63 protein-coding genes (1 of these 63 running past the window's edge) are annotated in these 57,241 nt (G+C 44.1%); 8 read left to right on the forward strand and 55 right to left on the reverse strand.

Annotation, left to right across the window (positions count from 1 at the left end):
- From V8G47_RS12765 to rpsU, 12 genes are all read right to left on the reverse strand, one after another.
- On the reverse strand, window positions 1-301 hold the 5' portion of the coding sequence (locus tag V8G47_RS12765) for a cytidine deaminase (RefSeq protein WP_034757514.1). The gene continues 98 nt to the left of window position 1, outside the view; the window shows 301 of its 399 coding nt (coding positions 1-301); the start codon lies at window positions 299-301; its stop codon lies off the left edge, out of view.
- A 249-nt stretch (window positions 302-550) separates the two neighbouring features.
- A complete protein-coding gene (locus V8G47_RS12770; RefSeq protein WP_336200459.1) occupies window positions 551-937 on the reverse strand; it encodes a diacylglycerol kinase family protein in 387 nt (128 codons plus the stop codon).
- Complete coding sequence (ybeY, locus tag V8G47_RS12775; protein WP_336200460.1) at window positions 918-1,391, reverse strand: rRNA maturation RNase YbeY; 474 nt, start codon at window positions 1,389-1,391, stop codon at window positions 918-920. The genes V8G47_RS12770 and ybeY overlap by 20 nt, the downstream gene beginning before the upstream one ends.
- Before the next feature lie 2 nt (window positions 1,392-1,393).
- A complete protein-coding gene (locus tag V8G47_RS12780; protein WP_336200461.1) occupies window positions 1,394-3,553 on the reverse strand; it encodes an HD family phosphohydrolase in 2,160 nt (719 codons plus the stop codon).
- 184 nt (window positions 3,554-3,737) lie between these two features.
- Window positions 3,738-4,697, reverse strand: coding sequence for a PhoH family protein (locus V8G47_RS12785; RefSeq protein WP_034757504.1), 960 nt, complete (start codon window positions 4,695-4,697; stop codon window positions 3,738-3,740).
- Window positions 4,698-4,700: 3 nt separating this feature from the next.
- Complete coding sequence (yqfD, locus tag V8G47_RS12790) at window positions 4,701-5,888, reverse strand: sporulation protein YqfD (protein ID WP_336200462.1); 1,188 nt, start codon at window positions 5,886-5,888, stop codon at window positions 4,701-4,703.
- A gap of 11 nt (window positions 5,889-5,899) precedes the next feature.
- Entirely contained in the window at window positions 5,900-6,184 is a 285-nt protein-coding gene (gene yqfC, locus V8G47_RS12795) for a sporulation protein YqfC (protein WP_336200463.1), read from the reverse strand.
- A 57-nt stretch (window positions 6,185-6,241) separates the two neighbouring features.
- Window positions 6,242-6,700 (reverse strand): hypothetical protein, encoded by a 459-nt coding sequence (locus V8G47_RS12800; RefSeq protein ID WP_336200464.1) that lies wholly within the window; start codon window positions 6,698-6,700, stop codon window positions 6,242-6,244.
- A 30-nt stretch (window positions 6,701-6,730) separates the two neighbouring features.
- Window positions 6,731-7,726 (reverse strand): flotillin-like protein FloA, encoded by a 996-nt coding sequence (gene floA, locus V8G47_RS12805; protein WP_336200501.1) that lies wholly within the window; start codon window positions 7,724-7,726, stop codon window positions 6,731-6,733.
- A gap of 27 nt (window positions 7,727-7,753) precedes the next feature.
- Window positions 7,754-9,064 (reverse strand): NfeD family protein, encoded by a 1,311-nt coding sequence (locus tag V8G47_RS12810; protein WP_336200465.1) that lies wholly within the window; start codon window positions 9,062-9,064, stop codon window positions 7,754-7,756.
- Between the two features lie 173 nt (window positions 9,065-9,237).
- Entirely contained in the window at window positions 9,238-9,684 is a 447-nt protein-coding gene (locus tag V8G47_RS12815; protein ID WP_336200466.1) for a GatB/YqeY domain-containing protein, read from the reverse strand.
- Between the two features lie 14 nt (window positions 9,685-9,698).
- A complete protein-coding gene (gene rpsU, locus V8G47_RS12820; protein WP_032087602.1) occupies window positions 9,699-9,872 on the reverse strand; it encodes a 30S ribosomal protein S21 in 174 nt (57 codons plus the stop codon).
- A 334-nt stretch (window positions 9,873-10,206) separates the two neighbouring features.
- Between rpsU and V8G47_RS12825 the strand changes: the two genes are divergently transcribed.
- Window positions 10,207-11,139, forward strand: a complete 933-nt coding sequence (locus V8G47_RS12825) for a Na/Pi symporter (RefSeq protein WP_336200467.1) — start codon at window positions 10,207-10,209, stop codon at window positions 11,137-11,139.
- Window positions 11,140-11,167: 28 nt separating this feature from the next.
- On the opposite strand, the gene deoC is transcribed toward V8G47_RS12825, so the two are convergent.
- From deoC to gpr, 14 genes are all read right to left on the reverse strand, one after another.
- Window positions 11,168-11,839: a deoxyribose-phosphate aldolase gene (gene deoC, locus V8G47_RS12830; protein WP_098439819.1), complete on the reverse strand. Its 672-nt coding sequence runs from the start codon at window positions 11,837-11,839 to the stop codon at window positions 11,168-11,170.
- Between the two features lie 177 nt (window positions 11,840-12,016).
- Window positions 12,017-13,681 carry a glycoside hydrolase family 13 protein gene (locus V8G47_RS12835; RefSeq protein WP_336200468.1) on the reverse strand — a complete coding sequence of 555 codons (1,665 nt, stop codon included), beginning with the start codon at window positions 13,679-13,681 and terminating at the stop codon, window positions 12,017-12,019.
- 240 nt (window positions 13,682-13,921) lie between these two features.
- Entirely contained in the window at window positions 13,922-15,256 is a 1,335-nt protein-coding gene (mtaB, locus tag V8G47_RS12840) for a tRNA (N(6)-L-threonylcarbamoyladenosine(37)-C(2))-methylthiotransferase MtaB (RefSeq protein WP_336200469.1), read from the reverse strand.
- Window positions 15,257-15,261: 5 nt separating this feature from the next.
- The gene (locus tag V8G47_RS12845) at window positions 15,262-16,008 is read right to left on the reverse strand and encodes a 16S rRNA (uracil(1498)-N(3))-methyltransferase (protein WP_336200470.1); all 747 of its coding nucleotides are present in this window, start codon (window positions 16,006-16,008) and stop codon (window positions 15,262-15,264) included.
- Window positions 16,009-16,039: 31 nt separating this feature from the next.
- Window positions 16,040-16,981: a 50S ribosomal protein L11 methyltransferase gene (gene prmA / locus V8G47_RS12850; protein ID WP_336200471.1), complete on the reverse strand. Its 942-nt coding sequence runs from the start codon at window positions 16,979-16,981 to the stop codon at window positions 16,040-16,042.
- 24 nt (window positions 16,982-17,005) lie between these two features.
- Window positions 17,006-18,133 (reverse strand): molecular chaperone DnaJ, encoded by a 1,128-nt coding sequence (dnaJ, locus tag V8G47_RS12855; RefSeq protein ID WP_336200472.1) that lies wholly within the window; start codon window positions 18,131-18,133, stop codon window positions 17,006-17,008.
- Window positions 18,134-18,318: 185 nt separating this feature from the next.
- Entirely contained in the window at window positions 18,319-20,148 is a 1,830-nt protein-coding gene (gene dnaK / locus V8G47_RS12860) for a molecular chaperone DnaK (protein ID WP_336200473.1), read from the reverse strand.
- Window positions 20,149-20,187: 39 nt separating this feature from the next.
- Window positions 20,188-20,754 (reverse strand): nucleotide exchange factor GrpE, encoded by a 567-nt coding sequence (grpE, locus tag V8G47_RS12865; RefSeq protein ID WP_261750299.1) that lies wholly within the window; start codon window positions 20,752-20,754, stop codon window positions 20,188-20,190.
- A 110-nt stretch (window positions 20,755-20,864) separates the two neighbouring features.
- Complete coding sequence (gene hrcA / locus V8G47_RS12870) at window positions 20,865-21,899, reverse strand: heat-inducible transcriptional repressor HrcA (RefSeq protein WP_034757462.1); 1,035 nt, start codon at window positions 21,897-21,899, stop codon at window positions 20,865-20,867.
- A 235-nt stretch (window positions 21,900-22,134) separates the two neighbouring features.
- Window positions 22,135-23,268: a radical SAM family heme chaperone HemW gene (gene hemW / locus V8G47_RS12875; RefSeq protein ID WP_336200474.1), complete on the reverse strand. Its 1,134-nt coding sequence runs from the start codon at window positions 23,266-23,268 to the stop codon at window positions 22,135-22,137.
- A gap of 90 nt (window positions 23,269-23,358) precedes the next feature.
- Window positions 23,359-25,191 (reverse strand): translation elongation factor 4, encoded by a 1,833-nt coding sequence (gene lepA, locus V8G47_RS12880; protein ID WP_442970843.1) that lies wholly within the window; start codon window positions 25,189-25,191, stop codon window positions 23,359-23,361.
- Window positions 25,192-25,372: 181 nt separating this feature from the next.
- The gene (locus V8G47_RS12885) at window positions 25,373-25,708 is read right to left on the reverse strand and encodes a DUF3679 domain-containing protein (protein ID WP_336200475.1); all 336 of its coding nucleotides are present in this window, start codon (window positions 25,706-25,708) and stop codon (window positions 25,373-25,375) included.
- Between the two features lie 18 nt (window positions 25,709-25,726).
- Entirely contained in the window at window positions 25,727-26,935 is a 1,209-nt protein-coding gene (gene spoIIP, locus V8G47_RS12890) for a stage II sporulation protein P (protein ID WP_336200476.1), read from the reverse strand.
- Window positions 26,936-27,174: 239 nt separating this feature from the next.
- Complete coding sequence (gpr, locus tag V8G47_RS12895) at window positions 27,175-28,284, reverse strand: GPR endopeptidase (protein ID WP_336200477.1); 1,110 nt, start codon at window positions 28,282-28,284, stop codon at window positions 27,175-27,177.
- A 202-nt stretch (window positions 28,285-28,486) separates the two neighbouring features.
- On the opposite strand from gpr, the gene rpsT reads away from it, so the two are divergent.
- On the forward strand, window positions 28,487-28,738 hold the full coding sequence (rpsT, locus tag V8G47_RS12900) for a 30S ribosomal protein S20 (RefSeq protein WP_034757447.1): 252 nt from the start codon (window positions 28,487-28,489) through the stop codon (window positions 28,736-28,738).
- A 39-nt stretch (window positions 28,739-28,777) separates the two neighbouring features.
- On the opposite strand, the gene holA is transcribed toward rpsT, so the two are convergent.
- Window positions 28,778-29,806, reverse strand: coding sequence for a DNA polymerase III subunit delta (gene holA / locus V8G47_RS12905; protein ID WP_034760533.1), 1,029 nt, complete (start codon window positions 29,804-29,806; stop codon window positions 28,778-28,780).
- Between the two features lie 295 nt (window positions 29,807-30,101).
- Between holA and V8G47_RS12910 the strand changes: the two genes are divergently transcribed.
- A complete protein-coding gene (locus V8G47_RS12910; protein ID WP_034757445.1) occupies window positions 30,102-30,236 on the forward strand; it encodes a YqzM family protein in 135 nt (44 codons plus the stop codon).
- Between the two features lie 150 nt (window positions 30,237-30,386).
- Here the strand turns inward: V8G47_RS12910 and V8G47_RS12915 are convergent, their stop codons facing one another.
- From V8G47_RS12915 to V8G47_RS12925, 3 genes are all read right to left on the reverse strand, one after another.
- Window positions 30,387-32,663, reverse strand: a complete 2,277-nt coding sequence (locus tag V8G47_RS12915) for a DNA internalization-related competence protein ComEC/Rec2 (RefSeq protein WP_336200478.1) — start codon at window positions 32,661-32,663, stop codon at window positions 30,387-30,389.
- Window positions 32,656-33,219 (reverse strand): ComE operon protein 2, encoded by a 564-nt coding sequence (locus V8G47_RS12920; protein WP_336200479.1) that lies wholly within the window; start codon window positions 33,217-33,219, stop codon window positions 32,656-32,658. Before V8G47_RS12920 ends, V8G47_RS12915 begins: the two co-directional genes overlap by 8 nt.
- 78 nt (window positions 33,220-33,297) lie before the next feature.
- Window positions 33,298-33,924 (reverse strand): helix-hairpin-helix domain-containing protein, encoded by a 627-nt coding sequence (locus tag V8G47_RS12925; RefSeq protein WP_336200480.1) that lies wholly within the window; start codon window positions 33,922-33,924, stop codon window positions 33,298-33,300.
- Between the two features lie 79 nt (window positions 33,925-34,003).
- Here V8G47_RS12925 and comER point away from each other — a divergent pair, with 79 nt between their 5' ends.
- Entirely contained in the window at window positions 34,004-34,825 is an 822-nt protein-coding gene (gene comER / locus V8G47_RS12930) for a late competence protein ComER (protein ID WP_336200481.1), read from the forward strand.
- Window positions 34,826-34,948: 123 nt separating this feature from the next.
- On the opposite strand, the gene V8G47_RS12935 is transcribed toward comER, so the two are convergent.
- The 8 genes from V8G47_RS12935 to V8G47_RS12970 are packed head-to-tail and all read right to left on the reverse strand — an operon-like array spanning window position 34,949 to window position 39,945.
- Window positions 34,949-35,689, reverse strand: a complete 741-nt coding sequence (locus V8G47_RS12935; protein WP_336200482.1) for a class I SAM-dependent DNA methyltransferase — start codon at window positions 35,687-35,689, stop codon at window positions 34,949-34,951.
- Entirely contained in the window at window positions 35,690-36,043 is a 354-nt protein-coding gene (rsfS, locus tag V8G47_RS12940; RefSeq protein ID WP_034757434.1) for a ribosome silencing factor, read from the reverse strand.
- A gap of 4 nt (window positions 36,044-36,047) precedes the next feature.
- Window positions 36,048-36,614: a bis(5'-nucleosyl)-tetraphosphatase (symmetrical) YqeK gene (gene yqeK, locus V8G47_RS12945; RefSeq protein WP_261750289.1), complete on the reverse strand. Its 567-nt coding sequence runs from the start codon at window positions 36,612-36,614 to the stop codon at window positions 36,048-36,050.
- On the reverse strand, window positions 36,607-37,176 hold the full coding sequence (locus V8G47_RS12950) for a nicotinate-nucleotide adenylyltransferase (RefSeq protein ID WP_336200503.1): 570 nt from the start codon (window positions 37,174-37,176) through the stop codon (window positions 36,607-36,609). The genes yqeK and V8G47_RS12950 overlap by 8 nt, the downstream gene beginning before the upstream one ends.
- 14 nt (window positions 37,177-37,190) lie before the next feature.
- Complete coding sequence (yhbY, locus tag V8G47_RS12955; protein WP_034757429.1) at window positions 37,191-37,484, reverse strand: ribosome assembly RNA-binding protein YhbY; 294 nt, start codon at window positions 37,482-37,484, stop codon at window positions 37,191-37,193.
- Between the two features lies 1 nt (window position 37,485).
- Window positions 37,486-38,316 carry a shikimate dehydrogenase gene (gene aroE / locus V8G47_RS12960; protein WP_336200483.1) on the reverse strand — a complete coding sequence of 277 codons (831 nt, stop codon included), beginning with the start codon at window positions 38,314-38,316 and terminating at the stop codon, window positions 37,486-37,488.
- A 10-nt stretch (window positions 38,317-38,326) separates the two neighbouring features.
- Entirely contained in the window at window positions 38,327-39,427 is a 1,101-nt protein-coding gene (gene yqeH / locus V8G47_RS12965) for a ribosome biogenesis GTPase YqeH (protein WP_336200484.1), read from the reverse strand.
- On the reverse strand, window positions 39,424-39,945 hold the full coding sequence (locus tag V8G47_RS12970) for a YqeG family HAD IIIA-type phosphatase (RefSeq protein WP_224519474.1): 522 nt from the start codon (window positions 39,943-39,945) through the stop codon (window positions 39,424-39,426). Before V8G47_RS12970 ends, yqeH begins: the two co-directional genes overlap by 4 nt.
- Window positions 39,946-40,393: 448 nt before the next feature.
- On the opposite strand from V8G47_RS12970, the gene V8G47_RS12975 reads away from it, so the two are divergent.
- The 3 genes from V8G47_RS12975 to sigK all read left to right on the forward strand — a co-directional run bounded on the left by V8G47_RS12975 (window position 40,394) and on the right by sigK (window position 42,524).
- Window positions 40,394-40,534: a sporulation histidine kinase inhibitor Sda gene (locus V8G47_RS12975; RefSeq protein WP_034757416.1), complete on the forward strand. Its 141-nt coding sequence runs from the start codon at window positions 40,394-40,396 to the stop codon at window positions 40,532-40,534.
- A 320-nt stretch (window positions 40,535-40,854) separates the two neighbouring features.
- Window positions 40,855-41,394, forward strand: coding sequence for a CDP-diacylglycerol--serine O-phosphatidyltransferase (gene pssA / locus V8G47_RS12980; protein WP_034757414.1), 540 nt, complete (start codon window positions 40,855-40,857; stop codon window positions 41,392-41,394).
- Between the two features lie 413 nt (window positions 41,395-41,807).
- The gene (gene sigK, locus V8G47_RS12985) at window positions 41,808-42,524 is read left to right on the forward strand and encodes an RNA polymerase sporulation sigma factor SigK (RefSeq protein WP_034757411.1); all 717 of its coding nucleotides are present in this window, start codon (window positions 41,808-41,810) and stop codon (window positions 42,522-42,524) included.
- A 464-nt stretch (window positions 42,525-42,988) separates the two neighbouring features.
- On the opposite strand, the gene V8G47_RS12990 is transcribed toward sigK, so the two are convergent.
- The 6 genes from V8G47_RS12990 to V8G47_RS13015 all read right to left on the reverse strand — a co-directional run bounded on the left by V8G47_RS12990 (window position 42,989) and on the right by V8G47_RS13015 (window position 47,382).
- Window positions 42,989-43,129: a YrzI family small protein gene (locus tag V8G47_RS12990; RefSeq protein ID WP_079531758.1), complete on the reverse strand. Its 141-nt coding sequence runs from the start codon at window positions 43,127-43,129 to the stop codon at window positions 42,989-42,991.
- A 365-nt stretch (window positions 43,130-43,494) separates the two neighbouring features.
- Window positions 43,495-43,734 (reverse strand): YrhC family protein, encoded by a 240-nt coding sequence (locus tag V8G47_RS12995; RefSeq protein ID WP_336200504.1) that lies wholly within the window; start codon window positions 43,732-43,734, stop codon window positions 43,495-43,497.
- Window positions 43,735-43,830: 96 nt separating this feature from the next.
- A complete protein-coding gene (locus tag V8G47_RS13000) occupies window positions 43,831-44,967 on the reverse strand; it encodes a bifunctional cystathionine gamma-lyase/homocysteine desulfhydrase (RefSeq protein ID WP_336200485.1) in 1,137 nt (378 codons plus the stop codon).
- Window positions 44,968-44,969: 2 nt separating this feature from the next.
- Window positions 44,970-45,893 (reverse strand): PLP-dependent cysteine synthase family protein, encoded by a 924-nt coding sequence (locus V8G47_RS13005; RefSeq protein ID WP_336200486.1) that lies wholly within the window; start codon window positions 45,891-45,893, stop codon window positions 44,970-44,972.
- A gap of 142 nt (window positions 45,894-46,035) precedes the next feature.
- A complete protein-coding gene (mtnN, locus tag V8G47_RS13010; RefSeq protein WP_336200487.1) occupies window positions 46,036-46,728 on the reverse strand; it encodes a 5'-methylthioadenosine/S-adenosylhomocysteine nucleosidase in 693 nt (230 codons plus the stop codon).
- A gap of 15 nt (window positions 46,729-46,743) precedes the next feature.
- On the reverse strand, window positions 46,744-47,382 hold the full coding sequence (locus tag V8G47_RS13015) for a class I SAM-dependent DNA methyltransferase (protein WP_336200488.1): 639 nt from the start codon (window positions 47,380-47,382) through the stop codon (window positions 46,744-46,746).
- A gap of 186 nt (window positions 47,383-47,568) precedes the next feature.
- On the opposite strand from V8G47_RS13015, the gene V8G47_RS13020 reads away from it, so the two are divergent.
- A complete protein-coding gene (locus V8G47_RS13020; RefSeq protein ID WP_336200489.1) occupies window positions 47,569-47,775 on the forward strand; it encodes a DUF2536 family protein in 207 nt (68 codons plus the stop codon).
- Window positions 47,776-47,825: 50 nt separating this feature from the next.
- Here V8G47_RS13020 and V8G47_RS13025 read toward each other — a convergent pair whose 3' ends face one another.
- The 11 genes from V8G47_RS13025 to V8G47_RS13075 all read right to left on the reverse strand — a co-directional run bounded on the left by V8G47_RS13025 (window position 47,826) and on the right by V8G47_RS13075 (window position 57,181).
- Window positions 47,826-48,539, reverse strand: a complete 714-nt coding sequence (locus V8G47_RS13025; RefSeq protein ID WP_336200490.1) for a YrrS family protein — start codon at window positions 48,537-48,539, stop codon at window positions 47,826-47,828.
- Between the two features lie 129 nt (window positions 48,540-48,668).
- Window positions 48,669-50,426: a peptidoglycan D,D-transpeptidase FtsI family protein gene (locus V8G47_RS13030; RefSeq protein WP_336200491.1), complete on the reverse strand. Its 1,758-nt coding sequence runs from the start codon at window positions 50,424-50,426 to the stop codon at window positions 48,669-48,671.
- Window positions 50,427-50,516: 90 nt separating this feature from the next.
- A complete protein-coding gene (gene greA, locus V8G47_RS13035; RefSeq protein WP_336200492.1) occupies window positions 50,517-50,993 on the reverse strand; it encodes a transcription elongation factor GreA in 477 nt (158 codons plus the stop codon).
- Between the two features lie 171 nt (window positions 50,994-51,164).
- Window positions 51,165-51,800, reverse strand: a complete 636-nt coding sequence (gene udk / locus V8G47_RS13040) for a uridine kinase (RefSeq protein WP_060670737.1) — start codon at window positions 51,798-51,800, stop codon at window positions 51,165-51,167.
- Window positions 51,801-51,805: 5 nt separating this feature from the next.
- A complete protein-coding gene (locus V8G47_RS13045; RefSeq protein ID WP_336200493.1) occupies window positions 51,806-53,083 on the reverse strand; it encodes a peptidase U32 family protein in 1,278 nt (425 codons plus the stop codon).
- Between the two features lie 33 nt (window positions 53,084-53,116).
- Window positions 53,117-54,046, reverse strand: a complete 930-nt coding sequence (locus V8G47_RS13050; RefSeq protein ID WP_336200494.1) for a peptidase U32 family protein — start codon at window positions 54,044-54,046, stop codon at window positions 53,117-53,119.
- The gene (locus V8G47_RS13055) at window positions 54,043-54,690 is read right to left on the reverse strand and encodes an O-methyltransferase (RefSeq protein ID WP_336200495.1); all 648 of its coding nucleotides are present in this window, start codon (window positions 54,688-54,690) and stop codon (window positions 54,043-54,045) included. The genes V8G47_RS13050 and V8G47_RS13055 overlap by 4 nt, the downstream gene beginning before the upstream one ends.
- Before the next feature lie 193 nt (window positions 54,691-54,883).
- Window positions 54,884-56,026, reverse strand: a complete 1,143-nt coding sequence (gene mltG, locus V8G47_RS13060; protein WP_336200496.1) for an endolytic transglycosylase MltG — start codon at window positions 56,024-56,026, stop codon at window positions 54,884-54,886.
- 163 nt (window positions 56,027-56,189) lie between these two features.
- Window positions 56,190-56,480, reverse strand: a complete 291-nt coding sequence (locus V8G47_RS13065) for a DUF1292 domain-containing protein (protein ID WP_034757367.1) — start codon at window positions 56,478-56,480, stop codon at window positions 56,190-56,192.
- Window positions 56,481-56,494: 14 nt separating this feature from the next.
- The gene (gene ruvX, locus V8G47_RS13070) at window positions 56,495-56,911 is read right to left on the reverse strand and encodes a Holliday junction resolvase RuvX (protein ID WP_034757364.1); all 417 of its coding nucleotides are present in this window, start codon (window positions 56,909-56,911) and stop codon (window positions 56,495-56,497) included.
- 3 nt (window positions 56,912-56,914) lie between these two features.
- Window positions 56,915-57,181, reverse strand: coding sequence for an IreB family regulatory phosphoprotein (locus V8G47_RS13075; RefSeq protein ID WP_034757362.1), 267 nt, complete (start codon window positions 57,179-57,181; stop codon window positions 56,915-56,917).
- Window positions 57,182-57,241: the final 60 nt, after the last annotated feature.

Here is a 57,241-nt window from a genome sequence, read left to right on the forward strand (position 1 = left end):
TTTCTTTCGGACAAAGTTCTGAAATGACCTGACGGCATGCTCCACATGGTGGAACAGGCCTTGCCGTGTCTGCCACAACCGCAATCATTGAATAGTCTGTATCGCCCTCTGAGTACGCCTTGAATAACGCAGTCCGTTCAGCACAGTTACACATGCTGTACGCTGCATTTTCAATATTGCAACCGTGATAGACCTTACCGTCCTTTGACAGAAGAGCCGCTCCCACCTTGAATTTACTATAGGGTACGTATGCTTTTTCCCTCGCTAGTTTAGCTTCTTGTATCAATTGTTCTGCATTCATTGATTTAACTCTCCTTTTAACCCTTACACATTCATTTTACTACAATTTTCATAAAAGAAAATGGGCTGTTATCATTTTGTAATAAAATAGTTAGATAATTCAAACTATTTATCGATTTTGTTCTTTGCTCCACTTATTCTATACAAGTATAAGAACGTTTTCAAATGAATTAGAGGCCGCAGGGAAGAAATCGCTCAATTTCTTCCCTGCGGCCTATATTTTGCGATCTTACACTGCCATTTTTCCGTTTTAGGGGATCAGTTCCAAAAGCTTTGGAAGAAAGATGATGGCTCCTACGATCGAAGTACAGATTGCGAAGAGAAGGACCGAAGCCGAAGCCAGATCCTTAGCAGCCTTCGCAAGGGGGTGATACCCTTCCGTGGTAAGGTCGACTGCCTTTTCAATGGCTGTATTCATCGTTTCAAGAGCAAGCACGGAAAAAACAAGGATGATCAGGATGACCCATTCCATGGCGGATACAGAGAGCAGGTAGGCAAGAAGGAAAACGACGCCCCCTGCAAATGAATGAATTCTGAAGTTCTGTTCCGTTGCCCAGACAGACTTCATTCCTTCCGCTGCATACCCAAAGGATTTTAAGAACCGGAACAATCCGAATTTAGTCTCTTTTGAGTCCATATTCATCTAAAATGTCCTTTTGTCTCTTGAACATTTTCTTTTCCTCTTCTTCTTCCACATGATCGTATCCTAATAAATGAAGGAAGCCATGAAGGGCAAGAAAACCAAGTTCACGGGAGACGGAATGGTTGTATTCTTCCGCCTGTTCTTTTGTCCGGTCAATGGAAATGATGATGTCCCCAAGCACGCGTGGAATCCCCGCCCCTATGATTTCCACTTCATCTTCCCCAAGTTCTTCGAGGGCAAATGATATTACATCCGTGGGCTGATCCTTAGCCCGGTATTCCCGGTTGATTTCCTGGATACGTTCGTTGGTCACAAAGGTCACGGACACTTCGCTTTCATCCTCGATCCCCTCTTGTTCAGCAGCGAAGTTCAGGATATTCTGAACCAGCTGTGTCTGTTCACCTGATACTGTTTCTGTCTCGTCAATAAAGTCGATTAATAAAGTCATGCCTATTCTCCTTTTGCTTGAAGTTCGGGGTACTCGATCCTCGGATGGAAGATTCCATTCAATGTTTCACATAGAGACCTCTTCACCGTCTCTAATTGCTTTAATGAAATATCACATTCGTTAAACTGCCCGTCCTGTAGGCGGTCTTGTACAATCGAATGGACAAGCTTTTGAATTTCTGCCTGGGTGGGTGAATTCTTCGACCTGACAGCCGCTTCTACACTATCCGCAATGCTGATGACAGCCGCTTCCCTCGTTTGGGGTTTAGGACCTGGATAGCGATATTCTTCTTCCTTAACATCTTTCCCTTGTTCTTTTGCCTTATAATAGAAAAATTTCAACAATGTCGTTCCGTGATGCTGCTCGGCGATGTCGACGATTTCCTTTGGCAATTTATGTTTCCGGAGCATCTGGGCTCCATCTGAAGCATGACTAATAATAACATCCCGGCTTGTTTCAGGCGAGACCCTGTCATGGGGATTCCCCATATTCAGCTGATTTTCAATAAAGAAATGCGGACGTTTGGACTTTCCCACATCGTGATAATAGCATCCGACCCTCGCGAGCAGTCCGTCAGCGCCGATGGCTTCACAAGCGGCTTCCGCAAGGTTCGCCACCATGACACTGTGGTGATAAGTACCCGGCGCATCGGTCAACAGCTTCTTCAATAACGGCTGTGTAGGACTTGAAAGCTCGACCAGTCTCATGGAGGAAAGAATCCCGAATCCCGCTTCAAAAAACGGGAGGAAACCGATCGTGAGGATGGAAGACATGATACCCGACACAAGGGCAAACACAATATAATACACATATTCACTATTCGAATAGGAAGTACCGCTTAATAGGATTAAAAATCCAAGGATCAGGATATTGACAAGCGCTACGTAGATCCCCGCCCTTAAAATATTCGAACGCTGATTTCGGTTCACAAGGAAAAGAATCCCTGATACACCGCTGAATAACGTATAGATCGCAATTTCGATATCGATGGATCCGGAGAACTGCTGATGAAACACGATACTTGAGCAGGCAGAAAGGATGAATACCATCATCATGGCGATCCGTTCATTCAGTAGGATCCTCAATATCATACCCGTGAACGCTGCCGGGAATATGAAGGCAATGTCGTTGATTTCCAGCTGCTCGATCAGTCCTACGATCTTCATGATCAAGAGTGATATGACAAATACGATGCTTGTCAGTATCAAGTAATTCTGCTTTCTTTCCTCGGTGACTTCAAGTGTGTAGAAGAAATAATATAGTGAACTTATCACCACAAGGACAAAGAGTGCCAGTCCGACATATGGCCTGAAGGAGAATGTATCCTCCACCATTCCAAGAGTCTTCAGGATGCCGTATGTTTTCGGTGTGATCAGCTCCCCGTCCTCGACGATGACGCCGCCTTCAATGATTTCCACCTTTTCCACGTTTGCCTCGGCGAGCTTCTTTAACTCATCCGTTTTTTCAGCATCGTAATAAAGCGTCGGCTCAATCGCGACTTTCCCAAGCTTGACGGCAGCGGTGGATAAATCACCTTTAAATGAATAGTTGGTGATCCGTTGTTCCAGATTCAATTTCGCTTCATTTAATTCTTCCTCTTTCACGCCATTTTCCATGATGATTTTCATTTGTGTGGTCACGATGGTCTCTACACGGGACAGGTCATCTTCTGACGCCTCCAGGAGCGTTATTAACACGTCATCACTCAGACTATTGGTGACATTATTATTCTTATCCTTCGGCAATTTGGCTTTCAGGAGCTTCAACTGTTCAGTTGTATCCGTACTTGCTGGCGGTTTTAGATTTTCCTCATCCTCCGCCTGCTGTTTCGACTCATCTTTCACTTCATATACACTTTCTAACAGAGAGTGAATCAAAGAAGTAGAGTTATCGATCGCCCCTTCTTTCGGGGTATACACACTTGCCACTTCTGCCTTTGCTTCTTCCTTCTTTTTGGCAGTGGCTTCCTTATCGACGAATTTCTTAGGAGCCCTTATCGTAGTGGGGGCATCTTCATATAAATGAATATCCAGCGTTTTCGGTGTCACATTTCCATATAGGACACCGAAAACAATGATGCCCAGCAGCACAAATAAGAGATTGGTAAATAATCGGTAGCTGAGAAAGCTCCTTATTTTAAGTAGAAATGGGTGAGTTTGCATAAAGAACCCCCTGTTATGTATAAACAATTTCGGCTAGTCATAAGTAAAGCATTTAGTAATTATGTAAAATGATAACAGTTTTTGACTTATTTATCTATGTATTGCCCAACAAAAAAAGATTGATCCACAGTCATGCCGGATCTTATGATGGCGGCATGTATCAACTGGATCAATCTCTCATTGTTTATTTTTCAATTGTTTCATAGGCATCGATAATTTTCGCGACCAGCGGATGACGGACTACATCTGCCTGATCGAGGTAAATGAACGACACTCCTTTAACATCTTTTAAAATCCGTTCAGAAGAAATCAATCCTGACTCGCTGCCCCTTGGCAGATCCACCTGGGAACGGTCTCCCGTGATAATCATCTTGGAATCAAAGCCGAGCCTTGTCAGGAACATTTTCATTTGGGCCTTCGTTGTATTCTGGGCCTCATCAAGAATCACAAACGCATCATCAAGGGTACGGCCCCTCATATATGCAAGGGGAGCGATCTCGATGGTACCTCTCTCGATCAGGCGGGCGGTATGCTCCGCTCCCAGTACATCATGCAGGGCATCATATAGGGGGCGGAGATAAGGATCCACCTTCTCCTTCAAGTCACCCGGAAGGAACCCGAGGCTTTCACCCGCTTCCACAGCCGGCCTCGTCAGGATGATTTTCTTGACCTGCCCGTTCTTTAAGGCATGTACAGCCATGACAACGGCTAAGTAGGTCTTCCCTGTTCCAGCCGGCCCGATCCCGAACACCATGTCATGCTTCTTGATGGATTGGATGTATTGGCGCTGTCCCAAGGTTTTCACCCTGATGGATTTACCTTTGGCGTTCTTTGTAATCTCTTCATTGTACAACTCTGTAAAATATTCAAGCGTCCCTTGTCTGCCCATTTCTATGGCATAATGGACATCACGCTGGCCGATATTGATCCCTTTACGGATCACAGCCACCAGTCGATCAGAAATATCAACGGCGAGACTTACATCTTCTTCTTTACCTGAAACCAGCAACTCTTCGCCTCTTGTTACGATCGAAACGTGTAATTCCTGTTCTATTAATTTAAGGTGAGAATCTGAAACACCGAACAAAGCGATGGCTTCATTGGGGTTTTCAAGTTGTAATTTCATTAAGATTTCATCTGACATTCGTTAGTCTCCTTGAATAAGTGGTTGTCCTTCTGCAATATTTTCTATTACTTTGAAGTGAATGGTTACCCTAACTTTACCATTCTCCACCTTTTCTTGCAAAATTTTTTCCCCTCTTATTTCTGCATCTTCCGGAAGCGAGGATTCCAGATTACTTTTAGCAAGCTTTTTTGCAGCCTTGATCGCTTCGGATTTCGTATAGGTCCTTTCCACGTCCTCTTTCTCTTTCATGCTTCGGTCTATATAATACACCGGAAGCTCCCATTTCAAAAAACGCAGTGGCTTTTTCGTTTCTTCCACAACGACGTCCTTGAATTCCGTTTTCCCGAAGCCCCATACCTGGATATTAAATGAACCGAAGCCGAGATAATGTTTTCTTTTTTCGTTTCCGCTGAATACGATAAATCGTGACTTCAACGGGAGTTCAACCGATGTCTTATACCATGTTTCCCCCAGTATCTTCGCTTTCGCCGAGACCCCTTTCGGCTCTTTTTCATTCCCGATCAAACCCGATACAAGGAGCTGCCCTTTATTGACGTAGTCATTGACGTTCACCTGGGGATCCCCTTCTTCTACAAACATGTCGGTGATGACGGCTTTCTTTTTGGCGACAATATGCTGCAGGCCGGTTGATTCAGGGGGCATAGGGGCATTCTTTTCCACGACTTGAAAGTGAAAGGTTGTCCCTTGCAACTCCACCCCTACCCACGTGATATTATTCATCCTGTAGGATAACTCACGCTGAATGTTCTCAACATCGGGGATGGAGAACTGCATTTTCCCCTTGGAAACACCCATCTCCTCCAGTTCCTTTCGTATACTATGTTCGGTTTGAGGTGATGCACCTTTGATCTCGATGCCCCACACCATATTGGAAAGAAGGAATACGATGACGAAGAATGCCAGTCCACCAATCATGAAACCCGAATTTTTCAGCGATCTCTTGAATAGAAAGGGAACCCCCTGCCCTCTTAGAAATGTCACTTTACACTCGGATGTCCGTACCGCTCTTCGGAAGTTATGTACATCTTCTAAGGATAGGTAAAAGGTGATGGTCTCCGTTCCCGCTCTCTTCACATTCCAGATCGGGATACCAGCCCGGAGCAATTGATTGATGACCCGCTCAACTAATCTGCCTTCCATTTTCACAAATACCTTTCCCCTCAGAAAGGTGAACCATTGATTCTTCAAATCCGTCCCTCCTATTGTTCTAAATAGATCACTTCTACGATTTTCCCCTGAAGGAGAATTTCTTCCGGAAGGATCATCTTGATGACAAATTGCTCCCCTTTTATCAGCAGTTGACCCTGTTTAAGCAGGAGCCGTACCTCCCGATCCGTGAAGGTCAAAAGACCCCGGTGATTTTCTATATAGATATGAATTTGTCCAATCATTGTGACGCGAGGAAGGTCCATCATGACATCTTCGGGTAAATCCATTTTCTGTGTCATCCATTTTCGCATATGTTGTAATAAGCTTTTCGCCATAAAAAAAGAACCCCCTTTCATCTCATATTTATGAAATGAAAAGGGGTTTCATCACTTTTATTTTTGATGATGTCGTTTTTTTGATTTGGGAGGGCCGAACACCTCTGAAAAGATAAATCCTTTCACGATATCATCTTCATTTTTGAAATCAAGAATGAGGCCCGAATCTTCCCGAATCCTCTTTGCCCGGTTTTTGTGGGCTTCAAGCTTCCTTGAATATCGCTCTTCTTGTTTCTGAAGGCTGGAAACAGACTCCGCCTCCCTCTTTTTATCTTCCAAACGGGTTTGAATGGAGGAAACAGCCTCTTTTACAGGCTCTTTAAATGACCTTGGTTCCCTCCGTCCGGCTCTTTCCCGCTCAGCTCTTTCCCTGCCTCTTCCAACTGGCTCGGGAGAATCGGGAGAGGCCGTTTGAATCGGCTTCTGCCTCACGGGTTTATTGGATGGAGGCTGTTTCACTTTATTGAATATGGTTGTGATGATCCCGATTAATATAGCAATGATCAATGGCTCCATTGGGAATACTCCTTTCTGAACAAAGGGAGATTACTTATCACTCTTCGGATCTCTTTTATCCCCTGTCAGCTTTCCGATCGAGTCTCTCATTTCTGTATCGGCATCGATATTCTTCAAGTTCATGTAGTCCATCACACCGATGTTACCTGACCTGAGTGCTTCAGCCATGGCAAGGGGTACTTCTGCTTCCGCTTCCACAACTTTCGCTCTCATTTCTTCTACCCTTGCTTTCATTTCCTGCTCATTGGCAACGGCCATCGCTCTTCGTTCTTCCGCTTTCGCCTGGGCAATATTCTTGTCCGCTTCTGCTTGTTCTGTTTGCAGTTCCGCTCCGATATTCTTGCCGATATCAACATCCGCAATATCAATCGAGAGTATTTCAAATGCCGTACCTGCGTCCAGACCTTTCGAAAGCACAGTCTGTGAAATCAAATCCGGGTTTTCCAATACTTTTTTGTGATTGTCGGATGAACCGATCGTTGATACAATCCCTTCCCCGACACGGGCAACGATCGTTTCTTCACCGGCACCACCGACAAGGCGGTCGATATTCGCACGGACCGTAATACGGGCCTTGGCCTTCACTTCGATTCCATCCATTGCCACACCCGCGATGAACGGTGTTTCGATCACTTTAGGGTTAACACTCATCTGAACCGCTTCAAGGACGTCACGACCTGCAAGGTCAATCGCCGCAGCACGCTCAAACGTCAATTCAATATTTGCACGATGAGCAGCGATCAGTGCATTCACCACCCGGTCTACATTCCCTCCGGCAAGATAGTGACTTTCCAGCTGGTTGATCGTTACCGTAATGCCTGCTTTATGGGCTTTAATCAGTGGATTGATCACACGGCTCGGGATAACACGTCTTAATCTCATCCCCACTAGTGTGAAAATACTGATCCTGACTCCTGCCGCGATTGCTGAAATCCACAGCATGACTGGTACAAATGTAAATAATACAGCTAAAACGATAATGCCCACCACAATTGCAACGAGCAGTAGAATCGTACTTGGTCCTATAACCATATTTTCTTACCTCCTAAAATATTATGAAATGTCTCTTACTACAATCCTTGATCCTTCCACTTTCACAATCTTAACCTTTTCACCTGCTTTGATAAAGCCGCCTTCTGTCACTGCGTCGATTCTTTCTTCCTCCACGATGACGGTTCCCGATGGCCTTAAAGGCGTTTTGGTCACGCCGATTCTTCCAATCAAATCCAATCGATTGGCATTAGATACGTATCCGCTTTCTGTGCTGGTGGAATCGTTTAAAATGATTTTGTTAAAAAATTTCATCTTTTTACCAAACACCTTTACAAAGATAATCACTGTTGCAACGGCAATGAATAAAGCGATCAAAAGAGAGATTCCCATTTGCACCATATCGCCCCCTGCCAACATAATACTTGCAAGGATCGCCCCTATACCGAGTACCCCTGCTATTCCACCGGGGAGGAAAAACTCCGCCACTATAAGGATGATACCAATGATGAAAAGAATAATGGTTTCATATCCCGCAAGTCCTGCAACCAAGTGTCCATAAAAGAATAATACAAGGGAAATCAAACCGATAGAACCGGCAATTCCAAAACCGGGTGAATACAGCTCCACAATCAGCCCGATGCTTGCCAGGGATAAAAGAATCGGGACAACGACAGGATTTGTGATGAAGCGGGCGAGTTTTTCCGCGAACGTTTCATCCACCCGTTTCACAGAGGATTTATCCACTCCAAGCGTTTCATACAATTCATCGAGGTTCTTCACTGTCCCCTCTGAATATCCGATTTTCTTGGCTTCCTTTGATCCCAGCGTCAATAATTCACCTTTTTCAATCCCCAGCTCTTCAATGACGAGGGTATCATCTGCCATGGCCAGAGCATATTGAGGATCTCTCCCATTTGACTCAGCGGCACTTTTCATGGCAGACAGCCAGTAGCTCTGGGCTTTCTTATCAGCCGCATTCCCCTCCTGATCAATGACCGCTGCAGCCCCCATCTGTCCATTCGGAACCATATAGATTTCATCTGCATGAAGGGAAATGAACGCTCCCGCAGACAGGGCATGGTCGTTTACAAACGCAATCGTTTTTGCATCGATCCCATCCAGGAGCTGCCCGATTTCGCCAGCGGCATCTACCAATCCGCCGGGTGTATCAATATCGAAAATGATCAGTTCTGCATTATGGTCTTCCGCATCTTTAATCGCTCTTTCCAAAAAGGCATGAAGTCCCCTTTCCACTTCCTTTTGAATGGGGATCACGTATACCCTATCCGAATCCGCGGCTGAACTGATCAGCGGCTGAATAAAGCTGCATCCAAGAATCAGCATCAATAATACAAGTATACTTCTCCTCAACTTAACCCCCTCGTTTCAGGTAATATTCCTTGATACCTTATGTACGGATGACCCATTAAAAAAGTTTCATCTTTTTGAAAAAATATGTTACAAAAAATGTTCGGGCCCCCTTTCAATCTGAAATCGATTTTAAAAAAACCGGAAAGCATAAAAGCTTTCCGGTTTCTTTAATCTTATGATAGATGTTGAAGAACAAGTTTGTTGACGAGAGCCCCATCGGCTTTCCCTTTTAATTTAGGCATGATTGCTCCCATCACTTTGCCCATATCGGCTTTAGAAGTAGCACCTACCTCCACTACCGTCTGTTCGACAATAGCAGAGACTTCTTCTTCTGAAAGCTGCTTAGGCATATATATTTCGACGTAAGTCAGTTCTGTTTGAATTTTTTCAACGAGGTCTTCGCGACCAGCGTTTTGAAATTCCTGGAGGGAGTCTTTCCGTTGCTTCACTTCTCGAGAAAGGACAGTCAACTCTTCGTCTTCAGAGAGTTCCTGTTTCCCATGTTTGATGGCTTCATTTTGAAGTGAAGCCTTAAGCATGCGGATAACGGAAAGCTTCTCTTTTTCTTTATTTTTCATCGCTTGTTTCATATCATCATTTAAACGATTGAGAAGACTCATACTTACACCCTCTCTTAGAACTTACGCTTTCTTGCAGCTTCTGATTTCTTTTTGCGTTTTACGCTTGGCTTTTCATAAAATTCGCGCTTTCTAAACTCTTGTAAAGTTCCTGTTTTAGAAACTGAGCGTTTGAAGCGACGAAGAGCATCTTCAAGCGATTCGTTTTTACGAACAACTGTTTTTGACATCTCTCTTTCCCTCCCTCCGAACACACTACACTTACATGTTCAAGTCAAGAAATGGTTTGTACCAATTTCTTAAGACGCAGGATTATCTGACGTCCTTTACTTCACCAATTGGTTATGGCTTTGCCCTTGCCTAATTGTCACAAGGGGACAGAAAGTGTATGTCTTTCTTGGATGGATTCTTTAATAATATAAAGAAATCCATGTACTTTGCCATTATAATATATGATATGTGTCAGGTCAACAATTTATCATAAAACACTTATATAAATAGGCATGTCTCACTCATTTCCCCCATACATTTGTATTAATCGTACTGGTGTACAGGAGGAATTCAATGATCTTACATGGAATCGCCTTTATTTTTTTTATCTTATGTTTCTTATTCGGCATGACCTGGCTAAGGTCGGGGCTATTTAATATTGCAAATCAGAAAATCAAGACTTGGCTTCACTATCTCACGAGCACCCCTGTCAAGGGTGTCATGACAGGCACCGTTGTCACAGCCTTTATTCACAGCAGCTCAGCCGTCATGGTCCTCACAGTGGGACTTGCTTCCTCCGGTCTGATCCCTTTCCGTCAAACCATCGGGATCATGCTCGGTTCGAATATCGGTACCACTTTCACTCTTGAAATGTTCACCCTGGATATGAACTATCTCATTGTTCCATCCATGATCATCGGATGTGTATTGTATTTTTTCAGATCTCCTCAAATCAAAAGCAGCGGTATGATCTTCATAGGTTTCGGATTGATCTTTACATCGATCCGGGCCATTCAATGGCTTGCAACGCCTTTGACGACCCACGAATCATTGCGTTCTTACATGATTCAGGTTAATGAACATCTTGTCCTCGCATTACTGATTGGATGCGTGTTGACGGCCATCATCCAATCGAGTACCATCGTTACAGGCGTGACGATGGGGTTTCTGGCTGCTGGTTCGATTGATCTTCATGCAGGGATAGCCATCATGCTCGGTGCCAATGTCGGGACCTGTATCACAGCCTTTATTGCAAGCATCGGCGGCGGCATCCAGGCAAAGCTGACGGCATACGCCCATATCTGGCTGAATGTGATGGGTGTGGCACTTTTCATCCCTTTCATCCCCTTACTTGGGTCGGTTGTAGGAACGCTCGCTGATTCTGCGGATTTGCAATTGGCCCATGCCAGTGTCCTATTCAACCTTATATGCTCCCTGCTTGTTCTTCCATTCGCCAATTCGTTTGCCCGGTTAATCGAAAAGGTCCACCTTCCAAAAAAAAACTGAGCGGATACCCGCTCAGCTTTTTATCTTATTAATAATCTGAATCGCTTGTTAAACCTTGGACGATTTTCACACCTGAGCTCGCTCCTAAACGAGTAGCCCCTGCTTCGATCATCGCTTGTGCGTCTTCAAGGGAACGTACTCCGCCTGAAGCCTTCACGCCGATATCAGGTCCAACTGTTTTTCTCATTAAAGCGATATCTTCAACCGTTGCTCCACCAGTCGAGAAGCCGGTCGATGTTTTCACATAGTCCGCTCCCGCTTCCACAGCAAGTTGACAAGCTTTCACTTTTTCTTCATCTGTCAGAAGACATGTTTCGATGATGACTTTAGAAAGGGCTTTTCCTTTAGAAGCTGCAACAACCGCTTCGATGTCACGTTTTACCAATTCGTGGTCTCCACTTTTCAGTGCACCGATATTGATGACCATGTCGACTTCCGTTGCCCCTTTTTCGATTGCGTCTTTTGTTTCGAATGCTTTCGTTTCAGGTGTAGAAGCTCCAAGCGGGAACCCGATCACCGTACATACCTTCACTTCTGTACCGCTTAATAATTCGCTTGAATATTGTACCCAAGTAGGGTTTACACACACAGAAGCAAACTTGAATTCTTTCGCTTCCTGGCAAAGCACCTCCACTTGATCTTTTGTTGATTCAGGTTTAAGTAAAGTATGATCGATCATACTTGCAATGTTCATAGTCATTGATTATCTCTCCTTTAACAGTTGTCCGTACCTCTCTTATCATACCAAAACTATGAGAAAAAGACGAGCAATTTATAGTATCTCCCAAAATAAAGAAAACCTTTTCATATGTTCTGAAATGACATTTTCAGAAAGAAAGAAAAAACAACCCCGGAGCGAGCCGGGGTTGTAACGTATTTATTTTAGTCGGTATACTCTCGCCTCGTATGGTTTGAGGGTTAATTTGCTCAACTCTCCATGGTTCTCCACTTCATAGTTATTCAATAGAAGGTTCTCTGATGATACGTTAAGTTTACCAAGGTCACAAACGGCGTTCTTAGTGGAAAGGTTTGTGATGACGACCATGGATGTGTTTTCTCCAGTGCGGGTATAGGCATAGATTTGCTTGTCTTTTTCAAGGAGCAGATCATAGATTCCGTACGTGAAGACGTCTTCCCTTTTCTTAAGTTGAATCATTTTCTTGTAGAAGTTGAGTATGGACTTTTCATCTTTTTCCTGTGCTTCTACGTTGATCGTCTTATAGTTTGGGTTCACTTTCATCCAAGGTGTACCAGTTGTGAATCCGCTGTTTTCCCCGGCTGACCATTGCATCGGTGTTCTGCTGTTATCACGGGAGGAAGCCCAGATGATTTCCATGATGTCTTGATGAGGCACCCCTTCTTCACGTTTAAGACGGTATAGATTTTTTACGGCAACATCATCATAGTCTTCGATGGAAGGAAATTGAACGTTCGTCATGCCGATTTCCTGTCCCTGATAGATGAAAGGTGTCCCCTGCATCAGGAAATACATGGCGGCCATCGCTGTTGCACTTTCTTTCCAATATTCCTTGTCATTGCCCCAAGTCGAAACCACGCGGGCTTTATCATGATTCTCGATGAAAAGGGCATTCCAGCCGTTTCCTTCCAGCCCTTTCTGCCAACGCGTCAGCACCTTTTTCAATTCCACGATGTCTAGATCCGGATTTGTTTCCGCATCCCACAATCCAAGATGCTCGAATTGAAAGATCATATCCATCTTTCCGTTCTCTTTACCGACCCATAGTTCCGCTTCATCTGCCTTCACGCCGTTTGCTTCTCCAACCGACATCACATCATAATTGGCAAACGTACGATCCTTGAATTCCTGAAGGAACGTATGGATCCCTTTTTGATTCATATGCATGTCAAAGGAAGAAACGTATTTTTCCTTCTTTGGATTCGGCATATCCGGCAGACCCGCCCGCTTTTTAATATGACTGATGGCATCGATTCTGAAGCCGTCGATTCCTTTATCCAACCACCAATTTACCGTGTCATATAGTGCCTCACGCACTTCTTCGTTTTCCCAGTTCAGATCCGGCTGCTTTGTCGAGAAGACATGGAGGAAGTATTGGTCCGTTTCTTCATCATATTGCCAGGCAGATCCCCCGAAAATGCTTTCCCAGTTATTCGGTTCTTTCCCTTTCACGCCATCTCTCCAAATATACCAATCACGCTTTGGGTTGTCCTTGGAACTCTTTGACTCGATGAACCAAGGGTGTTCATCACTGGTATGATTCAGGACAAGATCAATGATCAGTTTCATATCCCGATTATGAACTTCTTTCAATAGCTGGTCGAAGTCTTCCATCGTTCCGAAGTCTTCCATGATATCCTGATAATCCGAAATATCATAACCATTATCATCATTGGGAGATTTATACATCGGACAGATCCAAATCACATCGATCCCTAACTCTTTAATATAATCCAAACGTTGGATGACTCCCTGTAAGTCCCCGATTCCGTCACCGTTTGAATCCTGGAAACTTCTCGGATAGATTTGGTATCCCACTGCCTCTTTACGCCATGCCTTTTTCATCGTAACACCTCATCAAAGTATAGTAAGATACAAACGCTTACATTTAATGCAATCGTTTGCACTATCATTTAAAAAAAAGACTCTTTTCAAATATTCGATTAACAATACTAGTTTACAACCTTCTTCTGCACTAATCAATAGATAATTAGATTCTAACCCAAAAAAGAAAGTGGTTACAAAGTATTATTGTGCAAAAATAAATGCAGGGCACCCGAGCGAAACGTCAGGTGCCTTCATCTATTAAATGGCTGCTTTTTCTTCTGAATCTTCAAGTACTCGCACAAATTGGCCTTCATTTAGGGGATAACCTGCTTTGGTGAGTTTCACTTTTACAAGCTTCCCTACCATCTCTTCCGTTGCAGGGAATACCACTTTCAAGTAGTTATCCGTGTATCCTACATAGAGGTCATCCTGATAGATTTCTTCAGGGATTACCTCCAACACTTCGTTTTCGAACTCTGAAGCGTATTCTTTCGCTAATTGGTTCGAAAGTTCAATTAAACGGTGGACGCGTTCGTTCTTGATGTCTTCATCAATCTGATCGTCCATTCGGGCAGCGGGCGTGCCTGTCCGTTTTGAATAAGGGAAAACGTGAAGCTCAGAGAATTTATGCTCTTTGATGAAATGATACGTTTCCATGAATTCTTCTTCCGTTTCACCCGGGAAACCAACAATGACATCGGATGTGACGGCAAGTCCGGGAAGCGCTTTTTTAAGCTTCTCTAAACGCTCGGCAAAGAATTCCATCGTATATTTTCTGCGCATTCTCTTAAGGACCGTGTTCGATCCTGATTGAAGTGGAATGTGCAGATGCCTTACCACGATATCGGATTGATCGATTACTTCAATGACTTCATCCGTCAATTGACTCGCTTCGATGGAAGATATGCGAATTCTCTTGAGACCCTTCACCTTTTGCTCAAGATCTTTAAGGAGCATAGCAAGATTGTAGTCTTTCATGTCCTCTCCGTATCCGCCTGTATGGATCCCTGTCAGGACAATTTCTTTGTATCCTGCATCTACAAGCTGCTGAGCCTGGTGAATGACTTCTTCAGGGTCGCGGGATCTCATCAGTCCACGTGCCCATGGAATGATACAGAACGTACAGAAATTGTTGCAGCCTTCCTGAATCTTAAGGGAGGCACGGGTACGGTCCGTGAATGCCGGGACATCCAATTCCTCATACACCCGATTCTTCATGATGTTCGTGACTCCATTGATTGGTTGACGCTCTTTTTTATATTCCTCGATGTACGTAAGCATTTTCCTGCGATCCTGTGTGCCGACAACGACATCGACTCCCGGGATGGCCATGATTTCGGCCGGGGACGTTTGGGCATAGCATCCTGTTACACAGATGACCCCTTCAGGATTTTTCCGGATGGCACGGCGGATGACCTGCCTGCTCTTCTTATCTCCTGTATTGGTTACGGTACATGTATTGATGACATACACATCTGCGATCGAGTCATATTCTACACGTTCATATCCTTCTTCTTTAAATAGTTGCCAGATGGCTTCAGTTTCGTAGTGGTTCACTTTACACCCTAGAGTGTGAAACGCTACTGATGGCATTGCAATCACCTCATAAGTTCTAATTGATAGCTGATGGCTGAGAGAACATACAATGGAGCAGTCTCCGTTCGGAGGATCCTAGGGCCAAGGCCGCATGTAAGAAAGCCCCCGTTTTTCAACAGCTCTATTTCTTTCTCCGATAATCCACCTTCAGGGCCGAATACGACCAGTACACTTTGCCCGTTACCGATGGAGGACAACACCTTTGACAGGTTCCCTTTCTCACCGGCGCGTGCTTCTTCTTCATATGCGACAAGTTTATAATCGAAATTTGCCTGAATCAATTGTTTAATTGAAACGGGTGCAGAGACCTCAGGGACGAGAAGTCTATGGGACTGTTCAGCCGCTTCCTTCACGATCTTTTCCCAACGCTCTGTCTTTTTCTTTGCTTTTTTTTCGTCCCATTTCACAATGGAGCGATCCGCATTAAAAGGGATAAATTGAGTGGCTCCAAGCTCTGTTCCCTTTTGGAAAATCAACTCCAATTTATCCCCTTTCGGCAGTCCGCTCGCAATGGTTACTTTAATTGGTAATTCTTTCGTCGATGTTTCCCATTGTACTATTGAAAGCTTGACTGCGTCACTGGAAATCGTTTCAATACGGGTGATCGCTGATGCCTGATCTTTGAAGACAACGAATACTTCATCCTGTTCCTTCATCCTCATGACACGGACAATATGATGATAATCATCCCCCGTGATCATAATCGGATCATTTTCTCGATATAGGTCTCCTATAAAATATCGTTGCATACAGTTTCAACTCCACCGTTTTTACTTTGTTTTATTCAGGCTTGATTGCGATGATCGCAACCCAGTCTTCCATTACCATGATCTCTTCGATCTGGAAACCGGCAGCCTCCAATGAGTCACGTACTTCCTGCTTTTTAGGCTGGATGATTCCGGAAGTGATAAAATATCCACCCGGCTTCACAAGCTCATATGCGTCTTCTGTAAAGCGAAGGATGATTTCAGCCAGGATGTTCGCCACGATCACATCAGCCTGCCCGGTCACCCCGTTCAATAGATTATTGGCATCCACAGATACCGTTTCCTGTACTTTGTTCAACTTAACATTCAGCCTTGCTGAACGAACCGCGACTTCATCCAGATCATATGCACGTACCTGGTCTGCAGCTAATAGTGCCGATGCAATGGATAATACACCTGAGCCCGTACCAACATCAATGACGGAATCATGTTCTTTTACGATTCGCTCCAGTGCCTGGATACACATGACGGTAGTCGGGTGCGTACCCGTTCCGAACGCCATGCCCGGATCCAGTTCAATGATGAGTTCATCACTATGAACCGGAGTATAATCTTCCCAGGTTGGAACAATCGTAAATTTATCGGAAATCTTCACCGGGTGGTAATATTTCTTCCAAGCAGTAGCCCACTCTTCTTCATTCACTTCAGAAATCTCCACTTTATTTTCACCAATGTCGATATCATACGTAACGAGGTTCGTGATGCCCTGCTTAATCTCGTCAACGGTTTCACCAAGGAAACTATTGACGGGCAAATAGGCTTTGACCATGACGCCGTCAGTTGGGTAGTCATCAGGGTTGAGTTGGTAGATCTCCCCGAACATATCTTCTCTTTCCTTAACTAATTCGGCGGGGTCTTCAATGACCACACCGCTTGCCCCTGATTCGTGAAGAATGTTTGAAATCGGCTCAATCGCTTCATTCGTTGTAAGAATACTGATTTCTGACCATTTCATTGATCTACCAACTCCGCTCTTTAGTTATTCGCCTTTAAAGGCCTTTTTTACTTTTTCAAAGAAGCTTTCATGCTGTTCATCAGGAATTTGACCGCTGATGTCTGCAAATTCTCTCAATAATTGTTTCTGCTTATCCGTCAGCTTGGAAGGCGTGACCACTTTCACCTGTACATGCTGATCCCCTGTACCGTAACCACGTACATTCGGTACTCCTTTGCCTTTCAAGCGGAATCTCGTACTCGTCTGAGTTCCTGCAGGGACTTTCAGCTTTACTTTACCGTGTAAGGTCGGTACTTCAATTTCATCACCCAATGCTGCCTGGGCAAACGTTACAGGCATTTCGCAGTAGATATCATCTCCGTTACGCTCGAAGAAGTCATGTGAACGGACGTGGAAAACCACATACAGGTCACCCGCAGGGCCGCCATTGATACCCGGTTCCCCTTGACCTGTCACGCGCAGTTGTTGTCCATCATCGATTCCAGCAGGGATCTTGACAGCGATTTTACGACGTTTCTGTACTTTACCCGCACCGCCACACGTTGAACATTTTTCCTTGATTTGTTTACCTGTACCGTTACAGTAGTGACAAACCCTTCTGTTCACAATGCGGCCGAATGGTGTATTCTGCTCGACATTCAATTGACCGGATCCATTACAGTGAGAACATGTATTGACCTTTGTCCCAGGCTTCGCTCCCGAACCATGGCACGTATCACACTCTTCTTCTCTCGGAATTTCGATTTCGGTTTCTTTCCCGAATACCGCTTCTTCAAATGTCAGAGACATCGTGTATTGAAGGTCCGCCCCTTGACGGGGAGCATTTGGATCTCTTCTGCGGCCGCCGCCTCCACCGAAGAATGTATTGAAGATATCCTCGAAACCACCGAAACCGCCGCCGCCAAAGTCAGCGCCGCCGCCGAATCCCTGGTTAGGGTCCGTGTGACCGAAACGATCATACTGAGCGCGCTTCTGATCATCACTTAACACTTCATACGCTTCCGATATTTCTTTGAACTTCTCATCCGCATCCGCTTCTTTATTAATATCCGGATGATATTTTTTGGAGAGCTTGCGGTATGCTTTCTTCATTTCGTCTTTTGAGGCGTCTTTTCCAACCCCAAGAACCTCATAATAGTCCCGTTTACTCATTAAAACACCACTCCCGAATCCTTTGCATAAAGGTTATTTTAACATTGAGCTTCGACTATTATCAATAAAAACTCAACATTCCTTACTTTAGTTTGTGTCTGTTGATTGAAGGTTTCCTTCAATCATAGAAAAAGTCAAAGCCAAGAACCGCCCTGACTTTGACTTTTTCGTTCGTTTACACCTGATTATTTCTTGTCGTCATTTACTTCTTCATATTCCGCGTCGACCACATCGTCATCTTTCGAAGCTTCGCCTTCAGCGCCTTGAGCTGCCTGAGCATCCGCTTGAGCCTGCTCATAAAGCTTCATCGTTAAGCTTTGAACGATTTCCTGCAATGCGTCTTTCTTTTCGCGGATAAGATCAAGAACATCTTTCTCGATCGCTTCTTTCAATTCAGCTTTCGCATCTTCCGCTTTTTTCACTTCATCTTCTTCTACTTTGCCTTCAAGATCTTTTAACGTTTTTTCCGTTTGGAAAACAAGTTGGTCGGCTTCGTTGCGAAGTTCAACTTCCTCTTTACGTTTCTTATCTGCTTCGGCATTTTCTTCGGCTTCTTTCACCATGCGCTCGACTTCATCATCTGAAAGGCCTGTAGAAGATTTGATTGTGATGTTTTGCTCTTTGCCTGTTCCAAGGTCTTTCGCACTAACATTTACAATACCATTCTTATCGATATCGAATTTCACTTCGATTTGTGGAACTCCACGCGGTGCCGGTGGAATGTCTGATAATTGGAAACGTCCAAGCGTTTTGTTGTCCGCAGCCATTGGGCGCTCACCTTGTAATACGTGAATGTCAACAGCAGTCTGGTTATCAGCGGCAGTCGAGAATGTTTGGGATTTAGACGTCGGGATCGTCGTGTTACGCTCGATCAGCTTCGTAGATACTCCACCCATTGTTTCGATACCGAGTGATAGTGGTGTAACGTCAAGTAATACAACGTCTTTTACATCTCCAGTCAGAACTCCACCTTGAATGGCTGCACCCATCGCTACAACTTCGTCAGGGTTAACACCTTTAGATGGCTCTTTACCTGTTTCTTTTCTGATTGCTTCCTGTACAGCAGGGATACGAGTCGATCCACCGACAAGGATGATCTTATCGATTTCACTTGCAGAAAGACCGGCATCTTTCATTGCTTGACGAGTTGGTCCCATTGTACGTTCTACAAGGTCAGATGAGATTTCATCGAATTTCGCTCTTGAAAGAGTCACTTCCAAGTGAAGTGGTCCTGCTTCTCCAGCTGTGATGAAAGGAAGTGAGATTTGAGTTGAAGTCACTCCTGAAAGATCTTTCTTCGCTTTCTCCGCTGCGTCTTTCAAACGTTGAAGGGCCATTTTATCCTTTGAAAGATCGATTCCGTTTTCTTTTTTGAATTCAGCCACAAGGTAATCGATGATCACTTGGTCAAAGTCGTCCCCACCAAGACGGTTGTCACCGGCAGTCGAGCGTACTTCGAATACTCCGTCACCAAGTTCAAGGATAGATACGTCGAACGTACCGCCACCAAGGTCGTATACAAGGATCGTCTGGTCTTGATCCATTTTATCAAGTCCGTATGCAAGTGCTGCAGCAGTCGGCTCATTGATGATACGCTCAACTTCAAGACCTGCGATTTTACCTGCGTCTTTTGTTGCTTGACGTTCTGCGTCGTTGAAATAAGCAGGTACTGTGATAACCGCTTTTTCAACTTTTTCCCCAAGGTAATCCTCTGCATATGATTTCAAGTGTTGAAGAATCATAGCTGAGATTTCCTGTGGCGTATATTCTTTTCCTTCTGCTTCTACTTTATGGTCAGTTCCCATGTGACGTTTCACTGAGATGATTGTGTTAGGGTTTGTGATCGCTTGGCGCTTTGCCACTTCCCCAACTTGCTTTTCACCATTTTTGAACGCTACGACTGAAGGCGTTGTGCGGTTTCCTTCTGCGTTTGCAATGACCTTCGGCTCTCCGCCTTCAAGTACTGATACACATGAGTTTGTTGTACCTAAGTCAATACCGATAATTTTACTCATAGTAAGAATCCTCCCTGTTTTGTATATGTAATGTCTTGTTTATTGACTGACCTTCACCATGGAAGGACGAATTACTCTGTCTTTCAGTTTGTATCCCTTTTGGAATTCCTCGACAACGATATTACTATCGTAGTTTTCATCTTCCACCTGCATGACAGCTTGATGCATATGAGGGTCAAACTCCTGACCTACCGCTTCAATCGGTTCCACTCCCTCTTTCTTAAGGGCTTCAACAAGACTTCTGTGAACCATTTCCATTCCTTGAAGCAGTTGTTTCGTTTGCTCATTATCAGCTTCTATATTCAAAGCACGTTCGAAATTATCCAGTGCCGGTAATAGTTCCGTAATCAGTCCTTGAGCACGATACTTTTCCTTCGATTCGTTTTCCACGTTAATGCGACGGCGGAAATTATCGAAATCGGCTCTTAAACGAAGATAACGATTTTCAGACTCATTCAGCTTTTCCTCTAATTGTGAAAGCTCATCTGATTCTTGCTGCTCTTCAAGCACTTCTTCAGCTTGAGGTTCTTCAGCGAATACTTCTTCCACCGCTTCGCCTTTTTCCTCTTTCGCTTCCTGCTGCTCTTGTTTCGTTTCTTCAGACATAACATTCACCTCCTTAAAAATGTGATCCTTTAAAGCGCTCGTATGAAGGCTCCGAAACGTCTGTAGAGACGCACTTTCGGGGCCTTATTTTCCTTTATACAATATGTCCACTAATCCCCACTTTGATACAGCTTCGTCAGAACCTTGGACATATCGTTTGAGAAGAAATTAAGTAAACTGACGACACGGGAATACTCCATCCGGGTAGGCCCGATGATCGCAATGGAACCTAATTGTTCTTTGCCAATCGAATAAGTAGCGGTTATGAGACTGCAATTCTCCATAGCAAGATGATCGTTTTCTTTCCCGATCTTTATGTTCACACCTGTGGCAGATGGACGGATCAGGTTATAGATACTCTCTTCCTGTTCAATCATTTCAAGAAGCATGCGGACCTTTTGTACATCGTTGAATTCAGGCTGATTCAGGATATTGGTCTTACCTCCAAAGAACAGCTTATCCGTGACCGTTGGATTAAAGGAATCCGTTAAGGAATGGAGGATAAAATCATAATTCTGTATATGCTCTTTGAGTAAAAGAGCGACTTCCTTAAAGATTTTATCGTTCAACTCACTGATCGGAACACCCGTCAAGCGGTCATTTAATATGTGTACAAGCTTTTCAAGCTCGGAGGCATCCATTGTCGGCGGGATATGGAACAGCTTATTTTCAACATGTCCGTTATCCGTGACGATGATGGCAATGGCCGTATCTTTGTTAAGGGGAATCAGTTGAATTTTTTTCAACTTGTTTTCCTTTAAATCAGGCCCTAATACAATCGTTGTATAATTGGTCAGCTCTGAAAGGATCTTCGCCGATTTCTGAACCACTTTTTCCAATTCATACATGCGCTCGGTAAAGATGGAGCGTAGTGCATGCACATCATTCTTCTTTAATTTCTGTGGAGAAAGCAAGTGATCCACATAGTATCGATAGCCTTTTTCTGACGGTACGCGACCTGAGGATGTGTGGGTTTTTTCGATAAAGCCCAAATCCTCAAGATCTGCCATTTCGTTTCGGATCGTAGCCGAACTGAATGAGATCTCATCTTTTTTAGACAAGCTCCTCGAACCGACAGGCTGGGCAGAAAGAATAAAATCATCAATGATCACTTGAAGAATTAGAAGTTGTCGATCTGTTAACAACATTCATCACCCCTGTTAGCACTCTACTAAGATGAGTGCTAAATCTAATTAATAAATTATCAAATCAGTAAAGGGATGTCAATATATTAGATTGGGTCTTTTCATTGGCCTTTTAAAAATAGCGAGTGGTGGTTGATTTCCGCTGCAGGTGCTCGCTTTCCGCAGGGCGTGAGTTGAGCACCTTCCGCTTCAATCAACTTAATTAGCATAAGCTAACCCTCACATTCGAACACGACTATTCGATTACACCCAGGAATGATTGAAAAACCTCATTCCCTAAAAAGCGCCCTTGTTTTGTAAGTGCTACTTTCTCTTGATTTACTGAGAGCAGTCCGCGCTTTTCCATTTCTTTGATGGATGGGCCAAAGACGGATTCTATGCTGGATCCGAATTTTTGTTGGAATATGGTTTTACTTACGCCTTCGACTTTACGCAACCCGAGGAACATTTCTTCTTCCATCATTTCGGCTTTGGTGACTTGATGCTCCTGGATGGTCGGAAGGGAACCTTGTGAAATCGGGTCCATGTATTTTTTGAGCGGTCCGTAGTTGGAATAACGTACTCCGTTTATATATCCGTGTGCACCTGCTCCTAAACCATAATATTCATTATTGTCCCAGTAAACGAGATTGTGTTTGCTTTCAAATCCCGGTTTGGCAAAGTTACTGATCTCATATTGATTGATCCCATACTTCTCCATCGTTTCGATCAGGATTTCGTACATGGCTGCCTCCTGGTCCTGGGACGGCAGTGACAACTTACCCTTTCTCATCAAGTTATAGAAAACCGTTTTCGGCTCTACAATGAGTGAATAGGCTGAGTAATGAGGAAGATCCAGATCAAGGGCTTTTGTTAGGGTATCCTGAAAATCTTCCTCTGTTTGCCTTGGAAGACTATAAATCAGATCGATGCTGATGTTAGAGAATCCTACTTTTTGAGCGTTTTCTACTGACGTATAGACATCTTCGCTTTTATGGGTACGACCGATTCCTTTCAATAGTTCATCATTGAAGGATTGAACCCCGAAACTCAACCGATTCACACCGTGATCCTTTAACACGCGTAGTTTATCTTGTGTTAGATCACCAGGGTTTGCTTCGAAGGTAAATTCACCCTTTTCAAATGGCAAATGGGTCGTGATGGATTCACACAGCGTATCGAGCTGACTAGCATCCAAAGACGTCGGCGTACCACCTCCGACAAAAACTGTATCCAGTTTCTCAGAAGCTGATACTCTATGTTTCATTTCCTGACCCAGGGTGATTAAGTATTCATTTACGGGCTGACCTTCCAGGAAAACTTTATTAAAATCACAATAGTGGCAGATATGTTCACAAAAAGGAATATGAATATAAGCTGATTTAACCAAGATTATCCCTCCTTTTGGGGCATTCATAGAGAAAAGGGGGTAAGCTGTGCTTGAAAAACAAGCCACTTTCCCCCTTTATCTGCATGACGATTATTTTTTATCCGTATCATCCATTTTCAGGACGGCCATGAAGGCTTCCTGCGGAACTTCAACATTCCCAACGGACTTCATACGTTTTTTACCTTCTTTTTGTTTATCAAGAAGCTTACGTTTACGCGAGATATCCCCACCGTAACATTTTGCCAGTACGTTCTTCCGGATGGCTTTAATAGTGGATCTTGCTACAATCTTCTGTCCGATCGCTGCCTGGACGGGCACTTCGAATTGTTGTCTAGGGATTAATTCCTTCAATTTCTCAACAATCAGCTTCCCGCGTTCATAAGCAAAGTCACGGTGAACGATAAAGCTCAGGGCATCGACATTTTCAGCATTCAGCAGGATATCCATTTTCACAAGCTTGGATTCCTTGTATCCGATTAGCTCATAATCAAATGAAGCGTACCCTTTCGTATTCGATTTCAACTGATCGAAGAAGTCATATACGATTTCAGCAAGCGGGATTTCATAGACGATGTTCACTCGTGTATCATCCATATACTGCATATCGATGAAGTTCCCGCGCTTTACTTGACAAAGTTCCATTACGGCACCTACGTAATCGTTCGGAACCATTATCGTTGCTTTGACATAAGGTTCTTCCACATGATCGACCTTTTGAGGATCCGGCATCATGGATGGGTTATCCACTTTCACTTCTTCACCGTCCGTCAATTTCACATGATAGATAACGCTCGGTGCAGTCGTGATCAGGTCGATCTTGAATTCCCGTTCGATACGTTCCTGAATGATCTCCATATGCAGGAGACCCAGGAATCCACAACGGAATCCAAACCCTAATGCCTGTGAAGTTTCAGGCTCGAATTGAAGGGCAGAGTCATTTAATTCAAGCTTTTCAAGCGCTTCTCGTAGATCATTATAACGATTTGAATCAATCGGATATAGACCGCAATAAACCATCGGGTTCATTCGGCGATAACCAGGCAATGCTTCCTGTGCAGGATTATTGGCAAGTGTGATCGTATCCCCTACACGGGTGTCTCCGACGTTCTTGATCGCTGCAGTCAAATATCCAACATCCCCGACCGTCAATTCCTTCTGACCCGTCGCTTTCGGAGTGAAGACGCCGATCTCGGTCACTTCAAACTCTTTCCCTGTTGCCATCATGCGCACCTTATCCCCTACCTTGACGCTTCCATCCATCACACGGATGTAGGCAACGACTCCTCGGTAGGCGTCATATAAAGAGTCAAAGATAAGGGCTTTTAATGGTGCATCTGGATCCCCTTGAGGAGCAGGCACCTTTTCCACCACCTGCTCGAGGATCTCTTCAATCCCGATTCCGGCTTTGGCGGATGCAAGGACTGCTTCAGATGCATCCAGACCAATGACATCTTCCACTTCCTGACGAACTCTCTCGGGATCGGCTGCCGGAAGGTCGATTTTGTTGATGACGGGCAGGATTTCCAAGTTATTATCCAAGGCAAGATACACGTTTGCAAGCGTCTGTGCTTCAATCCCCTGAGCGGCATCCACTACAAGGACAGCTCCCTCACAAGCCGCTAAACTACGGGATACTTCGTATGTAAAGTCTACGTGCCCCGGTGTATCGATAAGGTGGAAAATATATTCTTCCCCATCCTTTGCCTGATACTTTAATTGCACAGAATTTAATTTGATGGTGATTCCACGCTCTCTCTCAAGGTCCATGGAATCCAGCAATTGGGCTTTCATTTCACGTGCCGTCAATGCTTTCGTCTTTTCTAATATACGATCGGCAAGGGTAGATTTCCCATGGTCGATATGAGCTATAATGGAAAAGTTTCTAATTCTCGATTGTCTCTCTAATTTCTCTTCACGGTTCATTATTCGTTCAACTCCTGTTATTTCCACACATGTACACTATTTTGAATTATAGCAGTAGACTATATATTATTCAATGTAAACTAAAAGGCCTATTGGGAATTGACCGATTTCCTTGTATTCCGCGAATCGACCTGTGACGTGAAACATAACAAAGAAGGCTCCAGGAGGGCCTTCTTTTCGTTTAAATGAGCGAAGCAATGACGTCCACTATTTTATTGGTGATGCTTTCGATGGTATTCGCTATCACTTTTCCGATGGAAGAAAATACATTAAAGGCTTTCATTTCTCCTAGCTTCTCTTTCTTTTCAGTCAGGGTTTTGGAATCCACCTCATTCCCGAGGAACGATGCTTCGACATTACCCTCCACGTTCTCGTTGACGCCGACAGGAGAGGTGAAGTTCTGCTGTTCATGTCCCTTCATATCCACGATTCCTTGATTGGCATATTGCATCCCGATCAGGACTCCGATAAATAATGCCGTTATGAGAAATGCACATTTAAAAAAGAATTTCGTCATGTTCATCCATCCTTTTCATTACTGTCTTACAGCAGGGGTCTTGAGGGAACCATCCACCTTTTCTGCCTGCCAATAATATTCAGCAAATACATCAGCGAAAGCGTCTGCCGTCCTCTCCAGTTCCTCAAATGTATTATCCACCCCTCCGAATTCAAGGAGCATGGCGTTTCCGGAAAGATCCTGATTGAATTTACCGTTTGTGCCACTGCCCTTTTTCGCTATGACTCCACGTGAAATCCCTTTATATTTTGATTCCAATCGCTTATGAAGTTCGGTTGCCAGTTTCAGGTTCTGTTCATAGTTCGGGTGCTCTTCCCCTACAACAAATGCAAGCTTTGCGTAGGGCTTGCCGCCTATCGTCACGGTCGTCATGTCTCTCCTCTGTGAATCCCGGTGAATATCCACCATATACAACAAATCTTTATTGCTGGTCATGGCTGCCTGCACCAGCGGCCGCGACTCCTGATAAGCTGCCCAGTAGTCAAGTCCCTTATGGTTTAAGTTTTGGATCACATCGGTCTTATCGATGCTTGTCCCTATCCCCTCGTCCTCCAGGCCCGTCTTCACCATTTCGCCCACCCTGGTGACATTGATCTTGGAGTGCATGGCGGAATCCGGTTTGGTCACTCCCTCCAGATAAGGAAGATAGGATTCCCTCGTATGAGTGAAGTAAAGAAGGACCGTCTTTTTATTTCCTGTGGATAATGGCGGGGCTACGTCCCCGCCCTTTTGATTGGTTTCTTTCAGATCCCCGACATTCTTGAGTTGCGCTTCATTTTCAGATTCCAGTGCTTCAGGTGGGGGGACCGATTCAATCGGCAAATTCGTAAAGTCCGTCCCTTCCCCTGCCACCAGGATATCCCCGTCAAAAATCGAGAAACCCGGCAGTTCACGACCGAGAAAGCTCCGGGGATCTTCGAAACTTACGTTGGTGGCCACCTGAAAGAAGATGGATGAGAAGCTTGGGAGGGCCTGATCCTCTTCTGTCAATATTTGATTAAAAGACCGGTTTTCCAGCGCCAGCAATTTATACAATGTCTCACCCTTCACACTGGAAGCCGCTTGATTCAACGAATTCGACGTTATTCTATATTCAGGGTTGGAGGAAGTGAGGATCCCGATCATCGAAAATATCGAGAGCAATCCTGCAAGGAAAATCAGCGTCCCTTTCAGTAACGTAGACATTTGTATGGCAATGACATAGTTAGAGTCTTTGTATGATCTCATTCTCCCACCCTTTCTTTTCTCTACTCTAGTACAACCTATGACAATGATAGAGATAGTAGAACTGTATGTAGTAGTCATTATGAGATGTTTGGTGGAAAGTTAAACGGTAAAGTCTAGTATTTTTCGTGATGGACAGGTGCTTTTTGGTTGGATTTTTATAAGAAAGGGGAAACTTTTCCCCATATCAAAAACGCCTCGAGGTCCACATTCCCCCTCGAGGCGTAATCATCTACATCCATCTATCTCGTCTGATATCCCGTATTCGCCTGATTCACTGCATCATGGAGCGCCGCATTGAGGCCGCTTGCGATGAGGTTCGCCATGTCCTCCATGAACACATCCACTTCTTTCGGTGTGACCATCAGGTTATGGCCGATCGGAGACAGGACTTCATGAATCAGCTTTCGTTTTTCCTGATCTTCCAGGGTTCCGACGATTCCCATGAAGGTTTGTCGATGCTGTTCTTCCGGGAGATCTTCCTCTGTCAGCTTCCTTCTTTCACCGAAGCTCAGTCCTGCAGGAGCAAGGGATCGTGAAGGACGGTCCCCTTCTCTCATTTCTTTCCCAAAGTGTTTCAAGAGGAAATCCACTGTATCGCTCACGATTGTCACAGCATCCAGCACAGTCGGAACACCGATGGCAATGACCGGGACACCCAATGTTTCCTGATCCAGCCCTTTCCGTTTATTCCCCACTCCAGACCCCGGATGGATTCCGGTATCTGATATTTGGATCGTCGCATTGACGCGTTCGATCGACCGGGAAGCCAGGGCGTCGATGGCGATGATAAAGTCGGGCTTTGATTTCTCCACCACCCCGAAAATGATATCACTCGTTTCAATCCCTGTCAGTCCCATGACACCCGGCACGAGGGCACTGACCGGTCGATACCCTTCTTCCACCGATTCAGGCTGCAATTCGAATAGATGTCTCGTTACAATGATGTCTTCACATACCCTCGGCCCCAATGAATCAGGGGTCACATTCCAGTTTCCGAGGCCGACGATCAAACAGCTTGCATTTTTACTGATTTTGTTATTGATCAGGAATTGATTGAATTCATTGGCGAATATATTTTCGACCTTCTGTTGCAGCTCTGTATTTTCCTCACGGATACCATGAGCCTCGATCGTTAAATAGTTTCCCGGTTTTTTTCCGATTTTTTCTTCCCCTTCCGGCGTGACCGTCACGAGGGAAACCTTCACTCCATCTTCTTCTTTTTCTTTAATCATGACACCCTGAATGGATGACGTATCCTCCGCTTTATCACTGACGACCATTTCTCTTGCTTCCACGGCAAGATCGGTACGAATGGAATATTTACTAAGATCGATTTCTTCTTTTTTCATTGTGACTCTACCTCCAGGCTTGGGATATTATCCAGTATTTTTTTATGTTTACCTTTTTGGTATGTGTTCATTCACTTGTTTAATTTCGCTCCATAGTATTGCAATATCACTGTCCGTTTGATAAAATATCATTTGTTCTTATTGTTTAGGAATTTAAATCGAGTCACATAGAATCTCGATCCTTTTATAGGAGGTGACAGGAATGCCAAATATCAAATCAGCTATCAAACGCGTAAAAACAAGCAACGAGCGTAACGCTCAAAACGCTGCAGTAAAATCTACTATGCGTACTGCGATCAAGAAAGCAGAAGCAGCAGCGACTAACAGCGCTGACAATGCGAAAGATCTAGTAACTGAAGCGGTACGTCAATTAGACAAAGCAGCTCAAAAAGGTCTTATCCACAAAAACGCTGCAGATCGTCAAAAGTCTCGCCTAATGAAAAAAGCGAACTAATTGAAAAAAACCACCGAACCAATTGGTCCGGTGGTTTTTTTATGTAAAACTTTGATCATGAAGTTTAAACAGGAACATTTCAATCATCAGTTCTTTCTTGATCTTTCCTGATTTGATTTCATAATCCCCTTGTGAAAGGGTATCGATGATATGGGCCAGCTGCTTATCATTGAAATGCTTCGCCTGTCCGGCTGCGAGTTTTACCCTGAACGGGTGCACTTTCAAGGTGGAGGCAATCTTTTGTTGGCCGTAGCCTCTGCGGGAAAGCTCCTTAGTGCCGTAAATGAGGCGGAACTGACCTGCGAGGATCGCCAGGATTTTGAGCGGTTCCTCGTTTTGCTTGAGCAGATCGTAATAGATCCTTAATGCCTCATCGATCCTTCTGTGCACGACTTTGTCCACTAATGTGAAGATATTTTGTTCCAACGACCTGGCCGTTAACCGCTCAACGACTTCCACATCGATCCGGTTCGTGTCACTTGCATATAAAGAAAGCTTATCCAATTCCTGAGTGAGCATCATCAGATTGGTGCCTGCTAATGTCAGCAGTAATTCGACGGCATCTTCATCGATCTGAACACTATTACCGGCAGCACGTTCCCTAACCCAGGATTTCAATTCATGCTCATTCAACTTTTTGGCTTCGACAACTTCAGCACTTTTTTTTAACGATTTGGTGATCTTTTTACGCTCGTCCAGTTTTTCATAATTCGCCGTGATGACAAGGATCGTGTACGGTGCAGGTGATTGTATGTATTGTTCAAAACGCTTGATATTATGTTCTACTTTTTCTTTTGTTTTTTCAGCCGTCAAAAAAACGGGATTTTGGATAACGACGACTCGTCTTTCTCCCATGAACGGAAAGGTTTCCGCGTCTTCTATCGCTACCTCTATCGGTGTTTCCTCCAGATCATAGCTGGAAAAATTAAAATCCATTTCTTCTTCTGAAATGGCCCTTGAGACAATTCTTTGTTTCGTTTCATTAATAATAAATGACTCATTTCCGTAAACTAAATATACAGCGGCAAATTGAGATTTCTCTATTTTTTTCCAAGTATCGATAACCAAGTCAGCACTCTCCATTAAGTCTTTTCTCTACTCTATGGTAAAAAAGCTTTTTGGTTTTGGCAAGGGGTAAAGGGGACATCCCTCATATAGGACACCCCCTATATCTATATTAACGCTAACGGATAAGACCTAGGAACCTGATCCGTCAAGCGGTATTTCCTTTGTATTGATTAGTGTCACCACGAGCTCTCAAAGTTATGGGTGACAACTCTTGTCAGTAAAGGAAAAAGTAAAGGGAAGTATAGATTTTTCAGTAACGTTGTTCTATACTAGAATAGAAATAGGAGGGGTAATTGTGAACCAATTTGAAAAGAATGTACAATCAAAAAGAAATGATGCGGTAGATTCAGGTGTAGCCTTCGGTGTTTCTTTTGGATTCTTTGCATTAATGTTCATTATTGCAACAGCAATCAAATTAATTGGATCTTAATGAAAAATAGGGGCTGGCCTTCAAAGAAACCGGTTACTTCAACTTCTATTTATGGTACTTTCGGTATCATAAAGATGGTTTGAATACCTTGATTCTTTGCAATAGGTCCGCCCCTTTTTCATTAGCGCTTAATTTGTTTTGTTCTACATCCTATGGCAGGTGGGCTGAAAACGTTCCTTTTTTATCCCAAAAACGATAGGTGATCGCCCCGTTCACAGCCGTACTGTAAATCGTCAGTCCCCTTTCCTTTAATCGCTCCATCACTTCAGGGTGGGGATGGCCGAAGCGATTGGTTTCTCCTGCAGAAATCACTGCGACGGCCCGGTCCGTTTCATCGAGTAACACTTCCGATGTACTCGTATTGCTGCCGTGATGACCGACTTTCAACACATCCACAGGCAGATCGAATGTTGCAACCAACTCTCTTTCCCCTTCCTTCTCCAGATCCCCTGTAAACAACCATTTCTTTGAGCCGATTTCACCGTATAGAACAATGGAGTCATTATTTCCTTCATACTCTTTATCAAGGGGGGATACGATATGCAGCCCATCACCGTCTCCACGCCAGTTATCCCGATACATCACTTCTTTGACCGATATCCTTTTTACCTTCGCCATCTTGATCAACCGGTCCACCTCCACCTTCTCCCCGCTTCCGGGACTGATCAATAGTTCTCCGACCTTCATTTCGTTTAATACTGCTTCCGCTCCGCCTATATGATCAAGATCTCCATGAGTTAGTATCAATGCATCAATGGACGTGATTCCTTTGCTTTTTAAAAAAGGCACCAAAATGTCCTCCCCTACAGAAAAATGGTTCTTTTTCTCCTCCCATTTTTCTTTCGGGAACGGCACTTCCCCTCCTGCATCAATTAAATATGTGCCGTGGTTGAATGGCAGATCGATCAATGTTGCATCCCCCTGCCCCACATCAATGAAGACAATTTCTCCATAAGGATGGTAGTTGTTCAAGATGAGATGAATGAAGGTAAAAAGAAAAAGCAGTACGACGGAAATGTATTTCCTCGTCTCCATTCCAACGAATACGAAATAAATCAAAATGAGATACCCAAGAACAAGAACAATATTCGGCCTCCCCATTATCAAGGTGCTAAATGGTAAAGAAGCAACGGCAGAGGATAACCATTGAATTCCTTCCAGCAGAATTTGATAAGGTATCATGGCCCATCCAGCCGATACTACTGAAATGAAGAGATAGGTGACGATGGCCATCGGGAGGATGATGATGGAAAAAAGGGGGACGTAAAGAAGATTAGTCAAAAAACCGATCAAAGAGAATTCATAGAAATGATAGGTTACGAAGGGGAGTGAAGACAATTGGGCCACCATTGTGACGGTGACCATTTGTTTGAAGGAAGAAGAACTCTGTAAAATGGTCCGGGAAGAAAGCACAAGTGAAAAACTGACTGCGAATGAGAGCTGAAAGCCCACATTGTAAACCGAGAAAGGTTCGTATAAGACAATGAGGAGGAACACTGTGGCCAGGCTATCGATTACTCCGATATTCCTGGAGGTTTGTTTGCCGAGGATGAGGATGATCAGCATGAAGGATGCCCGTACAACAGAGGGAGAGCCGCCGGTCAATACGATATAACATAGAAGAAATAGAATTCCTGTCAAGGATGCCGCTTCCCTTGTCAGGCCAATCCTTAATAAAAGGTAATGAAGTATCGCAAACAAAAGTCCCACATGAAGACCTGAAATGGCAAGGAGATGAACGACACCGAGCTCCCTGAATGCCTTCATGGTATCCTCTGTAATCATCCCGGTCTCACCGAACAGTAATGCCTGAGTGATACCGACCGTTGAAGAGGGAAACTCCCGTTCAATTCTTTTTAACCCCTGAAATCTAAGCTGTGTAAGGCTATGTTTCCAGGTGCTTCGATCCACACATCCCTCAAATCCCTGTACTTCAAGGATCCAATACACCCCTTGATGGGACAGATAGTCTTTATAATCGAAGGAATTTGGATTTTTACTGTGCTGAGGTTCTGCCAACTGTCCTTTAACATTGCAGACAAAACCGGGATTCACTTCTGCAAACCGCCTTTTTTCCTCTTCGGTAGCAAAATAATAACGAATCAGGAGTTTCTCATTTTCTACTTTCGCAAATGAAACAAAGGTGTTTCCGTCAATGGTGGGGATATCATCTATAAATACTTGAAGGCTGGACGGTTCAGACTGAGGGGTAAGATCTGATTTCTGGTTTTTCTCTTGTAAAAAGGAGTGAAAGAAGGAAACGATCACCAGGAGGCATGAAACGATAAAGATGGTTCGGTGCACTTTTCTGAGGAAAAGGGAAAGGAGGAGGAGAAAAAGGACGACAGCACCCCAAAAGAATTGAAGTGCCAGCAATGTCCCTGATAGAACCGACAACGCCAAATAAATGCATATGCCTCTACTCATTAAAAAGCTTTATGTATTCCTGCTCATAATAACGAAGCTTTTCCTCTGAAACTCCCTGCTGCCTCAGATCCTCTATCAACTGGATCATGAGCGTTGCTTTTTCCTTGTGTTTTACATCGATACTACTTTCCTGGAAAGGCACTTTTTCCACCTGGACGCCTGCCTTTTCGAACAGTTCGATGGCGTACGGATGATTTTTATAATCTTTTGCATAGTAAACGGTTTTGATGCCTGCCTGGATGAGCGCCTTACAGCATTGAAGGCAAGGGAAATGCGTGACGTATATGTCCGCATCCTCCGTCCCGACCCCGAACTTTGAGCATTGCAGGAGTGCATTCATTTCTGCGTGGATGGTCCTCACACAGTGATTGTCAATGACATAGCACCCTTCATCTATACAATGATCTCCACCGGCTATGGAGCCATTATAGCCTCCAGCTATGATCCGCTTATCCCGGACGATGGTTGCTCCCACCGCGAGTCTCGTACACGTGCTGCGGAGGGCAAGCAGTTGACTTTGAGCCATGAAATATTGATGCCATGCAATTCTTTCCATCACCATTCTCCCTTCCTTTGTTCTGCTCTTTATTTTATTGCTTGTTTAAGTGTATAAAGACTTCCTGCCTTTCGTCAATCATTGGACAAAAATATGTTCTTTTAATTTCTCGAATGTTTTTTCTCCAATTCCTGAAATGTTTGTTATTTCTTCAATAGATTTGAAGGGACCATTTTCTTCACGGTATTGGATAAAGGTGGCGGCTTTCGATGGTCCTATTCCAGGGAGGGTTTCGAATTCGGCTTCTGAGGCTGTATTGATATTAAGTTTATCCTCTCCTGATTCTGCCCCTGGAGAAACAGGGGCGGGAAGTGACTGAGGCGTCGTTTCCATTTCACCGATTTTCGGGATATAAATCATCATTTCGTCCGTAACTTTGATGGCGAGATTCATCAATTTTTTGTCTGCATCCTTTGTGAACCCCCCTGCCCTGTCTATGACGAACTTAAGCCTATCCCCCTGCTTCACTTCATAAAGACCGGGATTCACCACCTCTCCCTTTACGTCCACATACACTGTTTCAGGACTTTTCGCTATTTCAGGCTCTTCAGGTTTTTCAGTCAGTTTCACTTCTGTTGCTGCAGTAAAGGAGGGTTCTTCAACGCGAGGCTCGCCGGCTTTTATTAAAATATACCCAATCAGGAGTACGACACAAATCGCGAAGATCACAAGGATCGTTCGGTACTTTTCAATTAAGGACTGCATGGAAATCACCTCTGGTGGAATATTCAGTGCATGGAACTCATACCTTTTAGGAGAGAGTGGGAAAGAAGGAGGGCTGAACATGAAAATAGGTATCATCGGAACGGGAAACATGGGGAAAATCATTATTGAAGCTCTCATTGAATCACAGGCGATTTCTCCTTCACATCTTCATATTACGAATCGTTCATTAAAAAAAGCCGAGGATATAAAAGAGAAATTCCGCAACGTGAACATAGGTCGTACAAATGAAGAGGTCATTTCTTCATCTGATCTGGTCTTCATCTGCGTCAAGCCGCATGATGTGTATGATGTGATTCAAGAGAATAAGAAAAACTTCACGAAGGACAAATGTGTCGTTTCCATCACAAGCCCGGTAAGTGTGAATCAGTTGGAATCCTTATTACCCTGTTCTTGCGCACGGTTCATTCCAAGTATCACGAACCGCGCATTGAGCGGCGTGTCCCTTCTAACATATGGAAGTCATTGTTCAGATAAATGGAGGCGGGAATTAACGAAGATTGCCGGACATATCTCTACCCCTGTCGAGATTGATGAAAATGTAACTCGGGTCGCATCTGATATTGTCAGCTGCGGGCCTGCTTTTTTCAGTTATGTGACGCAGCGGTTCATTGATGCTGCAGTGGAAGTGACAGAGATAGATCATGAAACCGCAACTGTCCTCGCTTCTGAAATGCTGGTCGGTCTTGGGGATCTGTTGAAGAAAAATATCTATACGTTACCGACACTTCAAGAAAAGGTTTGTGTAAAAGGAGGGGTGACCGGGATAGGGATTTCTGTAATGGAAAGAGAACTGGGAGATGTTTTCGAGAAACTTTTCGAAGCCACACAAGAAAAATTCGTGGATGATATTGAAGGAACCAAATCACAATTCGGGGTCTAAAGTGACTCCTCTTTTTATACTTCGACATAAATTGATTTATTCCTTCTTTTTTCTACCGTTTTGATCCTGTCTTAAACCAATATAAGCCGGGTCGCTCTCATTCTGAGGCGACCCGGCTTTTGATTATTTCTTTTTACACGCAAAGAAGATTCTCTCACTCTTGTCAGTGGGAGATTCTTCCGTAAAGTCCGCAGTGATATTCAACACATCGAAGCCGTTGCCACGGAGCCACTCCTTTATCATAAGGATTGGATAGGTACGCTGTTTGTGCAGCTCTTCCACTCGCTCGTACTGTCCGGTTTCTTCATCTTCCACGAAAAAAGTCAGTTCATGTTCCACACTATTGGGAACTTCACCCGGGAAGCAATCCCATATATAGGATACGTGTTCATCCGTAAGGGTAAAGGTTTGGTTCATGAATATCTGGGTCATTTTGAAAATGGAATGCACATCAAAAAGGAATAGCCCATCCTGCTTCAGATGACGATGGACCCCTTTAAATGTGCTCTCCACGTCACTCTCGTCTTCCAGGTAATTCAATGAATCACAAAAAATCGTAATGATGTCGTATTCACCAAGGGAATCGAGTCTCGACATATCCTGCTGAAATAACTGGATCTGAACACTCTGTGCCGATGCCTTTTCCTGGGCGATGGTGAGCATGTCCTGGGACAAGTCGACCCCCGTCACATCATATCCGTCCCGTGCAAGCCTCAATGATAATTCCCCGGTTCCACAAGCGATATCAAGAACCCTCCTCCCCTGGTGACGTATTGCCTGGCGGTTCACATACTCCAACCAGCCATCGTATGGGACGTCCTGCATTAAATAATCGTATACATAAGCAAAACGCTCATAACTCATTTACAGGTTCTCACCTTGTCCGACCTCGACGAATGATGCATCTCCCCATAAACGTTCAAGATTATAGTAACCTCTTTCTTCTTTATGGAATACGTGAGCGACGACATCGCCTAAATCAACCAGGATCCAGCGTGCCTGATCGAATCCTTCAAGTCGTTTCACTGTGTATCCCTTTTCTTCTGCTGCGTCTTTCAATTCACGCGCGATCGCCTGTACCTGTTTGTCTGAATTACCGTGACAGATCAGGAAATAATCGGCAATCAACGAAACACCTTTCATATCCAATACAACAATATCCTCAGCGCGTTTATCATCAGCCGCTTTAAAGGCTAATTCTACTAAATTTTGTTCCATTCCTTCATCTCCTCTGATTTAATGTCAGTTCATTGTAAAAGCGAAATGTATCCGGATAGATCGCTTGATTTTTTTTCATAAGAAACGTGATCGTATTCTGAAGAGCTTTTATGAGTGCCAGGTCCAATGATTCCTTGGCAAGCTCCCTCACTTCTTCCACACCGGGGAACCTGCGATTCGGCTCAATATAATCGGCTAAATAAACCACCTTGTCGAGTACCGTCATCCCCTCTTTCCCCGAAGTATGGAAGCGGATGGCATCCAGGATATCACGGTCTTCTATCCCGACTTCCCGTTCTACCAGAATAGCTCCTACAGGCGCGTGCCATAACTCGCCATTATACAGTAATAGATCCTTTGAAAGATTCTCCCTTTCAATGATCCCCTGCATTTCCCCTTTATCCCGGAACTTTGCATAATCATGAAAGATCGCAGCTGTTTCAGCCTTTTTCTCATCGGCCCCATACCGTTTCGCAAGCTCGATGCTCGTCTCCATGACACCACATGTGTGTATGTAGCGGTGTTCAGTCAAATGCTTTTTAACCAGCTCCAGTGCTTTTTCTCTATTCATATAACTTCTCCTCCTTGATCAATCGATACACGTCGTCCGGAACCAAATAGCGAACCGTTTGTCCCTTATTTACTGTGTCACGAATGTATGAGGAAGAAAGATCGACGGCGGGTACTTCGATCAATTGTACCTTGTAGGAAGTCTCATGGGTATAATCCGGACGATTGACCCCGATGAACTTCACCATATTCTGCAATTCTTCGATTTTATACCATTTCGGGAGATACTCGATCATATCCCCGCCTATGATAAACGAAAATTCGGTGTTCTCTTCTCTTTCCATCAAAAGCTTGATGGTGTCATATGTGTAAGAGGCACCCTGTCTTTCGAGTTCGATCCGTTCAATCGAAAAACGGGGATGACCCTTGATGGCTGCCTCCAGCATCCGAAGCCGCTGGTCCACTGTCACCCTTTCATCCACCTGTTTATGGGGAGGTACATGGTTTGGCAGGAAGCGGATTTCATCTAATTGTGCCTTTTCCAACACTTGATCTGCAATGACCAAGTGACCCATATGGGGAGGATTGAAAGTACCTCCCAGAAGTCCAACCTTTTTTTTCATCATCGTATCGATCCTTATCTTGGCAGGATTAATTGCTTATTTTCTTTCGATTCTTTGTACAGGACAATGGTATTTCCGATAATCTGTACAATTTCAGCTCCTACACCTTCCGAAAGCTCCTGTGCAACCTCTGTCTTATCCATATCACAATTTTGAAGGATGCTGATTTTCATCAATTCCCTCGTCTCGATTGCTTCTCCGATCGTTTTGATCATATTATCGTTGACTCCGCCTTTTCCTACTTGAAAAACCGGATTTAAGTGATGTGCTTCTGAACGTAAAAACCTTTTTTGTTTACCTGTTAACATGTTAACCTCCTAGTTGTTGTAAAACGGTGTCCCTCATAATGGAATAGGACGGAAAGATTCCTGTCCATTTCTTAAATGAGAGTGCTCCCTGGTAAACGAACATATCAAGCCCGTTCTGAGTCAGGGCACCTTTTTGCTTCGCCTGTTTCAATAATGTTGTTTCCAGTGGATTATAAATGATATCCGAGACGATGCTTCCCTGCTTTAATTTATTGACCTTTATAGGACTGTCTTCAATATGAGGAAACATGCCGATGGATGTCGTCTGGATGATGACATCATAATCGTGCAATTCGTTCTCAGCAGCTTCAAGGGTAAGGAACGAAGAATCTAATGGAAACGGACAGGCGTCCATCATCTTCACTGCCCTTCCCGGGGTCCGGTTGGTGACATCGATCTTCCGTACACCCGAAGAGGCAAGTGTATAATAGATGGCCCGGGCTGCACCGCCGGCCCCGATGATCAGCATCGACTTGTTTTCCAGACGATCGCCGGCTGCCTTCTTCAAGCCTTCAACAAATCCAAGACCGTCTGTATTATACCCGATCAGCTTGCCATTTTCATTGGCAATCGTGTTGACAGCACCGATGGCCTTTGCCAATGGATCAATCCCATCGAGGAGAGACATGACATGTTCTTTATGAGGAACCGTCACATTCACTCCCTGAATACCCAAGGCTTTGATTCCGCGGATGGCGTCGGGAAGCTGCTCTTTCTTTACATGAAATCGAACATATTCAGCGTTAATTCCGTTATCTTCAAACGCGCTATTATGCATCAGGGGCGACATTGAGTGAGCAATCGGGTCCCCAATCACACCATAAAGAGCCACAGAACCCCTCCTAGATCAGTGATTTTCTTAAGAAGACGCTGACACCTTTCGGGACGTGAGCGGCAATGGTCGCTCCAGCATCATTGACGGTAATCCATCCCAAACCTGAGAAAACGATATCCGTTTTCGCTTCTTTGATCCTGAACTCGTGCCTCACAAGTGGAGGGAACGTATCCATATCGTCTTTTCTTGGTGGCTGCAATAATTCCCCCGCATGATTTTTATAGAGTTCATCCGCCTTTTCAATCTTCGTCCGATGGATGGACAGCTCATTTGAGAAATAGCAGGTAAACGGCTGACGCTCACCCGCCATGAAATCAAAACGGGCCAATCCGCCGAAGAACAACGTTTGTTCCGGATTCAATTGGAACGTCCTTGGCTTGATTTCTTTTTTAGGCGTAATGATTTTCAAATCCTGTTTATCTACGAAATGGGCCATCTGATGATGATTGATGATGCCGGGTGTATCAATCAATGATTCTTCATCATCCAATGGAATTTGAATCATATCCAGAGTCGTACCAGGGAAATGGGAAGTCGTGATGACATCCTGCTCTCCTGAGACATGTTTGATGATGCGGTTAATGAACGTGGATTTCCCTACATTTGTACAGCCAACCACGTAAACATCTTTTCCATTCCGATATTCCTCGATCGCTTCGATCGCTTCTCCGATCCCCTGTCCCTTGGCCGCACTCACCAGTTGAACATCGATCGGTTTCAATCCCAGTTGACTCGCTTCATGCTTCATCCAATGAATCAGCTTGGAATGTTTCACGGACTTAGGCAAGAGATCCACCTTGTTTCCTATCAAAAGGATCGGATTGGACCCTACGAACCTGTGGAGTCCAGGAAGCCAGCTTCCATTAAAGTCAAAGATGTCCACCACTTTGACGATAAGCCCTTCAGAGTCACCAAGCTCATTCAGTATTTTCAGGAAGTCATCATCGGTCAACGGAACATCCTGGACTTCATTATAATGCTTTAATCTGAAACAGCGCTGACAGATGATCTCTTCTTTTTGAAGAGCCGAAGGAGGGGCATAACCCATGCCTTCTTTATTTTCCGTCTGAATTTCAACGCCGCAACCTATACATACAACTTCACTCACTGTTTGTCCTCCCACTCAAGCATGCCTTTGCGCTTGAAAAACTTCATGATTCTGCGTTCTACCTGACGATTGAACTTGGTAAAGAAACCATCCGATTGAGCCACAGGTACGACCAGTATCGTGTGGAATCCACTGCGATTCCCACCCAATACGTCCGTTAATAGCTGATCGCCGATGACAACCGCCTCTTCCTTCTTTACACCCATTTGTTTGATCGCTTTCTTAAAAGCACGTCCCATAGGCTTTCGTGCCTGAAAGATGAATGGCACACCCAAAGGTTCGGCGAATGCCCCCACGCGGTTTTTATTGTTGTTGGATACGATGGTCACAAGGATGCCCTGCTCCTGCATTTCCTTAAACCACTGGATCAATTTCGGGGTGGCGTTTGGCCTGTCCCACTCCACCAACGTGTTATCCAAGTCGGTAATGATGGCCTTGATCCCTTTTTCCTTAAGATGCCCCGGGGTGATAGTAAAAATATCCTGGACCTGTTCATTGGGTAAAAACTGCTTGATCACATGCTACACCTCAAATTTCTTTATCGATTATATGATAAACTGCTTTCGATATATCTTCATTAGATGAACGTTCCACTATAGGGGGGAACGATTTCTATTGTATACCTTTAACCTATAACAGATTAATGATAACCAATTTTACATACAGATTCAAAATAAATCATATATATTCCTGTAATTCCAAACATATTACGATAAAAAATAAATATTTTTCGACAAATTTCCAGCTTTCTTCAACCTTGTGGATAACCTTATTCACATTATACAGAACAATAATAAGCTTTATTTACCAGTTATATACAAGTTAGTCACAACTTATCCACCACGAACTGTGGATAACGGAACGCTTGTTCTGCAAAAAAAATTTTGGTAAAGTTACATTACTACTAAAAAACGTACTTACATTAAGTTTCGAATAAAAAGAAGATGAGTAATGGAGGTGGCATTAATGAGGAAATTATCGGACGAACTGTTGATTGATTCTTATTACAAAGCGTTGGAACTGAAACTCAATACAGAATTCATTCGCCTCATCGAAATGGAAATTCACCGTCGATCTCTTACAAATAAAATAAAAGCTACTTCGTAGAATACTAACATGAAACGGGACGGATTTATATAAAATCCGTCCTCTTTTTTTATGGAATATATGCTCCGAAAGCATTATACTTCAAAATACTGACCTACTGTCTGGTCTAATCCCACACTCAATGTAAAAAACGATTAACTTTAACAGTTTAATAAGTATATAATAAAATATAATTATATACTATATGAATAAGGATCTTTTTTCACTGTATAGTGTTATACCATCAACGTTAACCAGGTGAACAGGTACTCGTTAAGGCATATTTCAGCCGCGAACCTTGTTCAACAGTGAGCAAACTTAAAAGAAGGAGTGAGTGATGATTGTTTCTCTCCGGAGTACTCGATCAAACGTTCAAAAAGCTTAAAACCCAAACAGCCAACCTGATTACCCTTTCAAATTTGTCATTAGGTGGTTTTGCTATTATTTCCGTTCTTCATAACCAATTACATCTAAGCTTGATCCTCATTTTCATCGCTGCCTTGACCGACAGGTTCGATGGATTGGTGGCAAGAAAGTTAAACATCGAGTCGGAATTAGGAAAACAGCTGGATTCCATGAGCGACATCATTTCCTTTGGTGTGGCCCCTGCATTGCTTATGTATACCGCCGTTCTCAGCCAGTTTGACTATCCCGGCATGTTCTTCACCATTTTGTATGTAGCGTGTGGTGCTTACCGTTTGGCCCGCTTCAACATTTCCGAAAATGACGGCTACTTTACCGGTCTTCCCATTACAGCAGCCGGCTGTTTACTGACCTTGAGCTATCTTCTTATTCCATTTGTCTCAAGTGTGCTGATCGTGTGCATGACCATCACACTATCTGTATTGATGGTCAGCCCCTTTACGTTGAAGAAGATGTAAGGTATACAAGAGAGCCCTGTTCACTTGTGAACAGGGCTCTCTTTGTGTATTTATTTCATACCCATCAGGCTAACAACAGTTATAGTTATTGACGTACCACCAGCCACCAAATAGGAAAAGCAAGATTAGCAATACAACGATTAACGCAAAGTAGAATCCCCCGCCGCCATAGCAACCTGGATAGACTGGTCCGTAACAAGGATATCCATAAGGCATGACCATACCTCCTCACTCACTTTTACTATCAGTATATGTACATAGGGAAGGAGCGTATAGGCAGTTTGCATCTTTATTATAGAATTCAACTTGGAAAAAAATGTTCCAATTCCCGATTACTTTCACCGGACATGCAAGGACATCCCCTTATCAACATATGAATGAGTATAGGCTCAAGTCCTCATGGAGGTGGAAATATGTCTGGAGTTCTAACAGCACTGGGTTATTTCTTTAAGGAGTTAATTTTCCTCGTTTCTTACGTTAAGAATAATGCCTTTCCGCAACCATTATCCGCTGCAGATGAACGAAAATATCTAAAGCTGATGGCGGAAGGGGATGAACACGCCCGCAACATGCTCATCGAACATAATCTCAGGTTGGTTGCCCACATCGTCAAGAAATTCGAAAACACAGGCGAAGATCCAGAAGATTTGATTTCCATCGGGACCATCGGATTGATCAAAGCGATCGAAAGTTACTCTGAAGGAAAGGGAACCAAACTTGCCACCTATGCGGCACGATGTATCGAGAATGAAATCCTCATGCACCTCCGTGCCCTGAAGAAAACCAAGAAAGATGTCTCACTCCACGATCCCATCGGCCAGGATAAAGAAGGAAATGAAATCAGCTTGATCGATATCCTGAAATCGGAAAGCGATGATGTCATCGACACGATTCAATTAAGCATGGAACTCGAAAAGGTGAGAAAATATATTTGCGTGCTGGACGAAAGGGAAAAAGAAGTCATCGTCGGCCGGTTCGGGCTGGATTTAAAAGAAGAAAAAACACAAAGGGAAATTGCAAAAGAATTGGGTATTTCGAGAAGCTACGTCTCAAGGATCGAAAAGCGTGCCCTCATGAAAATGTTTCATGAATTTTACCGGGAGGAAAAAGAAAAGCGGAATAAATCCTGATAAAGAAAAGCGGTCCCGGGACCGCTTTTCTTCATTTTCTACTCTACACTGACTTCAGCCGAAATGATCAAACCAATCACAGATGTCAGGATAAGACCCATGATCATTGAAAACATTGTCATCCTCTCCCTCATTGAACTGCATTTCCTACTATTAATGTATCACGAAAAAACGGATATTCCCCTCCCATTCGTGAACAACTCTTTACTAAGTATTGACAGATATGTGACCGAAGACAAAAGGAGGACCCCCGGCCATAGGGGGTCCTCCTTCATTGGTTATTTGAGTTCACGGGTCCTCTTTCTATGGAAGAAAGCGGACCAAATGACAATATTCAAAAACATCTCTCCACCACCTTTTTGTTTCGTTAGGCAGTATCCTTCTCTACCCATAGCGCATTCAGCATTTTCTCCTGTACATAAATCATTTTTCATTCTCCTCTCCATTTGTTGGTTTTATTAGGATTAAAACATTTGAGGCATAGAGTGCTGCTTTGTTTTCGTTTCTTCATAGCTTTTTAAAACCATTTCATGATGAGAAGCTTCTTCAAACGTTTCCTGTTTCTTATTGAAGGTTACCGTTATAAATAAAAGATTCAGTGTCATACAATATCACCCCTTTCAACGTTCCTGCAAGTATGCAGGGCATAGTAAATAGCCACAAAGCGACCGACCCTTGTGGCACAAAAAAGCCACAGGGATCTACATTCTCCCTGTGGCTATTATTGAATAAAATTCAAATTAAGCAGAAAACATCCCACAAGCGGTCGAATGATCAAAACAATATGAAGTTGTGTCTTTTTTTCCAATAAGCACGAACATCTTCTTCGACCTCCCTCTTGTGATTTTTTTCTTACATTGGTTAGTATATCCAATTCTCACGCCAAAGTAAACTCTTTTCTTCATTATTTTTTCTACAAATTTCCACATTAAAAAGCGGGCCCTCCATGAGAACCCGCTTTTTTCATCTATTATTCATCCACTGATTGCAGATCTTTTTTATATTTGATTGCTTTTGTGAAAAAGTATAGTGACAGCCCGAGTAAAACAACGGTCCCTGTCATAAGGGGGATCATTTTGCCGGGTGTAACGGTCACTGTCGGAATGATGACACCTAAATACATAAAGACACTCAGTGCAAGTAATGTAAAACCAAATCGCTTGAAATCGACGACCTTATGTTGAATGGTCTTTTTGCTTGTGTTCTTCATTGCATTCACCTACTTTAGAACTAGTAAACTCTCATTCTATGGTAACATATGATTCCATGCAGCCTACCATGTAATTGATACCAGTTCTGCCAAGGGTTACTTGGAAAGGGCGTTGTCAATATCTTCAATCAAATCCTCCACATCTTCAAGACCGACGGATATCCGGACCAGGCCGTCTGTGATCCCCAGTTCGTTCCGACGCTCTGCCGGAATGGACGCGTGCGTCATGCGAGCCGGTACGGAAATAAGACTTTCCACTGCTCCGAGACTTTCAGCCAACGTGAAATATCTCGTATTGGTCAGAAGACGGTCTGCATTTTCCTCACTGCCTACATCAAAGGAGACCATCCCGCCGAATCCTGATGCCTGCTTCTTGGCGATGGCATGATTCGGATGAGTTTCAAGTCCAGGATAGTAAACTTTGGATACTTTCGGATGAGCCGTAAGGAACTCGACGATTTTCCTGGTGTTCTCTTCATGTTCTTCCATACGCAGCCCCAACGTCTTGATCCCGCGAATCAATAACCATGAGTCCTGCGGCCCAAGGACACCGCCTGTTGAATTCTGTACGAAGAATAATTCTTCAGCCAGTTCTTCTGAATTCACTACAACGAGACCTGCTACAACGTCACTGTGTCCACCGATGTATTTCGTAGCACTGTGAAGGACAATGTCTGCTCCAAGGGCGATCGGGTTCTGCCAGTAAGGTGTACTGAACGTATTATCTACGATTGTCAGCAGATTGTGTTTCTTGGCAAATGAAGCCGCTGCCTCGATATCCGTAATTTTTAGTAGTGGGTTGGTCGGTGTTTCAATATAAACCGCTTTTGTATTCGGCTGGATGGCCTTTTCGATATTGTTTACATCGCTTGTATCTACGAAAGTGGACTCGATGCCGATCCGGTTTAACACCTTCGTCATGACGCGGTATGTTCCACCGTACACATCATCTGTCATCACAATATGATCCCCGCTGTTGAACATCATCATCACTGCGGTGATCGCCGCCATTCCCGAGCCGAATGCAAAGCCTCTTTCCCCGCCCTCGAGATCTTTGATCAGCTCTTCAAGGGCATGGCGTGTAGGATTTCCTGAACGTGAATATTCGAACCCCTTGTGCTTTCCTACTTCATCCTGCTTATACGTACTCACCTGGTATATGGGTGTGGATACGGCACCTGTTTGAGGATCTGTCGGGATACCACCGTGGATTAATTGCGTTTTCTTTTTCATGATTAGATTCCTCCTTGGTATATTTTTTTGCTTAGATATCTCTCACTTGAATCCGGGAAGATGGTGACGATATGGCTACCCGGTTCAGCATTTTCCGCTTCCAGCAGCGCTGCATGCAGGGCTGCTCCGGAAGAACTGCCTACCAGCAGCCCTTCCAACGTTGCAAGTTCCTTTACCCTTATGAAGGCATCCTCGTCAGTGACGGTATGGATACTGTTAAAATAACTCGAATCCATATATCCAGGCAGGAACTCCATTCCGATGCCTTCTGTTTTATGAGGGCCTGATTCTCCCCCATTGAGTATCGATCCTTCAGGCTCAACGATCACTGTTTTAATCGCAGCCTTCATTTCTTTAAGGTAGCGGGCAGTCCCCATAAAGGTCCCGCCAGTCCCTGCGCCGGCGACAAATGTATGGATATTACCGTCCATCTGTTTCCACAGTTCCGGTCCTAATGTTGTGTAATACGTATTCGGGTTGGCTTCGTTCCCAAATTGCTGCGGGGAATACGAGTTAGGGGTCTCCCCCACCAATTCAGCGGCTTTCGCGATAGCACCCTTCATTCCTTCTTCAGTGGGGGTATGGACGATTTCCGCTCCAAGGGCTTTCATCAGTTCCTGTTTCTCCATGCTGAATTTTTCAGGAATACAGAACTTCACTTTATATCCTGAATTGACGGCGGCTAAAGCCAGGCCGATTCCTGTATTGCCTGCCGTTGGTTCAATGAAGGTACCCCCGGGCATGATCTTACCATTCTCCACTGCATCTCTTAACAGCTCAAGCCCCAACCGATCCTTCACACTGCCTCCGGGATTAAAGAATTCAAGCTTCGCGAAGAGGCGGACCCCGTTCTTCAGTGGGAAGTGTGTCAGTTCAACAATCGGTGTATTCCCTATCAGGTCATGTACACTCTTATACACGTCCATTTATTCAATCCCCTTTCAAACAAAAAACTGACCCTTTCACCAAACCGTCTTCATTACCGGTGAATGGACTGTTCGTCTGAACAAGCCTGGTTCACGCGGTTAAAGAAGGGTAGATGCCTGGGTCAGCTGTATTCTCTTTGTATTAAACAGATTTCACGATATTCATAACCATTTTTGCTGAATGGAGTGCAGCCTTTTCCAGGTATTGATCAAAAGACACATCCGATTCCTTGCCGGCGATATCGGAAAGGGAACGGATGATGACAAATGGTACGTGAAATTGATGCGCCACTTGGGCGATTGCTGCCGCTTCCATTTCCACTGCCTGCAAATCCGTGAATTTGTCACGGATCGCATCCACCCTCACTGGATCATTCATGAATGAGTCCCCAGTGGCAATCAATCCTGAAACCACCTGTGCACCTCCGAGTTCCTTCACACTATTGATCGCTGTTTGCTTCAAATTCTCGTCTGCTGTAAAAGCTGCAGGAAGCTGCGGAACCTGGCCGTATTCATAACCAAAAGCGGTTACATCCACATCATGATGTCTTACTTCAGTTGAAATGACTACATCACCGACATTTAGAGAAGGATCGAATCCTCCTGCTGACCCTGTGTTGATGATGCAATCCGGTTTGAAGTGCTGCAATAGTACTGCCGTTGACATTGCTGCATTCACTTTCCCGATTCCTGAACGAAGCAAAATCACTTCTTTGTCATGCATTGAACCGCTTGTATATTCACACCCTGCGATGGTTTCCACTTCCGGGTTTGAAATATTCTCTCTTAATAAGGCTATTTCTTCTTCCATTGCTCCGATGATGGCGATTTTCATTGCTAAAACCTCTTTCTATCGTTTGGTCGCCTCCATGATCCACACAAATGTATTCACTTGCTGAAACTGTACCGAAAACCCATTCTCACGCAAAAGCTCTCTTAACACTTCGAGAGTCGTGTAATATTCCCGTTTTAAATCTTCAGCCAGATTGAAATACTCTTTTTTGATCGCTTGGGATATGGCGGCTTGATGATGCTGATCAGTCTCAAACATTGTATCAGCAAATACTATTTTACCACCTTGTACTAGGAGCTTTCCATAGATGCCGAAAGCTTTTCCCTTTTCTTCATCGGTTAAATGATGAAATGCGTAGGAGCTCACTATGGAATCGGCTTTACCTTCTAAAGAAAAATCCAGAAAGTCACCGTCCCGGAATGTGACACGGTCACCAAGCTTCTGCATTCCAATCGCTCTCATTTCAGGAGAGGGTTCATAGGGAATGACCTCGAGGCCCGCATCCAATAGCTTCTTGGTTAAATTACCTGTACCCGGTCCAAACTCGACCACCTTCCCCATTGAACGGGAAACCACCCCGTCAAGAATCGAATCATAGTGTTCGAATACGGCTCGATATTCCACATCTTTTCCTGTCACTGTATCATCATAAGAATCTGCCCAGTCACCGAACAGATCCAAAAATTCTCTACCCATGGTTCAGCACCTCAGCTGCATTAAGTTTATAATTCCTATAAACATACTATGAATTAATTTTAAAACTGTTATTAAATTATCATATTCTCTTAATGAATTCAAGAATAATTCATTGTAAAAAGGGTGGGTGGACTCTAAAATAGAGGGAGAAGGCCTATCCGGATCAGGCATACAAGGAGGTTCACCATGAATATTTCATTCGATTTAATAGAAGATAAAGTGGAGTTTTTTGAAGCTGACAATCTCAGGACTTTGGAGAAAAAGGTAGACGAACAGATACAGCATAATAAAGCCATCATGCTCTCCGTCCATCATGTGGATCATTTTGTTTCCATCGATGAGAACGGCAGAAGATTATATAGTGCCATGGTTCATTTTAAAGTGAAGAAGTAAGTCATGTAAAAAGGCCCTTCCAAATGTTTGGAAGGGCCTTTTTATTTAAATCAGTCTTTATCATTTTCCTTTAATTCCTGCACTTTCGTCGGCTGCCATCCTTTGCCGTCGACCCATTGCAGATACACCCGGTAAGGGGTTTTGGTATCTTTAGCCGTTACGGTCGCCATGGACTTCTGAGGACCGCCATTCCCTTCCATCCACCAGACGGTCATGTTGTCTGCAGGGATGCCTGTAGCGTAAGAAGTCGCCTTGATTTTTTCCTGCCAGTCGACGGTTCCTTCTTCATAGACGGACACGTGTTCACCTGTCTGCTCGGTGCCGATCGGCTTCCAGTCGGGATGTACCATGGTTTTCACCACATTGGGTTCGTTACTTTCCTCGACTTTCATCTTACTTTGGTCTTCCCCGTCTAATGCAACAGAATCCTGCTCCTCATCAGAGGACTCGTCTTTCTTTTGTTCATCCTCTTTTTTCTTGTCTTCGTCTTTTTTTTCATCGCCCGCTTTATCCTTAGAATCGTCTTTCTCATCCATGGAAACGGAATTGTCTTTTTCTTTCTTCGCCTTATCGCTGTTGTCAGGATCCTTGGTTTCTGAATTCTTCGGGGCATCTGTCGTTGCCTTTTCATCGCCGCCCCCTCCAAATACGATGGTGCCTCCTACCACGACAATTAATAGAAGTACGATTGCAATCATTATGTTTAACAGTTTATTTGTATTCTTTTTAGATCGTTTGTCTAATCGAGATTGGTATTTCGCCATTTTGTTCCCTCCCTATTATCCTAAACATTTTAACATGATAAGAGGAAAAGAATAAAGCGAAACATTATCCATCCCGGGATGATTCAGCTATAAAGGGAAAAAGGTCACAGAACTCAAGGGACATTCCTTCTATTCATGATCAAGCCGGTAGACAGCATCGACGCTGTCTTTGAAGATCGGATAAATTCCTCCTTCGCCTATGGCCACGTCCATGTTGACGGCTACCAGGGCGTATTTGGGATCTTCGAAGGGAAAATAACCTGCGAACCATTTATTATATAATTCGTTTGCCTTCACCCTTTCTCCCCGGTAATTCCCTGTCTGTGCGGTTCCAGTCTTTCCGGCGATGGTAAAGGCGGCGTTTTGCAAATAGGGTGCCGTGCCTTCCGGTGAGTTCACCACACCTCTTAAGTATTGCTGAAGCTTCATGGCCGTGAACGGGGTAATCGTCTCGCCCTCGATCATCTGTTTAGGGAAGGAAAACATGCTGGTCCCATTTTGATACTGTACGGAAGAGACGGCGCTCACCTGAAATTTCTCTCCCCCCCTGGCAATCGTGGCCATCATATTGGCGATGCCAAGCGGGGTGACGCGTACTTCCTGTTGCCCGATACCTGTTTGGGCGACAAGTTTAGGTTCAGCCCGGTCCCTATCGGAGGCGAAGATCCTTCCTTCACTCACCTGAAGCTGTGGAAAGCTTTCGTAATGAAAGACATTGCCTTCCCATGCAATGTCACCGATCAGTCCGATTTTCTCGGCATACTCATCGAGTAGATGGTCATCCTTCTCTGTCAGCTCTTTAGCAAGATCCGCAAATGTACGGTTACAGCTGACGGCTATGCTTGTCTTAATATTAATGTTCCCGTGAGGCTTTTCGGCGGCCCCTCCACGGATATCTTCATCACAAGGGAAAATCCTGCGTTCATCCACCATCCCCTCATCCATGGCTGCAGCTGCGACGACGGTCTTGAACACAGAACCCGGGATCAGCGCTTTCAGCATGAGATTCCCCGCGCCTCCACTGAATGGATCTCGGCTCTTCATGGCTGGTCTTGATACACTGGCGAGTATCTCACTGCTTTCGATATCCAGGAGCAGCAGCCCCCCTTTTTGAATATTGTACGTATCCGCCACTTCTTCCAGTGCCTCTTGCATCCTTCTATCGATCGTCGTTTTCACATTCAAGGGGTAAAAGGGGTTGGCGGGTGCCAGATACTTTACATCCACCCCGAACAATGGACCTCCCCTTGCATCGACATGATAGATCAGTTTCGCTTCCTCTTCTGCAACCAGCCATTCATCAAAGCTCTCCTGAAGTCCCGACACACCGATTTTCTGATTGGCGCCCTTCACTCTGTCGGGGTAGCGTTCGTGGAATACGTCTGTATTTTCCCCCGTGACGCCTATCAGCTGGGAAGCAGGCACTTCGTCGCTTTTATACTTTTTCGTAAGGGCGAACACTCCCTGTATTTCAAGAGAATTAATTTCCTTCATCTGTTCTTCTGAAAGCCTTAAGGGATCTTTCCCACCAAAAACGATCGGGCCTTTCGCTTCCTCCACTTTCGTTCGGATTGTCTCTTTAGGAACATGAAGGATTTCTGCCACTTTATCCACCGGCCAATCCAGTTGTTTAAGAAACGGGAAAAGGACCAGAACATTCTTTTCTGTATAAGTAAGGGGTTCACCGTTCCGATCGAGAAACTCCCCCCTGCCTTCATCGATCACCAATGCTTGCGTCCGTTGTGCGACGCTTTCTTCAAGAAGGTTGATTTTATGTTTGGAATAAGATTCAGTCTGGAATAATTGCAATTGCATCAACCTCCCTGAAAGTCCAGAGAGAGCAAGTAATAAGACGATGCTGAATAACCTGATTCGTTTCCGTTTCATTTTGTCACCTCGTCCCCATTGTTGACGAGTTTAATGCGAATTAATCATAAAAAAAGAAGAGGCTCTCAATTGGAGCCCCTTCCCGGGTGATCAGCTTACTTCTACAATCTTGACGCTCATTTCCCCACCTGGAGTCTGAACATTCACTTTAGCACCCACTTTATGTCCAAGAAGGCTTTTCGCGATTGGTGAATCATTTGAAATCTTTCCTTCAAATGGATCCGCTTCTGCACTACCGACGATTGTGTATGTTTCTTTATCTCCGTCAGGCAGTTCAACGAATGTCACTTTTTTCCCTAATTGTACTGTATCTGAATTCATGTCATCTTCTTGAATGATTTTCGCATTGCGAATCATGTTTTCCAATGTGGAAATACGACCTTCAACGAATGCTTGTTCATCTTTCGCTGCGTCGTACTCAGAGTTCTCGGATAAATCTCCGAAGCTGCGGGCGATTTTGATGCGCTCGACGACTTCTTTACGTTTAACCGTTTTCAAATTCTCCAGTTCTTTTTCTAACTTCTCTTTACCTTCTGCTGTCATAGGAAATACTTTATCTGTACTCATGACCCTCTTCACTCCTTTTCTATCTAAGAGCTTCCCATGCTCTATATGTAAATGTGCTACGTATGTAAAGGGAGGGAATGGAGGGAGAATTTCTTCTCACTCCATTCCCTGCTTCTTTACAATGTGGGAAATGTTAACCTTCGCCTATATGTCTTTATCTATGCTATCGTATTACAAAAATGACTTTTGTTCAAGAATTGTTTGAATTTTTGTTACCATTAAATCGATTGCCACGTGATTATGACCGCCTTCAGGGATGATTACATCGGCATATCGCTTCGTCGGTTCGATGAATTGATTATGCATCGGGCGGACGACCGTAATGTATTGATCGATGACAGAATCGATGGAACGTCCGCGCTCTTTAATGTCGCGAAGCATTCTTCTGATGATCCGAAGATCCGCATCTGTATCTACGTAAAGCTTAATATCCATTAAGTTACGCAATCTTTCATCTTCTAATACTAAGATTCCTTCTAAAATAATCACATCTTTCGGTTCAACGAGGATCGTATCATCCGAGCGGGTGTGCATTTTATAATCATACACCGGCTTATTGACGGGCTGATGATCCAATAGACCGTGCAAATGTTGAATCAACAAATCATTATCAAAGGCTAATGGGTGATCATAATTGGTTTTCAAACGTTCCTCAAATGGTAGATTCGATTGATCTTTGTAATAATAATCCTGCTGCAGCATTAAAATCGAATGACCTTGGAATTGCTCATAAATGGCTTTGGTGACGCTTGTCTTCCCAGAGCCGGATCCTCCTGCTACACCGATCACAACGGGTTTCTGCTTCATAAGTGTTAGATGTTCTCCTTTCGCATCATGTTATGGGGATAAACCCTCTGATGCACCTTGAATTTCACAATTTGTAACGGGTGGCGGGCAACGTCAAGCTCATTTCCGCGCTCATCCCACATCTTTTCGATTACCTGCGTAAAATTGGAGATTTCAGGACCGAAAAACTCTACTTCCTGTCCGGCTCTAAAATGGTTCCGTTGCTGCAAGGTGACGATTTGGGTTTCTTCGTCGTAGTCCAATACGAGTCCGACAAATTCATAATTTGTATTCTTCTTGTTGTGAACTCCGAACATCTGCTCCTTGAATCCGGGCACCCCTTCAAAAAACGCGGGGGCAGTTTCACGATTCGCGCACTTCTCAAGCTCCTCGAGCCATTCCTTCTGAATCTTGAAGTTATCAGGGTCTTTACAATATTCATCGATCACTTTGCGGTACACACTTACGACAGTGGCCACATAGTGAATGGACTTCATCCGCCCTTCGATCTTCAAACTGTCGATCCCCAATTCGATCATTCCAGGGATGGATTCGACAAGCTTCAAGTCTTTCGGACTCATGGCGAAAGGTGCGTCTTCTTTATCATAAAGGGGGTTTTCACCGTCTTCATTCAATTCATATAAATCATAGTCCCAGCGGCATGACTGACAGCAGCCGCCGCGATTTGAATCTCTCGCGGTCATATGGTTGCTTAATGTACAACGACCGGAGTAGGCAATGCACATCGCTCCGTGAATGAAGGTCTCAATCTCTATATCCACTTTCTCTTTCATTTCCTGGATTTCTTTGCCGCTCGCTTCACGGGCAAGCACCACCCGGTCCAGTCCTTCTTCTTTCCAGAATTGGACGGCTTTCCAGTTTGAAAGGGACTGCTGTGTACTTAAGTGCACCTCTACATTCGGTGCCACCCTTCTGCATGTTTCAATGATAAGGGGGTCTGCGACGATGATCCCCGCTACTCCGGCTTCCGACAGTCCACGAAGATAATCTTCAAGACCATCCATGTTCTCATTATGGGCATAGATATTCGTGGTTACATAGATCTTTGCACCATATTTCCGAGCGAACTCCACGCCTTCTTTCATATCTTCAAAGGTGAAATTACCTGCATTTGATCGCAGTCCATATTCCTGCCCGCCGATATAGACGGCATCTGCACCATAATGGACAGCAATCTTCAATTTTTCCAGATTACCGGCAGGAGCCAGTAATTCAGGTTTCTTCACAATGACACGCTTCCCATCCACAACCTTTGAGATCGGTTTTTTCACAACCGTGGTCATCATAACTCCTCCGTTCTGATCAGTCTATCATTCTTAATACACGGTTTCTTTAAAGAAGAAACCTGTATCCAACGGACGATTATCCGGCTGCAGGCTTTTCGCTTCTTCCAGAAATTCGTCTTTCTCTTCCTCATATCGATCTTCGTCTTCTGCACATAAATCAATGGCCTTACGATACAGTTTCGTCACTTCCAGGATATATTCAGAAGACTTCATCACGCCATCGATCTTGAAGGAGTCGACACCTGCTTCCATCATTTCACCAAGCTCATCGATGATGCACATATCATTCGGGCTCATGATGTGTGTGCCGTTCCCATCTTCAAAGATAGGATATTTGTTGTGACGCTCCTCATCGTGAAGAAACATATTGCGTTGTTCTTTCCGGTTTTCGATTTCCATCACTTTACCTTGATATTCAAAATAATTCCCGAGCAATGAGCGTTTGGATTGAAACATGCAGGTCATTCCATGCACCTGAACCTCTATTTCAACCTCTGCATTTTCTTTCATTTCTATGATGCTATCCATGCTTAATTCGCGGGCGAGTACTGCACGCTTCGCACCTTTTCTGCCCCAATAATTACAGGTGTACCAATTGGTGGCCGTCGTTTCCGTATTCCAGTGAAGCTTCATCTCCGGCGCCACCTCACGTGCAGCCATCAATACGGCGGGATCACCGAAGACAATGGCATCCGCCCCTTGATCTTTAAGAAATACAATATAGTCATCGAGTTCAGCGATTTTATCGTTATGAAAGAGGGCATTCATCGCGACAAATACTTTCTTATCGTGTTTGTGGGCGACGTAGATGGCTTCCCCCACATCTTCCCTGGAGAACTCCCCGGCAAGCCTCAGGCCGTAACGCTCTTCCCCGATCATGAAGGCATCGGCACCTGCAGATGCCAATGGTTCAATATCGGATACACAGGCAGGGGTTACAAGAAGTTCCGGCTTTTTCATCGTTGTTCACCTCTTTTTTTACTGATGGCGATTCCGTCACCGACAGGTAAAATACTTGTATCAAATTCTTCATGATTCATTAGCCATGCGTTATAATTCTGCAGCTTCTTGACCATATTCCGAATTCTTTTCTGTTCGACGTGTTCTTCTGCAACCAGTCCTTTGAATAAGACATTATCCGAGTAAACGACGCCGCTTTCTGACAGCATGCCGGAATATAGTTCAAAGAATTTAAGGTACTGCCCTTTGGCAGCATCGATAAAAATGGCATCATATGGTCCATGCTTTTCCACTTCTTCGGCAAGCTCCAATGCATCACCGAACAGGGTGACGACCCTTTTTCCATCTTCAGAACGGGAAAGGAACCCCTGTGCTGCTTCGAATCTTTCTTCATCCCGCTCAATGGTAACGACCGTCGCCTCTGGAAGTGCCCCTGCCATGCGGAGTGCCGAATATCCGATGGCCGTCCCGATTTCAAGGATCACTTTCGGCTGCTGGATCCGTAACATTCCAAGGAGCGCTTCGATTCCAACCAGTTCCATAATGGGAACATGATGAACCACTGCAAATTGCTCCATCTCGGCAATTATGGCCGGACGTCCTTTCACGATTGATTCTATATAGCCAATCACTTGTTCGTTCATATATAAGCCTCACGATCATGTTCATAAATGGTGCCCGTGTAACGCTTCTTTCTTAACATGAAAAGAAGAAAGCTACAATGAGCTTTCTACTTCACACGTTCATCAAGATAACGCCCGGATATAAAAAATAACTTGTACTATTTTACCACACAGAGAAGAGGAAAGCGAATGTTTCTTTCCTCTTCTCACAGTGCTATTCTTCTTTATTGGTAATATATTTTGCTTTTTTCTCGTTATGTTCATCCAGTGTTTCAGAATAGTATACCGAGCCGTTGGAAGCAGCCAGGAAATAATAATACTCTGTATCCTCAGGCTGCAGGGCGGCTTCGATCGAAGACAAGCCCGCATTCGCAATCGGTCCAGGCGGTAATCCCTTCACTTGGTACGTATTATAAGGCGATTCCACTTTAAGATCTTTATAAACGGTTTTGTCTTTATGCTTTCCTAATGCATATAAGACCGTCGGATCTGTCTGAAGGGGCATACCTTCTTCCATACGATTATAGAACACACTTGAAATTTTTCCTCTGTCCGCTTTCTCCGTCGCTTCTTCCTCGATCAGGGAAGAAAGGGTGAGAAGCTCATGAGGTGTATACTCATTTGCTGCCATGGCTTCCTGGTATTGAGCCAATACTTCATTCGTTTGCGCGATCATCTTCTTTAAGATCGTGTCTAAAGATGGCTTCTTTTCATAGAAAGGGTACGTCGCAGGATAAAGATATCCTTCCAGCGGTCGTTTGATTTCTTTCTTGAAGATTTCGTCTGTAATCAATTCCGGATATTCCTCTTTTAATTGCTCGAGCCATTTCTTATCGTTTAATTTCTTTTCAATCTCATCTTTTTTATAAGAGGACTTTTCAGCGATGATCTCTGCGATCTGGTCCAATTGAAGTCCCTCTGGAATGGTAATCTTGAATTCTGCTTTCCTCATGACCTTACCAGTCTTCAAGCTGTTGACGATTTCATTCAAGGTCATGGAAGGCGTCAAATCATAAGAACCTGCCTGGAATCCTGCTTCGTTATTGAATTTCACGTAATACTTAAAGACTGTTGAATTCTTAACGATCCCTTTGTCCTCAAGGATTTTCCCTATACTCGATATCCCGGAGCCAATGGGGATGTCCACTTTCACCGTTTTCGTATTATCAGGGTCAACCGGTTTCAGGGCTGAATTCACATAAAGGTAGCCTCCAATGGCCGTTCCCCCTATGATAATGACAAGACAAAGAATGACAAGTCCTACTACTTTTCTAATGACTTTGGCCTCCTCTTGCCTTTCAAGCAATTTCTTCATAAGTGTCTCTTTTATCTTTTTCTTTTCTTCCAACGCTTTCATTTCCCCCCTTCGAGCAAAAAAGCGGGCTATCCGTCATGCGCAATTCGACATCACCTCCACTATTATACAATATTTTGCACAAAGTGAAACAGGGACCTGCAAAAAGGGTGAATTATTTGTCCCTTTTTGCGGTCCCTGTTTCATATAGTCCTATGACGACGGCTTATTCAGCGTCTTCTTCTTCATCAAGGAAAGTGTTTAACATTTCTTCGATCATGTCCCACTCTTCTTCTGTTTCAATCGGCTTTAATTCGCCTTCCTGACCTTCGTCACCAGGCATGAATGCAGATGCATGAATTTCGATTTCTTCTTCGTCGTTCTCATCTGCCCCAAGTGGATAGTAAAGGACATACGATTTATTGAATTTATCTGATTCAAATGTGAAAAGGACCTCGCATAACTGCTCATTTCCTTGTTCGTCAACTACTGTAATTTGCTTTTCTCCGTGTTCCATGAACATTCACCTCATTATTTTTGGCTGTCAAGATATCCTTGAAGGATCATCATCGCAGCCATTTTGTCGATCACTTTCTTACGTTTCTTCCTGCTGACGTCAGCTTCTAACAGCACTCGTTCAGCAGCCATTGTGCTCAGCCTTTCATCCCAATATTTAATGGGAAGGGATAACTCCTGTTGAATCAATTCTCCATAAGCTTTAGACGCTTCCCCACGTGGACCGATCGTGTTATTCATGTTTTTAGGCATTCCAACCACAACGGTATCCACCTGGTATTCATCGGCAAGTTCCTTGATTCGATCCATCCGGAACACACCTTGATCTTCGTCGATCTTAATCGTTTCAATTCCCTGAGCTGTCCAGCCAAGCTCATCGCTGATAGCGACTCCGACTGTTTTAGAGCCAACGTCTAAACCCATTACACGCATCTATTATCCCTCTTTGTGTTGTTTCAAATACGATTTGACTAATTCTTCGATGATCTCATCTCGTTCTAAACGGCGGATGATATTTCTGGCATCTTGATGTCTGGGAATGTAAGCCGGGTCTCCAGATAATAAGTATCCTACGATTTGATTGATCGGGTTGTACCCTTTTTCCTGCAGAGCATCATGAACCTGTAAGAGCACTTCCTTCACGTCATGTTCGAACGGCTCCTCTGAAAAATCAAACCGCATCGTTTTGTCAAAAGAACTCATTTTTAGCACCTCTCTTTAGGCTTGTCTTTTTGACAACCGAATTGTTAATCGTTACCTACA

The organism is Rossellomorea sp. LJF3 (assembly GCF_037046045.1).
Lineage (GTDB): Bacteria > Bacillota > Bacilli > Bacillales > Bacillaceae_B > Rossellomorea.

What these genes read in the sequence shown, in the direction of transcription:
- V8G47_RS12770 (WP_336200459.1), bottom strand. Translation starts at nt 937, where the DNA reads ATGGACTCAAAAGAGACTAAATTCGGATTGTTCCGGTTCTTAAAATCC.
- ybeY (WP_336200460.1), bottom strand. Translation starts at nt 1,391, where the DNA reads ATGACTTTATTAATCGACTTTATTGACGAGACAGAAACAGTATCAGGT.
- V8G47_RS12780 (WP_336200461.1), bottom strand. Translation starts at nt 3,553, where the DNA reads ATGCAAACTCACCCATTTCTACTTAAAATAAGGAGCTTTCTCAGCTAC.
- V8G47_RS12785 (WP_034757504.1), bottom strand. Translation starts at nt 4,697, where the DNA reads ATGTCAGATGAAATCTTAATGAAATTACAACTTGAAAACCCCAATGAA.
- yqfC (WP_336200463.1), bottom strand. Translation starts at nt 6,184, where the DNA reads ATGGCGAAAAGCTTATTACAACATATGCGAAAATGGATGACACAGAAA.
- V8G47_RS12800 (WP_336200464.1), bottom strand. Translation starts at nt 6,700, where the DNA reads ATGGAGCCATTGATCATTGCTATATTAATCGGGATCATCACAACCATA.
- V8G47_RS12815 (WP_336200466.1), bottom strand. Translation starts at nt 9,684, where the DNA reads ATGAGTCTTCTCAATCGTTTAAATGATGATATGAAACAAGCGATGAAA.
- rpsU (WP_032087602.1), bottom strand. Translation starts at nt 9,872, where the DNA reads ATGTCAAAAACAGTTGTTCGTAAAAACGAATCGCTTGAAGATGCTCTT.
- V8G47_RS12825 (WP_336200467.1), top strand. Translation starts at nt 10,207, where the DNA reads ATGATCTTACATGGAATCGCCTTTATTTTTTTTATCTTATGTTTCTTA.
- deoC (WP_098439819.1), bottom strand. Translation starts at nt 11,839, where the DNA reads ATGACTATGAACATTGCAAGTATGATCGATCATACTTTACTTAAACCT.
- V8G47_RS12835 (WP_336200468.1), bottom strand. Translation starts at nt 13,681, where the DNA reads ATGAAAAAGGCATGGCGTAAAGAGGCAGTGGGATACCAAATCTATCCG.
- mtaB (WP_336200469.1), bottom strand. Translation starts at nt 15,256, where the DNA reads ATGCCATCAGTAGCGTTTCACACTCTAGGGTGTAAAGTGAACCACTAC.
- V8G47_RS12845 (WP_336200470.1), bottom strand. Translation starts at nt 16,008, where the DNA reads ATGCAACGATATTTTATAGGAGACCTATATCGAGAAAATGATCCGATT.
- prmA (WP_336200471.1), bottom strand. Translation starts at nt 16,981, where the DNA reads ATGAAATGGTCAGAAATCAGTATTCTTACAACGAATGAAGCGATTGAG.
- dnaJ (WP_336200472.1), bottom strand. Translation starts at nt 18,133, where the DNA reads ATGAGTAAACGGGACTATTATGAGGTTCTTGGGGTTGGAAAAGACGCC.
- dnaK (WP_336200473.1), bottom strand. Translation starts at nt 20,148, where the DNA reads ATGAGTAAAATTATCGGTATTGACTTAGGTACAACAAACTCATGTGTA.
- grpE (WP_261750299.1), bottom strand. Translation starts at nt 20,754, where the DNA reads ATGTCTGAAGAAACGAAACAAGAGCAGCAGGAAGCGAAAGAGGAAAAA.
- lepA (WP_442970843.1), bottom strand. Translation starts at nt 25,191, where the DNA reads ATGAACCGTGAAGAGAAATTAGAGAGACAATCGAGAATTAGAAACTTT.
- V8G47_RS12885 (WP_336200475.1), bottom strand. Translation starts at nt 25,708, where the DNA reads ATGACGAAATTCTTTTTTAAATGTGCATTTCTCATAACGGCATTATTT.
- spoIIP (WP_336200476.1), bottom strand. Translation starts at nt 26,935, where the DNA reads ATGAGATCATACAAAGACTCTAACTATGTCATTGCCATACAAATGTCT.
- gpr (WP_336200477.1), bottom strand. Translation starts at nt 28,284, where the DNA reads ATGAAAAAAGAAGAAATCGATCTTAGTAAATATTCCATTCGTACCGAT.
- rpsT (WP_034757447.1), top strand. Translation starts at nt 28,487, where the DNA reads ATGCCAAATATCAAATCAGCTATCAAACGCGTAAAAACAAGCAACGAG.
- V8G47_RS12915 (WP_336200478.1), bottom strand. Translation starts at nt 32,663, where the DNA reads ATGAGTAGAGGCATATGCATTTATTTGGCGTTGTCGGTTCTATCAGGG.
- V8G47_RS12920 (WP_336200479.1), bottom strand. Translation starts at nt 33,219, where the DNA reads ATGGAAAGAATTGCATGGCATCAATATTTCATGGCTCAAAGTCAACTG.
- V8G47_RS12925 (WP_336200480.1), bottom strand. Translation starts at nt 33,924, where the DNA reads ATGCAGTCCTTAATTGAAAAGTACCGAACGATCCTTGTGATCTTCGCG.
- comER (WP_336200481.1), top strand. Translation starts at nt 34,004, where the DNA reads ATGAAAATAGGTATCATCGGAACGGGAAACATGGGGAAAATCATTATT.
- V8G47_RS12935 (WP_336200482.1), bottom strand. Translation starts at nt 35,689, where the DNA reads ATGAGTTATGAGCGTTTTGCTTATGTATACGATTATTTAATGCAGGAC.
- rsfS (WP_034757434.1), bottom strand. Translation starts at nt 36,043, where the DNA reads ATGGAACAAAATTTAGTAGAATTAGCCTTTAAAGCGGCTGATGATAAA.
- yqeK (WP_261750289.1), bottom strand. Translation starts at nt 36,614, where the DNA reads ATGAATAGAGAAAAAGCACTGGAGCTGGTTAAAAAGCATTTGACTGAA.
- V8G47_RS12950 (WP_336200503.1), bottom strand. Translation starts at nt 37,176, where the DNA reads ATGAAAAAAAAGGTTGGACTTCTGGGAGGTACTTTCAATCCTCCCCAT.
- yhbY (WP_034757429.1), bottom strand. Translation starts at nt 37,484, where the DNA reads ATGTTAACAGGTAAACAAAAAAGGTTTTTACGTTCAGAAGCACATCAC.
- V8G47_RS12975 (WP_034757416.1), top strand. Translation starts at nt 40,394, where the DNA reads ATGAGGAAATTATCGGACGAACTGTTGATTGATTCTTATTACAAAGCG.
- sigK (WP_034757411.1), top strand. Translation starts at nt 41,808, where the DNA reads ATGTCTGGAGTTCTAACAGCACTGGGTTATTTCTTTAAGGAGTTAATT.
- V8G47_RS12990 (WP_079531758.1), bottom strand. Translation starts at nt 43,129, where the DNA reads ATGACACTGAATCTTTTATTTATAACGGTAACCTTCAATAAGAAACAG.
- V8G47_RS12995 (WP_336200504.1), bottom strand. Translation starts at nt 43,734, where the DNA reads ATGAAGAACACAAGCAAAAAGACCATTCAACATAAGGTCGTCGATTTC.
- V8G47_RS13000 (WP_336200485.1), bottom strand. Translation starts at nt 44,967, where the DNA reads ATGAAAAAGAAAACGCAATTAATCCACGGTGGTATCCCGACAGATCCT.
- V8G47_RS13005 (WP_336200486.1), bottom strand. Translation starts at nt 45,893, where the DNA reads ATGGACGTGTATAAGAGTGTACATGACCTGATAGGGAATACACCGATT.
- mtnN (WP_336200487.1), bottom strand. Translation starts at nt 46,728, where the DNA reads ATGAAAATCGCCATCATCGGAGCAATGGAAGAAGAAATAGCCTTATTA.
- V8G47_RS13015 (WP_336200488.1), bottom strand. Translation starts at nt 47,382, where the DNA reads ATGGGTAGAGAATTTTTGGATCTGTTCGGTGACTGGGCAGATTCTTAT.
- V8G47_RS13020 (WP_336200489.1), top strand. Translation starts at nt 47,569, where the DNA reads ATGAATATTTCATTCGATTTAATAGAAGATAAAGTGGAGTTTTTTGAA.
- V8G47_RS13025 (WP_336200490.1), bottom strand. Translation starts at nt 48,539, where the DNA reads ATGGCGAAATACCAATCTCGATTAGACAAACGATCTAAAAAGAATACA.
- V8G47_RS13030 (WP_336200491.1), bottom strand. Translation starts at nt 50,426, where the DNA reads ATGAAACGGAAACGAATCAGGTTATTCAGCATCGTCTTATTACTTGCT.
- greA (WP_336200492.1), bottom strand. Translation starts at nt 50,993, where the DNA reads ATGAGTACAGATAAAGTATTTCCTATGACAGCAGAAGGTAAAGAGAAG.
- udk (WP_060670737.1), bottom strand. Translation starts at nt 51,800, where the DNA reads ATGAAGCAGAAACCCGTTGTGATCGGTGTAGCAGGAGGATCCGGCTCT.
- V8G47_RS13045 (WP_336200493.1), bottom strand. Translation starts at nt 53,083, where the DNA reads ATGACCACGGTTGTGAAAAAACCGATCTCAAAGGTTGTGGATGGGAAG.
- V8G47_RS13050 (WP_336200494.1), bottom strand. Translation starts at nt 54,046, where the DNA reads ATGAAAAAGCCGGAACTTCTTGTAACCCCTGCCTGTGTATCCGATATT.
- V8G47_RS13055 (WP_336200495.1), bottom strand. Translation starts at nt 54,690, where the DNA reads ATGAACGAACAAGTGATTGGCTATATAGAATCAATCGTGAAAGGACGT.
- mltG (WP_336200496.1), bottom strand. Translation starts at nt 56,026, where the DNA reads ATGAAAGCGTTGGAAGAAAAGAAAAAGATAAAAGAGACACTTATGAAG.
- V8G47_RS13065 (WP_034757367.1), bottom strand. Translation starts at nt 56,480, where the DNA reads ATGGAACACGGAGAAAAGCAAATTACAGTAGTTGACGAACAAGGAAAT.
- ruvX (WP_034757364.1), bottom strand. Translation starts at nt 56,911, where the DNA reads ATGCGTGTAATGGGTTTAGACGTTGGCTCTAAAACAGTCGGAGTCGCT.
- V8G47_RS13075 (WP_034757362.1), bottom strand. Translation starts at nt 57,181, where the DNA reads ATGAGTTCTTTTGACAAAACGATGCGGTTTGATTTTTCAGAGGAGCCG.